Here is a 57,671-nt window from a genome sequence, read left to right as displayed (position 1 = left end):
CAGGTTACTCACCATGGCTGCTTTACGGGGCTCGTCAAAGCTTACTATATTATCATCGCTCAGTTGCTTCAGGGCATCTTCCACCATGCCCACGGCGCCCTCCACAATCTTTTTACGGGCCGCTACAATGGCCACTGCCTGCTGGCGTTTGAGCATGGAGCTGGCAATTTCCGGCGCATAAGCCAAATAGCCAATACGTGCCTCGGTTACTTCAATGCCGGCAATGGCCAGGCGTTCGGTTATCTCTGCTTCAAGGGCTTCGTTAACTTCATGCATGCCCGATCGCAAGGTTACCTCGGCCTGCTCGTCGTCAAAATTATCGTAAGGGTAGGAGCCGGCCAGCTTACGCACGGCAGCATCGGTCTGTACCCGCACAAACTCCTCGTAATGATCTACTTCAAATGCAGCCTTATAGGTGTCTTTAACTTTCCAAACCAAAATAACATTGATAAGTATCGGATTACCTATCTGATCGTTCACCTTCACCCTGTCGCTGTCGAAGTTGCGAGCTCGAAGAGATATGGCTTGTTTGCTAAGGAAGGGGTTGGCCCAGAAAAAGCCATTACCCTTCACTGTTCCCTTGTAAGCACCAAACAGAACCAGCACTTTGGAGGTATTGGGATTGACCACAAAAAATCCGGGCAGTAGCAGTAGAATAAAAGGTATGGCAATAAATAAAAGATAAAGCTCACGTAGAGCGATGGTAGTAATGGTAGCAGTCAAAAGCACGATAAATACCAGCAGCATCATGTAACCACTGAGTGGGCGGGTGGTTTGTTCTTTTTTCATTAATCCAGATTTTAGGGCGCCACAATGCTACACAATAAATCTCTTATAATCAAGAAAGAATTCAAGAAATTAAACCTCTCACAGTACTTTAATCTACATTACCTGAGAGCCTTAATGATTTTGAGAAGAACAAAGATGATGGTAAGTGTAAAAATTATGGTGGCACCCGATGGCAGATCCAGGTAGTAGGCGATAAATAAGCCGCTGACACTCCCTGTAATTCCGATAAGTGCGGCACCTACCATAACCTTATCAAGGCTTTTAGCAAACAGGTTGGCTGCCGCAGCCGGCAGGGTAAATAAGGATAACACCAGGATGATACCCATCACCTTTATGGAAAGGACGATGGCAATGGCCACAATAACGGCACTGATGTATTTGATGCTTTGCACGGGCAAGCCGGACACCTTGGCAAATTCACCATCAAAAGCAATGGACAGAATAACCGGATAAAAGAAGATAACCAGCAACAGGCAAAGAACGGCAATGGCCAGAAGAAACCACAAATCTGCATTTTGAACCGTTAGTATATCACCAAATAAGAAGCCCATGAGATTAGGTGTGTAACCGGGCGTGAGGAACACAAATAAGATACCGATGGCCATGCCCAAAGACCATAATATGGCAATGGAGCTGTCCTCGCGAATACCGCCCCTCTTGCTGCTCCACTCAATTCCCAGGGCAGCCAACACAGCGAAGATACCGGCTCCTAAAAAGGGTGATAACCCCAGGTAATAGGCAATGCCCATGCCCCCAAAGGAGGCGTGTGTTATTCCTCCACTGATAAACACATTGCGCCGTGCCACTATGTAGCTGCCAACAATACCAGCCACCAATGACGATAGCAGCGCAGCCCACAGGGCGTTGGTAAAAAAGCGGAAGGAGAGTAGTTCAATGAGTTCACTCATGATCGTGATGTTTTAAAACCCGGTGGGGCACTTGGCCGTGTGTCACCAGTTCAATGGGGCAGTTGTAGGATTGAAGTACTTCGTTGGTAATTTTATTAGAAGCATGGTAATGCAACCCACCATTAACGCAGGCAATGGTTTTGACTACCGACGAAATGGTGCCCACATCATGCGATACGAGTACGATGGCCATCTTATCGTTCAATTCTCCCAACAGATTATACAAGCTGGCTTCAAAGGTTTTATCCACATAGGTATTGGGCTCATCAAGAATAAGCAGATTTGGATCGCTTATTAATGCACGGCACAGGAAGACCCGTTGCATTTGTCCCCCCGATAATTCCCCAATGGGTGTGTTATGCTGCCCTTTAAGGCCTATAAATTCTAGGAGTTCATTGAGCTTGTTAATTTGTTGCCGACTGGTCTTATGCCACCACTTGCTTTGTGCATATCGCCCCGACAAAATCACATCCTTAATTGTGATAGGAAACTGCTTATCGATATTATTCACCTGCGGCAAGTAACCGATGCGCAGCTCCTTTGATCGTGTAACTGTTCCCGCTATAGGAGGCAACAGATCCAGCATAACTTTGAGAAGTGTGGTTTTTCCGCCCCCATTAGGTCCAATGATACCCACAAAGTCGCGCTCCGCTATGGAGAGGTTCACATCCTGCAACACTGGATGGCGATCGTAGCTAGCTTTGATATTACGGAGCTCAATAAGTGGTTTCATAGGGCTTCTATTGCTGTTCCAAGCGGCTGATAAAATGTTCCATTTCCTTTTTCCAGTTGGCAGACAAAGGATTTACCTGCACTACTTCAGCTCCTATCTCTTCTGCGATAACCTTGGCGTTGGCCTGGTCAAACTCCTGTTGTATGTAAATGGTTTTAATACTTTTTTTACGCGCGGCTGCAATGGTGTTTTTAAGACGTGCCGGACTCGGTGTTTTACCATCGTGCTCAATGGTCATCTGCTCGAACCCATAGGCGCGCGCAAGATAGGTGTAGGCAGGATGAAAGATCATAAAGGAGAGGTGTCCTTGCTCATCTGCTAGTTGACTCAAGCGTTCATCCAAAGCATCCAACTCGTTGTAAAAGGTTTCGTAATTGGTATTAATCAGTTCCCGGTGTTGCGGAAACAGTTCGGTGAGGTAGTTACGCAGATTTTTGATGATCTGTTTCACTTCACGGGGCGATGTCCAGGTATGCGGATCAATACCACCGGTACACACGTGGCCCTCATCGTGCCCATGATGATCATGTTCGCCCTGTATCATATCGATGCCTTCGGATAAGTCATACCAACGCATCTGCTCATTGGCACCACCCAGTTTTTTTGCCCAGGTAGCTTCAAATCCCAGATGCCCCATTTGTATGTAGGCCAGCGAACGGCTTAGCTTCTTTATCTGCGCTGCTGAGGGCGCATAACTAGCATGATCCGAACCTTGGGGAATCATCACATTAATGCTTAGCGAATCACCGATCAGACGTTGTATAAAATATTTCTGTGGAGCAATACTCACTGTGACAACAGGATTTTCTTCATCTCCCTTTTGGTGAGCACAGGCAGTCAGCATAAGGCCGCACAGTGCCACTATTATTAAGTATTTCATGTTTGTTCTAAGGCGCATGGCTATTAGTTTATATATTTTACGATGGCGCAAAATTACCTGAACCCAACTTAGCATACAATAGCGAGACGACAAAAAGGATAAATTAGTCTTAATTACTTTGACTGAATAGCTCAAAGATGGATTCAGTATAGGTTTTCGACACCGGTATTTTAACAAGCGGCTGGGTATTTAGTTTTATCTTAAGCCCTTCTTTGCTTCGCTCAATTAGTTTAACCTTTTGAAAGTTAACCATGTAAGAGCGATGGCAACGAATTACATCCATTGGTTTCAGCGCTGATTCCAGCTGCTTTAGCGTATTGCGCAACAGAAATTTTTCGTGGCTCTGATGATCCGAGTAATGGATGGTCACATAATTATCAGCGCCCTGTAGGTACAATAGATCTTCCAGTTTAATAGTAAGGCGCATAGTTCCTTTTTCATCCTTAAAAACAACCATGCCAGCCGGATCCTTCTTGTCACTCTTCCCTTCTTCCATGGCTTCAAGCTTCTCCTTATTATCGATCCATGCAAAGTAAAGCCAGGTTACCGTATAAGGTATTAATAGCACTAGGGCCGTGTTTTGTATCGATATTTTAAAAGCATCAGTAAAGGATCGGGGGTCATCCAGTATCAGTATCTCATAAAGGGTGTAAAAGAGCGACATACTGATGATCTCCACGCCAATCCATATCAGATAACGACCAAGGGATATGGTGTTGCCATGCTTGGCCATGTGATACATAATGACACGGCTGAGTACCACTACCAATACTCCTGTAAGTATTATCAGGCTTGAATAAAAGAAGAACTCTAACTCAGAAATATTATAGGAGGTAATCCACTTTCTAACATCGAAAGGTTCATACAGGTTAATAAACACCAAGGCAAAGGCCGCCGTAAACAATATGAGACGAATAATATTTTGCTTCTTCAGCAGATATGTCGGTAATGATTTACTAAAGTCCATGGTCGCATAAAGATGCGATAAAAAGTTTGGATTTCCTTTTCCTGTTTCGGCTTTTTCAGGTGCATGATGGCATTTTTTGACCTGATATTTCACCACTTATTAAAGAGATTCACCCCATCATAAGGATTTTAAGCCCTGTAAACCCGTGGAAATCACATAAAATTGCAGTCTTAAATTTTCTTGGCTTGGTTTGCATCAGTGTTAAGCTCAACAAAAGGATGCGGCCACGATATTTGGATAGTTATCCTACTTAATTAAAGCACAGCACGACAAAAACAATGTTACTGAAACTCCATGAATTATTTTTTTCTATATCAAACACTGAAGGCACACTTTTCATCGGAAGCACCCACACATGCTTCCGGTGAAAGTGCTTTTGGTTATTGTTCGCACGAGTTTCATTCGCAATATGCTATGCCGAACAGCCTGGCAGGTGCCTCGGCTTTTGATATTGAAGGGAGCAATGACGCTGCCAACAATCATTTTTCATATCCCATATTTCATCCCAACAAAGAAAAAACATCGGACGGGTGTATCATTTTGTTGCATGGCTTAAATGAACGCAGCTGGGACAAATACCTCCCCTGGGGCTATCAACTGGCCAACTATACCAACAAAACGGTTATTCTTTTCCCCATTGCACATCATATTAACCGATCGCCAAAGAATTGGGGCGACCCCCGTGAGATGGCCGATTATGTGCGGCTACGCAAAACACAAGCACCTGATGTTAAGCAGTTGAGCGTAGTCAACGTAGCATTGAGTGAGCGGCTTAGCGATCATCCCGAACGCTTCTTATTGTCGGGCTATCAGGCAGCCAACGATGTGTTAGATCTGGTGAAATATATACGACAGGGCAATCATCCTTTGATAAAAGGAGATGCAAAAGTTGACTTTTTTGCCTATTCCATTGGTTCTTTTCTGGCGCAGGTTATGTTTCTGGCGCATCATGATGATTTGCTGGCTCAGAGTAAGCTATTTATTTTTTGCGGCGGATGTGCCTTCGAGGACTGGCAGGGCACATCAAAGTACATTATGGATAGTAAAGCCTTTGAATGTTTACAGCGTTATTATAAGGAAGGAGCCGCATTCAGCAGCCAGATTTTACGACCCATATTTAACGAGACGGCTATGGGACAGTCTTTTGTGAACTTGCTGTCGGTTAAGAATTTGCGCAAACGTGGCCTTGGCTATTATTCCGGTTTGCGCGACAGAGTGAATGCTGTGGTACTAAAGCAGGATTCAGTTGCCCTTGCTGATAAAGTAAAAAATGCCTTGAAGGGAATGCAGGTGGATGAGTGGCATTTTAATTATGACTATAGCCACATAATGCCATTCCCGATTACTTCAAATAAATTGGTTAATCAGGTCAACGAAGCTTTCGATAGATTAATGCTTCGCGCTTCTCTGCTTTTTACAACTTAATGAGAATGAGGTTGACCTGAAAAAAAGGGTGATGGTTAAACGTAACCACCACCCTTTTTTATTTTTGCTTCAGGCTTTATTAGCCCAGTAATTCAGTTACTTGCTTGAATACATTTTCGCCTGTAAAACCAAATTTCTCATCCAGCACGGTATAAGGTGCTGAATAGCCAAAATGATCAAGGCCCCAAACGGTTCCTTTCTCCCCAACGAGACCTTCAAGCGTGACAGGCAATCCGGCAGTCAGGCCAAAACGTGGTGTTGAGTCTGGCAATATACTTGCTTGATATGCCTTATCCTGCTTACGGAACAGACCTTCAGAGATAACCGATACCACATTCACCTTCAAGCCTTTTTGTTCGCGTAAAAGCTTAGCACCATCCACCAAAGTAGAAACTTCAGAGCCGGAGGCGAGCAATACCACGTCGGGCGTGTCTGCATCTTTCTCAACAATATAGGCGCCTTTTTCGGCTTGCAACGCCATGTCGTACGAGCTATTCGGCAAGTTGGCAACATTCTGACGGGACAGGATTAAAGCCGTAGGTGTTTTGGTATTCTCCATCGCCATTTTCCAGGCCACAGTACCTTCGTTTACGTCAGCCGGACGCAATACCAACATACTATTATCACCCTTATGGTTCTTTAATTTTTCCAGTAAGCGAATTTGCGCTTCCTGCTCAACAGGCTGATGAGTAGGTCCATCTTCACCCACACGGAAAGCATCGTGTGTCCATACATATTTAACAGGAAGCTGCATCAGGGCAGCCATACGTGCTGCCGGTTTCATGTAATCAGAGAAAACAAAGAAAGTACCACAGGCAGCAATAACGCCACCGTGAAGGGCCATACCGTTGGCAATGGCACCCATGGTCAATTCTGCAACTCCTATCTGAAGGAAAGCGCCCGAGAAATCCCCTTTCTTAAAGACACTTGTCTTCTTAAGGAAACCATCTGTTTTATCGGAGTTGGCCAGGTCGGCCGACATTACAATCATATTCTCCACCTGCTCGGCCAACACGCCTAATACAGTAGCAGAAGCGGCACGTGTTGCACCTCCTGCTTTTTGCTCAATAGCAGCATAGTCGATGTTGGTTTCGCCGCTGATAAATTGAGTAAGCTTCGCTGCTAATTCGGGATTTGCCTGGGCCCACTCAGCTTCCTCAGCTTTTTTATCAGCTACATAAGCCGCCTTTTTCTTATTCGCTTCAGCATATAATTCGACTACTTCAGTAAATACCTGGAAAGGATTCTCTACGTCACCACCCAGGTTTTTCAGAGTATCGGCAAAAGAAGCACCGGCTGCACTCAGAGGTTGTCCGTGTGTTGATACTTTCTTTTCAAAGGATGCACCATTTTCAGCAACAGCTCCTTTGCCCATAATAGTTTTACCAATAATCAGGAAGGGCTTTTCTGTTTCAGCATTGGCGGTATCAAGTGCCTTACGAATCTGCTCGTGGTCGTTACCATCAATGGTCATGGTTGCCCATCCCCAGGCTTCGTATTTTTTAGCGGTATCTTCAATGGTAACGTCATCGGTTACCGTCGATAGCTGAATATCATTGGAATCATAGAACATTACTAGGTTGCTTAGACCCAGATGCCCCGCGATACGTCCTGCACCTTGTGATATCTCCTCCTGGATACCACCATCGGAAATGAAAGTGTAGGTCTTATGGCTCATCCACTCACCAAAGCGTGCCACCAGGAAGCGCTCGGCAATGGCAGCACCAACCGCCATCACATGGCCCTGGCCAAGCGGGCCTGAGGTATTCTCTACGCCCCGCTGAAAATCTACTTCAGGGTGACCCGGTGTCGGGCTGCCCCACTGACGGAAGTTTGCCAATTCATCCATGCTGTAAGTGCCTGTTAGGGCTAATCCGGCATATAACATGGGTGACATGTGACCCGGGTCAAGGAAAAAACGATCGCGGTTAAACCAGGTGCGGTCGCTTGGGTCGTAATTCAGGTACTCTGAAAACAATACGTGCATAAAATCTGCACCTCCCATGGCACCGCCGGGGTGACCTGATTTTGCTTTCTCAACCATTGCGGCTGATAAAATCCGAATGTTATCGGCTGCCAGCTTTGAAATGTTCTTGTCCATTATGTATTTTAATTTTTTTTTGACCATACAGTTTCTCTGCATGAAATATATTTGGTAGCCTGGTCAAACGGACTGCCAAACAGGATTTTGCCAATGTGTGATGATCTAGCACTTATACCATGGCAAAAGCTTTTTTTAAAACTTCGGCAAAAATACATTTTTTTCCACAGAGGTTAAATTTAATTGTGCATGACTTTTAATGTTTTTCTCTGATTTGCTATTTATTAAGGTCTATGTAATACATCGTCTTTATTACAGCGGCGTATAACAGAAACGAATGGAATTACTACTTTTGATACCTCACTATAAGCGTAAGCCGAGCCAATGAAGATTGTTGCCGATAATAAAATTCCGTTTTTAAAAGGGGTGCTGGAACCCTTGGCCGAGGTGGTTTATGCACCGGGGGGCGAAATAAGTAAGGCTCTGTTAAAAGATGCCGATGCACTGATCACACGCACGCGAACATTATGTAACAGGCACTTGCTGGAGGGTACCAAGGTACAGCTGATCGCATCGGCTACCATTGGTTACGATCATATTGATGCCGACTGGTGCGCACAGCACAATATAGCCTGGACCAATGCGCCCGGCTGTAATGCCGGATCGGTGAAGCAGTACATTGGGGCTGTGTTGGCTTTGTTGGTTAGCGAAAAATGCTGGCAGCTGCAGGGTAAAACCATGGTGGTGGTTGGAGTTGGCAATGTTGGACGTAAAGTCAGTGCTATGGCCAAAGCCATAGGCATGCAGGTTTATGAGGTGGACCCACCGCGCGCAAGGGCTGAGGGTAGCCGTCATTTTCATGCACTGGAAGCAGTGGTTAGTAAGGCTGATATTATAACCTTCCATACTCCGCTGATATCTGAGGGAAAAGATAAAACCTATCATCTGTGCGATAAGCACTTGCTTAGCAAAATGAAACAGAATGCCGTACTCATTAATTCCTCACGGGGTGAAGTGATTGATGGAACAGCGCTGAAGGCAGCGCTTCAAAAAAATGAGATTGGTGCTGCTGTGCTTGATGTGTGGGAGAATGAACCCAATATTGATCCTACTTTGCTAGAACTGGTGTGGGTTGCAACGCCCCATATCGCCGGTTACTCGCAGGATGGCAAAGCCCGTGGGACAGCACTCAGCGTGCAGGCGCTTAGTCGATTCTTTCATTTGGGCAGGGACAATTGGGAGCCCGGAAATTTACCTGCTCCCGAACAGGAAATAGTGCCGTTGCATGAAGGTGAGGAAAGGGAAGAAGAACAGATTGCCCGTGCTATTTTACACACTTATCCCTTAAGAAATGACGATGCAAATCTACGAAATCAACCGGAAGACTTTGAGAATCTACGCGGTAGCTATCCTGTACGGCGTGAGTTTCATGCCTACACCTTGCCTGCTGCCATACGCGATACAGCGCTTATAACGAAGCTGAAAGCACTGGGCTTTACCAATTATTAGGCTGCCATCAGTCTGATCCGGCACCTTAAAAGAAGCTGTTTATTGAGGTCAAACAGTTGTTTATCAAAAGAAAAGCTGAGGCGTGCATTAGATGCGTATATGATTTATCTTTGTTACAAACAACCGGGAAAATCAACATGAACAAGTTACTACTTCTCTTTTTTTGTAGTCTTAACTTGATGCTTACAGCACAGGAAACACCCCACTATGAGCTTAAGGATATATATGGGCGCGTAATCCGCACAATCGATCATCAGCTTATCAACTACCCGAAGGCTGGCAATTTAAGTGCTGCGAAAGCGCTGAAGAATACCAAGGAGGCTGCATTACCCCCCACGGTTAATGCCGAAGCACTATGGTCGTACCTGACTATGGGAACACACATCGGACAAAACTCAATGAACACGCTGGATATTGATGATGACGGGGTGCCCGAGATAATTTGTAGTGCTCAATATGATCATCAGGTCTATCGCTGGTATGTGCTAAAGTATAATAAGGCCACCAGCGACTATACCATGGTATGGAACAGTCCTGCTTATCATCAGCCCATTAGTACTATCACCTTAGCTGATTTAGATAATGATGCACGCGATGAAATACTGGTAATATCCGGCTCTCAACTGGAGGTTTACAAGAGCGCTGGTATGCAGTTAATCAACTCGTTGGAGCTGAATGCGGCGATCATCAGCTGTGGCGTGGGCGACGCCGATAACGATGGTCGAGATGAGGTGCTTGTACTGACAGGTGAAAATATATTACTGCTCCATCCCAACAGCCTGGAAACGATTTATATGATTGAAGATAAGGCAACTGCCATGGCTATTGGCAATGTGGATGAGGATGCTGCGCAGGAAATAGTGCTTAACTCAGGCCGTGTGCTGGAACTTCATAATGATATTCTTAAAGAGGAGTGGCGCTTCCATTCTCATGCTGTGGAAGGCCTGCTGGCGCTATCCGATATTGATGGCGATAAGATTGAGGAGGTAGTGTATGCCGAAGCGTGGTTTAAGATCAAGGTGTTGGATGTAGATACGAAATCGACCCAATACACCATCAGCACCAGGCAAGACATTCATGCCCTGCTATTGTTTGACACCAATGCAGATGGTATGGATGAGATTATTTACGGCGATGCCCAGTGGGGTTATTTAAACTGTATAGATGCGGTTACACAAAAAAAGCTATGGCGACTTCGTAATCCCGATCATGGAATTACAGCCATTAAGGCAGCCGATGTGAATGGTGATGGTAATAATGAGCTATTGTGGGGAAGCGGATGGACTTCCTCCGATGCCGATCATCTTTATATTGCCAACATAAAAACCCGGGTCATCGAGTGGAAGAGTAAACATCTCGACGGGCCTTTTTATGCTGTTGAGATAGGCGATGTGGATAATGATGGAGTAGATGAGATGGTGGCCATATCGCATAAGAGCAACAGCAGTTACGGTAGTGGCATCATCAGTGTGCTTAATGCCGATACTTACGCGATTGAATGGCAGAGTGATGCCACTTACCTCGATAACGTGTGGGAAGGGGTACATACCCTGCAACTAGAAGATGTGGATAAAGATGGGGTGCTTGAAATAATTGTGGCAGCCGATCAGTCTTATACGGGTCAAATATGGATTATTGACGGTAAAACCAAAGCCATTGAACAATCGAAAATATATACTGATGAGGGCATCGGTGCTTTCTCAGCACTCGCCATTGGTGATGTGGATGGCGATGGGCAGCCCGAGTTAATAACGGCGGGAGCACAGCAGGTGTGCATCATCAATGCCGTGGATCTGGAGGTACAATGGAAAAGTCCGCAAGTGGGACAGGCCACCTATGCCCGTAATATACTCCTTGCCGATGTGGATGCCGACGACGTAATGGAGATTATTACCTGCATGGGGCAGGTCATTGTGATTGATGGAAAAAGCAAAGACATCCAAACCTCAGATGATACCCATTATACTGATTTTGATCTGAGTGTGCCCGATGAAAATGGGCATACTGAGATTGTAGCAGTCAGCAACAAAGGCAATGTAGAGGTGCTCAACGTTAGGCTGGAAGCCAATCGTATCTTTAGCCTCTACGGACGTATTATCGATGCCATACATGCCACAGATTTGAATAGCGATGGAGTAGATGAATTCATACTATCCACCAACGGGCAGTTGGTATTTGCAACAGCCAAGGGTAAATATGAAGTAACCACACCATTGGCTGGTATTGTAGGTGAATACGACGGCTTAAAGCGATATGATTTCACGGGCGATGGCAAAGATGAGCTTATTGTTGGCACAAGCGATCAGTTGATGGTGCTGCCGGCCGATATATACAGGTGTACCTGGTTTACGTCAGATGTAATTAGTGACGGCCCTGATTGTGGAGCTCAGAATGGCTATATTGAGCTGCAGCCCGAGGGGGGCATGTCACCCTATGAGGTCATGATTAATGATAAAGCTGCGGATCTGATTCAAACGGGATTGAAGTATGGTGAATATCATCTTCGCCTGGAGGATGCACAGGGCTGCGTCTTCACCGCTGATGCAGAATTAGCAAGGCCCGCTCTGTCTTTTGAGGTAGTGACGCGCCCGGTGGCCTGTAACACTGTGCAAAGCGGCGAAGCATGGGTGCAGATACAAGAAGGCACTGCTCCTTATGAATACCGCTGGTCAACCGGCGATAATGGTGCCAGGCTGATCAACCAGAGCCATGGACACTACGAGGTGACCATAGTAGATGCGAAGCAATGTACCCAAAGTAAGACGCTTACAATCGAGAAGGAAGCCCTTGAGTTATCCGTTCAGGTTGATCACCTGACCTGTCATGGTGCACAAAGCGGTGCCATACATACATCGATAGATCGTGGAACAGCACCCTTGAGCTACCGATGGTCTAATGGTGCTAGCACATCGACGCTTCAGCATATAAGTGGCGGAAACTACACCCTTTTAGCTACTGATGCACACGGCTGTGTACATGAGCAATCTATTGATGTTATGGAGCCCGATGCCTTACAGATAGAATACATCACCAGCCCCGATGACCCATCAACAGCCTTTGGCGAAGGAACGGCCGAGGTAGTTGCCATCCAAGGGGGTGTAGCTCCTTATCATATCCGCTGGAATGACCCTCTTCAACAGAAAGGAGCCGATGCTACCCACCTTCTGGAAGGTGCTTACAAAGTTTTTATCGAAGACAGCGTTCATTGCGTGCACGAAGAGATAATCACCATTGTTGTCAATTCGGGTATTAAAAAGCTGTTTGCCAATGGACTGGAAATTTACCCCAACCCGGCAAGGGATCAGGTTCGTATTGAAAACCCAGTAGAGCAATCGGTTCAATATAAGGTATATGGATTAAATGGTAGCCTGTATAAGTCCGGTACTTTACTGCCCAATGGATTGTCTCACACACTCCTCGACATCAGCAGCTTTACTCCAGGTAGCTATATCATACAGATACTGACTGATGAGGGGGTATTTTCCCGCCGCCTGGTTATCGGCCCTTAATTTAACCCTAGAGGAACGTGAAAACCAACGCCACGAGGGCGCCGGTATCTTTGATTTTATAAGGTTGCCATCTTTAGTTTGTGGCTGTTGATAAACTCTTTAATGCTATCGTCCAGTGTGGGCTGTCCAATCTCCTGCAAATCATAGTAAACCCGTGTGTTAGGATGATTGATTTTAACGATGCGATTCAGATCAATAGGCGTGCCAATGACTACGCTGTCGCAGGGTACCTGATCAATGGTGGCCTGCAAGTCATGGATCTGCTCATCACCGTATCCCATGGCCGGTAGCAAGGTACCAATATTGGGATAGATGCGATAGGTCTCTGCCAGCTTGCCAACAGCATAGTCTCGCGGATCAACAATTTCGGCGGCCCCAAATTTAAGGGCAGCTACGGTGCCTGCACCCAGCTTCATCTCGCCGTGTGTTAAGGTGGGGCCATCTTCAATAACCAGCACCCGCTTGTCTTTTATCACCCTGGGATCATCCACATGTATGGGCGAGGCACCATCAATAACGGTGGCCGTAGGGTTAACCTGCGCTATGTTGGCCCGCAGCTTATCGATGTCTTCCGGTGCCGCACTGTCCATTTTATTAATCACCACAATATCGGCCATGCGCAGATTCACCTCACCAGGATAATACGATAATTCATGATTAACGCGGTGAGGATCGACCACGGTGATGAGTAAATCGGGGCGATAAAAAGAAAAATCATTGTTACCGCCATCCCATAATATCACATCGCAGCCATCCGGATCATTTTCAGCAGCTTCTATGATGGCCTGATAGTCAACACCGGCATAGATAACGTTGCCCCGCACCACGTGGGGCTCATATTCCTCCATCTCCTCAATGGTGCACTGATGATAGGCTAGATCCTCAACCGTGGCATAGCGCTGTACTTTTTGCTTCACCAGATCGCCGTAAGGCATTGGATGACGAATGGCCACTACCTTTAAACCACGTGCCATCAGTAGTTCAATTACTCGGCGAGAGGTCTGGCTCTTACCACAACCGGTACGCGTGGCACACACGGCAATAAGGGGTTTATTACTTTTTATCTGCGTGTCGTTGGGTCCAAGCAACATAAACGATGCACCGGCAGCATTAACCCGTGCCGATACATTCATAACTCGCTGATAAGGGATGTCGCTGTATGAAAAGACACAAACATCGGCTTCCTTCTCAAGGATTAACTTTTCCAGGTCATCTTCGGCAAAAATTGGAATGCCGTTCGGATAGAATTTGCCAGCCAGTTCGGGCGGGTACTTGCGTCCATCGATGTCGGGTATCTGAGCCGCCGTGAAGGCCACCACCTGATAATCGGTATTGTCTCTGAAGAAAGTATTGAAGTTGTGAAAATCTCTACCGGCCGCACCGATAATAATAACTTTTTGCATAGTATTGATGATTGGTTTAGTAATAATTAACTGATTAAGCGGCCGTTATACGGCCATACTATAAATGTACCGCAACGATAATTAAAAGACCAGTCTCCTAAACATGTTAAGAAACAGGGTGTTGTACTTGAAGAGCTCCAATTATTAATGTATTTTTATAAGTTTGTCCCATGAATTTTCTGGCACATTTATACCTGTCGGGCGATAATCCCCACATTCAGGTTGGCAATTTTATTGGCGATCATGTAAAAGGCCGCGATTACAATAAATATGCACCTGATATCCGTAAGGGGATTTTGTTGCATCGTAAAATTGATCATTATACCGATACGCATCCGGTGGTGAAGCAGAGTATAAAACGTCTAAATGCAGGTTATGGGCGCTATGCCGGCATTGTTACCGACGTGTTCTACGATCATTTTCTGGGTGTTAACTGGTCGGCATATAGTGCGGTACCCCTTAATGAATATGTTAGTGATGTGCATAAAGTGCTGATGCGCAACTATTTTAAATTGCCGCATAATGTGAAACGGTTTTTACCCTTTATAGTGAAGAGTCGTCGCCTGGAAAGCTATGCCACACGTGCCGGTATCGAGCGTAGCCTCAACATTATGGCGCGCCATTCGTCACTGCCTGATAAGGGTTGGTGGGCGATGGAGCAGATGGATCTTCATTACCATGTGTTCAACGCGGAGTTTATTGAGTTTTTTGATGCACTTAGGCAGATGGTCAATCAGCTTATGGATGAGGATCTATGACAGGCCTTACGCGTTGCCATTGATGGCTCTCATCATTCGATCCTTGCCATTAATATCTTTTCGGCATACAATATTTTTATATCCCAGACCGTGCAGCATGGTTTGCATCTCGGCAGCCAAAAATTCATTGATTTCAAAGTATAAGCTCCCCCCGGGCGATAGCATCTTGAGGGCATGTTGCGCTATGCATCGGTAAAAAATTAGGGGATCGTCGTCTGACACAAAAAGAGCACTGTGTGGCTCGTGATCCAGTACATTGGATGCCATCATCTTTTTTTCCAGATCACGTACATAAGGAGGATTACTTACGATACAGTCAAAAAGGCGATCATCAGGGTGATGCGCTAGTATGTCTACCTGCTCAAAATTAAGCGCTGCCTTGTTCATACGGGCATTATCGGCAGCCGTTGCCAGGGCATCGGGTGATATGTCCCAGGCTGTGAGTGCACAGTCCGGCTTATATACTTTCAATGATATAGCGATGCATCCGCTGCCGGTGCCAATATCCAAAATGCTTTTCGCTTCCGATTCATCGGCCAGTATCCAGGCTACCAGCTCCTCCGTTTCCGGGCGCGGTATTAAGACGGCGGGGTTTACAGTAAAGGGTAAGCCATAAAATTCACAGGTGCCCAGCAGATACTGTATGGGTACCTGTTTCTTTAAGGCGCTGGTGAAGGACTCCAGCTCATCAAGGATGCTCTGCGGTAGGGGCTCACGGTTCAACAACAAGAGTTGTGTATTATCTACTTTTAAAATATGCTGCAGCAGTAAGCTGGCAAACTGTCTTATCTCCTCTTCTGCGTATAGGCCCTTAAGCTCCTCGGCCAGTAGTGCCTTGAATTGATGAATCGTAATGCCGTCCATTTTTTGTATCTTGATCGGCAAAATTACGAAACCCAAATGAATCATCGAGCTGAAGCGGAAAAATATATGCAGCGCTGCCTGCAATTGGCACAAATGGCCGAAGGGAATACCTATCCTAACCCCATGGTGGGTAGCGTCATCGTTCACAACGGTGCAATTATAGGTGAGGGTTATCACCAAAAGGCCGGGGAGCCCCATGCCGAGGTGAATGCCGTTCGTTCGGTAAAGGACAAGTCTTTACTGAAGGAAGCTACTTTGTATGTTAATCTGGAGCCTTGCGCCCATTACGGCAAAACGCCGCCTTGCTCTAAAATGATTATTGAGCATGAAATCCCCCGTGTTGTGGTAGGCTGTATCGACTCCTACTCGGAGGTAGCCGGTAAAGGTGTGACCATGATGCAAAAGGCAGGAGTGGAGGTGGTGACGGGTGTGATGGAGCAGGAATGCCTGGCGCTCAACCGTCGCTTTTTTACCTTTCACAATAAAAAACGGCCTTACATCATTTTAAAATGGGCCGAAACCCAGGATGGTTTTATTGATATTGATCGTAAGGAAGCCAATTATGGTCAGCCCACCTGGATTACCAACGCCTGGGCACGCCGTGCTGTGCATCAGCAGCGTGCAACCGAGCAGGCCATACTGGTGGGAACACAAACGGCTCTGAAGGACAATCCCTCGTTGACGGTGCGCGACTGGGTCGGCCATCAGCCCTTGCGTTGTGTTATAGATCGCAAGGGTATTCTTAGGAGTGATACCCATTTACTGAATAGACAACACAAAACCGTTATTTATAATTCCCTTAAGACGTTGGCCGATGGCATGAATGAATATGTGAAGCTGGATGAGAGCGGAGATTGGTTTAGCCTGATATTGAATGACCTGTGGCAACGGGGTGTTCAGTCTCTTATTGTGGAAGGCGGGCGATCTACCTTGCAGCAGTGCATAGATCAAAATCTTTGGGATGAAGCCTTTCGCTATGTGGGAGATGTTGTGTTTCAGCAAGGTGTTGAGGCACCTCAATTCCGGGGTGTGCTTAAGCAACAGCTAAATTTTGGAAGTAGTCAGTTAAGGGTGTATCATAATATTTAGTACTTTCCCAATGTAGAATATCTGATCGCAGCTTATGGATTTTATCGACAGCATACCGCCGCTGGTTATCAATATAGTAAAAGTAGCCTATGTGTTTGCCATGTTGGCTATTGTGTTTGTTGTGATGCTCGAAAATCGCAGCCCATTAAAAGCGATTCCGTGGATGCTTGTTTTGCTTTTTGTACCCGTTTTAGGAGTGGTTTTCTTTGTTTTCTTTGGTCAGAACCTGCGTAAAGAAAAGATAATACGACGCAAAGGGCTTAAAAATCATGACTTAATAAGCGATATAGCCCATGCACAAAGCCATAAAATAGCAGAGGGAAGTCTGGAGGGCATGGAAGGGATGGACAATAATAAGAAGCTGATACAGCTATTTTTAAAAAATTCGTCTTCGATACTTACCATTGGCAATGGCGTGGAGGTGCTCAATAACGGCAACGAGACTTTCCCTGCCATCATAAAAGCCCTTAAGGCAGCCCGCCATAGTATTCATTTGCAGTATTACATCTTCGATCAGGATAAGATTGGAACTGAGATAATCAATATCTTAAAGAGCAAGGCCAGCGAAGGGGTTGAGGTGCGCCTTATTGTTGATGATGTGGGCAGCTGGGAGCTCAAGCGACCCTTTTTCAAGATGCTTAAATCACATGGGATAGAGGCCTACAGCTTCCTCACGGTGCGTTTCCCTTCACTTACCTCAAAGGTTAATTACCGCAATCATCGTAAAATAGTGGTGGTGGATGGTGAAGTGGGCTTTGTAGGAGGCCTAAACGTGGCTGATAGATATATTAGTGGTAACCCTTCCTATGGCATATGGCGCGATATGCATTTACGAATCACCGGAGATGCCGTGAATGCATTGCAGTCGGTATTTTTTGTGGATTGGTATTTTGTGAGCCAGGAAGAGATTGCCGGTCCACAATATTTCCCCCATAAGAAACCCATTGGCAACAGCCCGGTGCAGATTGTTACGAGTGGTCCCGATTCTGACTGGCCAGGCATTATGATGGGTTACCATCAGGCCATTGCCGGTGCTAAAAAGTATGTATATATCGAAACACCCTATTTTATGCCCGGCGAAAGTATTTTAACCGCCCTGAAGGCCTCGGCCATGGGCGGTGTTGATGTACGCATTATAATACCAGAGAAGAGCGATGCTTACTTTACGGCCTTATGTTCCAAATCTTACATCAAGGAAATGATGAGCTCCGGTGTTAAGTTTTACTTTTATCAGCCCGGTTTTCTGCACAGCAAGATGATGGTGGTGGATGATGAGGTATGTACCATAGGAACAACTAACATGGATTTCAGAAGCTTTGAGCAGAATTACGAGGTGAATGCATTTATTTATGATGAGCAAAAAGCCAAAGAGGTAAAGACTTATTTTATGGACGACCTAAGTCAATCTGTCATTGTTGACCCTGATGAATGGCATAATAGAGCGCGTTGGCAAAAGGCTAAGGAGTCCTTTGCACGCCTGTTTAGCCCCCTGCTCTAAAGAACCCTCTTACCCTTATTTCTCTTATTAATTTAATTACATAAATGGATATCCCACACTAATATAAGCACGGGGCTTCCAATCATCGGTATTAGTTCCCATAATCAATGAGATGGGACCAATAAAACTGTTGATGGAAATCCCGCCACCAAAGCCCAGCACACGCTCGTTGGCACCCAGAAAAAAAGGTTGCCCGTCAAAGCGTGTGTTGCCATAGTTGGGTGCATAAATACCGTTAGCTACGGCGTGCCCATAAATCGTTTTGGTGATATTAAAGTTAAATTTAACACTGGCCAAACCATAGTTTTCAGCTATTTTTTCGCGGTAACGAAGGCCTACAAAAGCAGCATCTCCCGTACTAATATTATAGGCCGTTCCGCCAATGTAGTGCATATCAAAAAAGGGGGCATCGTCGGAAAAGGCAGCCAATGAGAGGCATGTTTCAAAATAGGAGGTTTCAGATACGCTAAACATCTTGTTGTAACGCACCGATCCGGCAAAATAATGTTTTGAAGGTACTAATATGAATGGGTCAATGGCTGCTTGTCCTTCAGGGCTTCCCCGATATAGCTCATAGGCATCAAGGTTGAACTTAGCGGCGATGTGCAGGTGGTGTCCTTTGGTGGCAAAAAAGCGTTTGTTTAAAGTATTGCGGTCAATACTAAATGAACCGTACAGAAAACCATTACCAAAGCGATTGGCTCCGTCAGCAAACAAGTCGGACAGACCCGAATCCTGACTTGTCCTTATTTCTTCCCAGTCAACTTTAGCCGTGATAATGGTCCTTGTTTTGTACGAAAGAAACAGGCCGGCGCCGGCTTGTGTCTTATAATAGTTGAGTGTTCCTGCGGTCTTTGAGCTATTTTGATAGATGGGCAATGGGGTACGTTCGAAATATCCATTGCCGATAAACCCCGTGGCCTGCTGCTCACCCAGATAGGCAATCATCTCACCATATATTCGGGGTTTCTCCGAAATGTCAGCCGTAAGCGACAGGCGGCTGTTTTTCAGTAGTATATTTCGCAGGGTAATGTTTGAGATAATACCGGCTTTCAACTCATTATCGTAATGAATAGAGAATTTGGCGCGAGCCAGACCGGTCTCCTCAGTATTGAAAATAAGCACATACTTGCTATCGATATATTCCAGGTCGTAGGTGATGTGCTTGTAGAAGCGGGTTCCAATTAATCGCCTGATACCTATATTGATATCATCAACGCTTACTGTATCGCCTATGTGAATACCTAATTTGGTATAAAAGTAATTGAGTGATACATTCTTTCGATTATTAATTTTAATATCGGAAACGATAACCTCCTTGGGCGTGCAACAATTATTTGCCTTACTGTTTTCCTTTCTTCCCATGGAGTTGATAGAATCGGCCAACTGCTTTAACTTCTCCAGCTGCTTTTGCGCTGCCTGTTCACCCCTTTCAATAATTGCAGGGCCGTCAAAAAAACTGGCCGTTGTGTAGGGTTTAAGTTCTGGGGTAATCAGGTAGTCCGTTTCTTCAATGGAGCGCTTAAGTGTTGTAGTGCTGCCAATCATGGCTGAGGTCATCAGTATCTCAGTAATACTCTTCAAATCTTCTATGTCGGTATCATCACTACTGCCTACATTGACGCCAATGATGATGTCAGCGCCCATCTGGCGGCACAGCACCGTGGGAAAATTGTCCATCACACCACCATCTACCAGATACATTCCGTCAAATTCCACGGGTGTAAACACTGAAGGGATGGCCATGCTGGCCCGCATTGCCCGTGCCAGGTCTCCATCCTTAAACACATAGGGTTTACCATTTACCAGATCAACGGCCACACAGCGAAACGGGATGGGAAGCTCATCGAAGCTCTTACAACCCGCCACATGCCAGGTAAGGCTCGACAGTAATTCGGAAATACGTTGTCCATGAACCATTCCGGGAGGAAGCTGCAGTCCCTCACGGCTTACGTCAAACTCCAGTTGAAAACGGTTATAATCAGTCTTTTCTTCGGGCACAACATCTTTTAGAGGTATCTCATCACCCAGCACAACCGCCCAGTCAATATTATTCACGATAGAATCCATTTCATCGGCCGTGTAGCCCGAGGCATAAAGCCCTCCAATAATACTGCCCATACTTGTGCCTGTGATGTAATCGGGTTGAATACCCACTTCTTCCATAACTTTAATGACACCAATATGCGCCAGCCCCTTGGCGCCGCCACCACTTAATACCAGCCCAATTTTCGGGCGGGTAAGCTGCTCCTGCGCCGTCATTGGCGCAATACATGTTATGAGTGTATAAAATAAAGTTATGCTTAGAAGTTGCTTCATAGGCTTTTACAGGTTGTTTTTGATTAAAATAACTGAGCCATACATGTCGGGTAACTCCACAAACTCCTCTGGTATGGTGGGGCTGAATTCGTCAACTGCTTTTCGTACGCCATCCCAATTATGATTATAATCGTGTATGATGAGGCTACCTCCCGGACTTAGGCGCGGATAAAAATAGCCGAGTGCATCGAGGGTTGATTGGTACAGGTCGGCATCGATATGAACCAGGGCATATACCTCCTCCTTAAGTCCCTTGGTTGTGTCGGGGAAAATGCCTTCACGGATGTGTAGCTTCCGTTTATCACCATCGATATAACCAAGTACTTCTTCGGGCGTTGTATTATCAAAGTTCACAGTTTGAGGACGTACATTACCATCGCAATCTTCCTTAATCACCTGCTTGGGTAGCCCACTAAAACTGTCGAAAAGATAAAAATCTCTATCGGGCAGCATCTGATGAATTAACTTGGCTGTTTCTCCTTTGTAAACACCCAGCTCAGCCACTGCGCCTTTTATCTTGCGTGAGTTAATTCGTTTTAGCTGCAGCCACAGTGCATAGAAACGTATTTTATCCTTCTGCTTTCTTTCCAACTTAATGGTGGCCTTGTCCACCCCTTTCTTGTTCTGGGCATCGAGCCAGGCATAAGGTTTAAATAGTTTATGAGTGTAAAAACTCCAGAAGTAACTGAGGGCCGTTAGCACCAACAGGTTGAGCAGGACTAAATTAAGAAATTGTAATAATGTCATTCGATAGCTTACTTTTAACAAATATAGCTCAAATTTTAGGGAATTGAGTGCTTTTTAGGTCAATTGGAAAAATTGGCGCATGAGTTAAAATATCGGCTTATTGAAATATGCGTTTGCATGAATTTTTTTAATTCAATGGCTGATCCATTGATAAAAATAAAAGGTCTGACAGCAGCTCGCACATTACTAAGATGGAGTTAAGATTAGGTACGAAGACAGAGCCTTTTTACAATTTAATGTAACGACAAGGAGTTGCAGATAGGGGATAAGTGGCGGGGTAGATAATGCGCCAGGAGAACTGTGTTAGGCAGCTCAAAACCGGAGTAAAAGAGGTGTTTATATTAAAAAAATTGATTAGACAATTCAACTGCTCTATAAACTATCTAATCAACATTGTCTTTAAGTCATCATCCATCCCCGGAGTTAGGGCACTTTTTTTGACTGGCAGGGTAAATTTTAATACTGATGACTGGCAATGGCATCGCTCAACACTTCCAGAAACTTTTTAATGGGTTTGCTGGCCATCATTTTAATCATTGGGTTCATATCTGCCTTAATGGTGAGCTTTACACGCGTATCGTCTTCGGCCATCTCTTTCAGCTGAATCCATAAAAAGAAGTTGAAAGGAGTTTTTCCTTCTGCCGTGAACTTAATTACTTTCGGTGCTTCTTTATCAACTATGCGCAGGCCCACTTCACCCACCGGGTCAATGGAAAATCGACAGCTGTCGCCAAACGACTGCCAGTTATTGATCTTATCTTTGGGTATTACTTCACCAAAATGATCGAAGTCTGACAAGAAATCAAACATTTTTTCGGCAGGGTGTGTAGCTTTCTTAATAGCACTTTCGAAGGTGGTCATAATAATAGATTGTTAGACTAATAGACTGTTAGACAATTAGATTTGAGAGGCAGGGTGACTTACAAGCAACAGATAAAAGGATCGCATCTTTACAGCCTGTTAATTAAGATGCGATCCTTATTCATATTTTCAACTGGCAGCCAAAAGCTATCAGCTTGATTACTTCCTCCAGTTAGCCGGATCTTTTCGCCACTCTTGCAAGGTAGCCACATCATCATCCGAAACGTAACCTGATGCACTGGCAAAAGGAATCATCTGCTGGTACGAACTTAAAGTAGTAAGCTCCACACCCGCTTTCTCAAAAGCCTCAGTTGCAACAGGAAAACCGTATGTAAAAATGGCCATCATACCCAACACTTCGGCACCCGCCTCACGGATGGCTTCTACAGCCTTAAGACTGCTTCCTCCTGTTGAAATTAAATCCTCAATCACCACTACTTTTTGTCCCGGCTTAAGGTCGCCCTCAATCAAATTGGTTAAACCATGTCCCTTGGCAGCTGATCGCACATAAATAAAAGGCTTATTAATGGCATCAGACACCAAAGCACCCTGTGCAATAGCACCGGTGGCTACACCGGCAATCACGTCTGCTTCGGGGTATTTTTCCAATACCAAGCGTGCAAACTCTAACTTAATAAAGTCGCGTACTTCGGGGTAAGACAGCGTTTTACGATTATCACAATAGATGGGTGAATTCCATCCTGATGCCCATGTAAACGGGTTTGCAGGTTGCAATTTAATTGCCTTTATTTGCAACAGCTGTTTGGCTACAATTTCCGCTAATTTTTCCATACCGCAAATGTATAAAGTTTTTTTCAAGGATAGAACTCTTTTTTTGACCGATGCACTGGAGCAGGATTTAACACAAAACTTTGACGCACTGCACAAATACACCTCGCACCATGAGCTACAGCAATTTATTGAAACCTTTGAACAGAATGAACATTTAATGGTTGGTTATGTCTATGGACGTAATAAAGATTTTTTGCTGGAAGCCCTGAAGAAATGCTATCATTTTATTACCGCGGCGGGAGGCCTGGTTATCAATCCCAACAATGAGTACCTCATCATTCACCGCCTAGGCGTTTATGACCTACCCAAAGGTAAGACTGAGGCCGGCGAGACCTTCAGAAAAACGGCGCTACGTGAAGTTGAAGAGGAATGTGGCTTAAGCGATCTGGCTATTCGTCATCCTCTGCTCTCTACTTTTCATACCTACCGTCAAAACGGTGTTTTTTACCTGAAAGAAACCGCCTGGTTTTTTATGGATTATTTTGGTTTTGAAGTACCTACCCCACAAAGCGAGGAAAACATTACCAAGGCAGAATGGATGAAAAAAGAGGAACTTACGAAGGTATACAAAAGCACTTACCCATCTATTTTAGAAGTCTTCAACAAAGCCGGATTGAGCCTATAAATTACCCTAATTGAATTTTAATATTGGTGTAAGCCGGCTATAGCGAATCAATTTACCCACTCCGATTGTTTACTTCAGCAGTTCTCCTTTTTAACAGTTTTACAAATAAGCTGTTAATATCTTGTTAGTTATTAGCAGGTACAAAGGTTTACAGGATCGTTACAAACTGTTAAATTCGTAACAACAATAAACACCCTGTGATGCCCGTAGCCGATGATCATTTCCCTGAGCACAAGTTGAAGCTGCGTCTCGACGCCGTTAATGCGGAGCTGATACGCCTGCGAGAGAGCCACAAGAAACAGACGATCAAGATTGGTAGCCTGCGCCTTTGGCTGGCTTTCACCCTTGTATTTTCGTTCACCCTATTCCTGTTTTTACTCCTTCAGGGCTTTATACGAATACCCACTACAAACAATACTTCAGAGCTTATCATCCAAACCGATACCGTGTATATCGAAAAGCCTATTAACCCCGACTCCCTGCAGAAAATTACCTATAACACGCATCCTTCAGCTTTGCGAAAGGAAGGATACGATGGCGTACTATTTGCCATTCAGATTGGTGCCTATAAAGACCTTGACCTAAGTGAATACAAAGATAATATGCTAGGCCTAAAACAAGATGACTACGAGAACATACATCAGTTTACACTGGGAGAGTTTGTTGACTACGACGAGGCTGTTAAATTTCTCTCCATTGTGCAACAGATGGGTTTTAAACAGGCACACATTATGGCTTTTAAAAACGGCTACCGTATCCGCCTTGAAAATGCACTGGAACTACGCCGTAAAAACATGACACAAGCATCCGAAACGGGACAGATAACTACTACACAATATTAACAAGAACATAACAGCCCGGAGGAAAGCATCGTACCGGACCGTTGCGTATTGGTTTTAAGCCCACTATGATTCCGACTTTTCTGCTTTCCCACCTTCTTTCTCAGCTTGTTCCGCTGCCTTTTCGGCGGCGGCTTTAGCGGCCTTAACATGCAACTCTTCACGTATGTAAGTAATAATCTTCCAACGTTCCTCAGGCAATATCTGTGCTCCATGGGCACCCATTACGCCATAACCAACAGTAATCACCTGAAATATCTCACCATCCGGGTTGTTGCGTATCTTTTCCGAATTAAGATCAGCAGGCAGGAACAGATATTTCTGCGAGGTATATAAGTGCCCTTTACCATCTCCCAGGCCGCCATGGCAATGCAGGCAGTAGATATCGTAAAGGCGTTTCCCTTCCGCCAACACATTAGCATCATGAGCATAAGGATTGACCAACTCCTGACCGGCCCAAATGCGGTTGACTTCAGTCTTCTCAAAATCATAGGGCACCATTTCACGTGGAACGGTTCCTTCCACCGGCAACTGATTGGTGCGTCCGTTGGCCCAATTGGGGTTGGATGTATAAGTTTCATAGGCCTGCGACTGCTCCATGTCAGGGAAATAGCTGTAACCCGGCTTATTCCGATCCTTATCACAAGCGGTCAGCAGCAACAAAGCGAGGACGGTAACACCCATTGTTTTTAATGCAGATAAATACTTCATCTCTCTAGCGAATATTGTCATAATCAAAGCTTTCTTTTAAAAACGGATGATTTTCAGGAACGACGGGTGCCTTTGCAAAAGCCGCAAAGAATACCAGCAGAAAAATACCGGCTGTCATAACCGTCATACCAATCTCCAAAATACCAAATTCAGCATGCCCCACAGCGCCAGGCATTATGCCCAGGTACATATCTATCCAATGCCCCACAAAAGCAATGATAGCGGCCAACAACAACCAGTTAAGCTTACGTTTGGTACCCCGTGCCATTAATATTAGGAAGGGCGCCAGGAAATTAACGATAACATTGGCATAAAACCACCCTTCAAAGTCCTGTATGCGCTTCACATAGTAAATGGTTTCTTCCGGTATATTACTGTACCATATCAACAGATATTGCGACACCCACAGGTAAGCCCAGAAAATACTAAAGCCAAACAGATACTTACCCAAATCGTGCAAATGCTCCTCGTTAATATGCTCCATGTAACCCATACGACGGAGTACAATAAGCAATATGATAATGACGGCAATGGCTGTTACAAAGGTGCTGATAAACATATACCAGCCAAACAGCGTACTAAACCAATGAGCATCAATGGACATAATCCAATCCCAGGCCGAGGTAGAACTGGTAACTGCAAAAATAACAATGAATATTCCGGCAATGGTGCGTTGCTTATGAAAAAGCCGGGTATCAGCATCTTCATCCGTTTTCAGCGAAACCCTCCTGAACCACAAAACCAACAGACTCCAAATAAGGATGTAAGCCACCGTGCGAAGACTGAAAAACAATGGATTCAAATAGGCTGCCTTGCCCTGCAACACCTCATCAAGCTGCTCAGTATGACTCCAATGGTATATATCGTGCATGCCTACCAATACCAGCAGCATAAAAACTCCTCCCACGGGTACATACATCGACATGGCCTCAGGAATGCGCTGTACCGCCGTTTGCCATCCCGATTCGCCCAAAACATGCACAATCACAAAGAAAGCGGCACAGATGGCAATGCCAAGAAAGAAAAAGCCATTGAGCAGCACATTGGCCCATATACGGTGAGTGTGGTCCAGATTCATCGCCATGCCTGCCATTGCCAACACGGCCCCAACAAGAACAACCGCGATTACAGTGGATCTTATCTTTTTCGAAAATTCAAATGACTTATACATAGTTTATAATTGTCGAATTGATTATTTGTTTCAAGTCCGAAGTCCTCTATTCACAGCACCAAGCCCGAAACTTTCCATTTTCAATTAATAATAGATGATAAGCAAATTGAGCTTTGTTCAACTCATTTCAGACAATGCCATTCGTCTCATTACTCACATCTCATTACCCATATATTTTTATATATCATGCCGCTTAACACCCTCAGCACCTGCCTGACTCAATGCCGCTTGCAATACATCACTGTTACCTTCATTCACTTCCAGCACAATCTGAAAACGATCGTTGGTCACTTCCTCATCAAATATTATGGTATCGGCACCCGGTCCCAACTTGCTACTGATTAAAAAACCAAATACCAGGGCAAAAGCGGCCATCAAAACAGTCAGCTCAAAAGTTACCGGTATAAAAGATGGAACTGATAAGAAGGGCTTACCCCCAAAATTCAGTGGCCACGCTTCGGTAAATACCCAAGCCTGAAAACCAAAGCCAATAGCAGCTCCCATCACACCGGCCACAAATCCTGCTCGGGGCAAACGCGAACGACGCATCTTTAATACCTTATCCAATCCATGAACGGGGAAGGGGGTGCGCACATCTGCAATATCAATGTTATTGTTCTGTAAGGTGCGAATGCCCTCTATAAGATCCTTATCATCCCAATAATAGCCTGTTACATAAGATTTTTGTGCCATAATTACTTTCCTTTCTTAATAAACTTTTCGCTTGAGGTTTTTAAAACACTTTTCACCTCGGCAATAGCGATTACCGGGAAGAAACGGATAAATAAAAAGAAGAGCGTGAAGAAGAGCCCGAAGGTACCCAGGTAGATACCTACCTCTACCCATGTTGGAGAATACATACTCCAGCTCGACGGCAGGAAATCGCGGTGCAGCGAGGTAACGATAATTACAAAGCGCTCGAACCACATACCGATATTCACAAAGATGGAAATGATGAAAGTAGCCACAAAGCTGCGACGTATCTTCTTGATCCAGAAAAGCTGTGGCGTAATTACATTACAGGTCATCATTATCCAATAAGCCCACCAATAAGGGCCGAAAGCCCGGTTGATAAAAGCATATTGCTCATACACCACCCCCGAGTACCAGGCAATGAACAGCTCTGTGATATAGGCAATGCCCACAATGGAACCCGTGGCGATGATAATCTTGTTCATGCTCTCCAGATGGGCACGGGTAATATAGGCTTCCAGATTAATAGCTTTTCGCGTTATAATCATAAGGGTAAGCACCATGGCAAAACCTGAAAATACAGCCCCCGACACAAAGTAAGGAGGGAAGATGGTGGTGTGCCAACCGGGTATCACCGAGGTGGCAAAATCGAAGCTTACAATGGTGTGTACCGACAATACCAGTGGTGCTGCTAATCCGGCCAATATCAAACTCATGGATTCGTGACGTGCCCAGTGACGCGCTGATCCTGTCCAGCCAAAACTCAGGAATCCATATATTTTCTTTTTAATTCCTTCCTTCAGACGATCGCGTATGGTGCCAATATCGGGGATAAGTCCCATGTACCAGAACAATAGCGACACCGTTAGGTAAGTGGAAATGGCAAAAACGTCCCACAATAACGGGGAGTTAAAATTCACCCACACATCACGCGTATTAGGATAGGGAAAGATAAAGAAACCCAAAGGCAAGCGTCCCATGTGGAGAAGGGGAAACAAGCCGGCACACATTACAGCAAAGATGGTCATAGCCTCTGCACTGCGGTTGATGGAAGTACGCCATTTCTGACGGAACAACAACAAAATGGCGGATATAAAGGTACCGGCATGGCCAATACCAACCCACCACACAAAGTTAGTGATGCCCCAGCCCCAGCCAATGGTTCGGTCAACACCCCAGGTGCCAATACCCTGCCACACAGTAATAAAGATGGAAAAAAGGCCAAAACCCAGGGCAATTAAGGCTAATGAAAGGCCGCCAAACCAAAATTTCCCGGCCTTACCGGTCATCGGGGCATAGATATCCTCGGTAACTTTAGTATAGCTTTTTTCACCACTAATCAGTGGCTCTCTAAGAGGTGATACATGCATTAGCTTAGGGTTTTATTTTTGTCTTTATTTCTTACTTTCGTTAGGTACACTACAGATGGTAGGGTGTGTAACTCTTCGAGCAAGCCATATTGGCGGGCATCTTTTATTAATTGAGATACTTTACTATTGGGATCGTTCATATCGCCAAAAGTGATAGCATCGGCAGGGCAAGTTTGCTGACAAGCGGTTTTAATTTCTCCATCGGCCAATTGTCTCCCTGCTTTCTTGGCGATTAGCTTCTTATCCTGAATGCGTTGAATACACATGGAGCATTTTTCAATGACCCCTTTGGCACGTACCGTCACATCCGGATTGAGCACCATGCGTTTCAGGTCAAGCGTCATGCCCGCCACGTCCACACGGTTATTGGGTATGGCATCGGCACCGGTATAATCGAACCAGTTGAAACGACGCACTTTATACGGACAGTTATTATTGCAGTATCGGGTACCAATGCAACGGTTGTAAGCCATCTGGTTAATTCCTTCCGAACTATGGTTGGTTGCAGCCACCGGACATACATTTTCACAGGGTGCATTATCGCAGTGCTGGCACATTACCGGTTGCCGCACAACCTCAGGGTTGTGGCTATCTCCTGCATAGTAACGATCCAGGCGAAGCCAGTGCATCTCATGCGAGCGACGTACTTCGTTACGCCCCACCACGGGCACATTATTTTCGGCCGAACAGGCGACCACACAGGCGTTACAACCAATGCACGAATTCAGGTCGATGACCATACCCCAATGATGACCTTTGTATTCATGCTTTTTATACAGCGAGGTATGCAGTTTCTCTATTTTCGCATGCATCTCATTGCCCGATGCCGGATTATTCAGATACTCCGAAATGGTTGTTTCTCGCACTAAGGCACGTCCTTCCATGGAGTGGTGCGATTGGGTGGCCGCTAATTCATAAGTTGCTCCGGTGGCGGCAGCTTCCACTTTGTGCACTACATAGGAGCGATGCCCCTTATTTAATGTCACTAACGGATATACATTCTTGCCCAAATCAGTGGCCACACGCCCCGCATTGGAGCGACCATAACCCACTGCAACAGCTAATGTGTTGCGCGCCTGACCGGGTTGTACCAACACAGGCAACTCAACACCATTCACATCCAATACATCACCTTGTGACCAGCCCCTCAAGGCAGCAAATGCAGGTGAAACAGATACATAGTTGTCCCAGCAAACACGCGACACAGGCTCGGGTAACTCTTGCAACCAGGGGTTGTTGGCCAGTGTACCATCACCCAATGGCACATTCTGATATAAAACCAATTCCAGATCGTTTGAAGAAGCCCTTGAACCAAAGTTTCCCCTTGCATTTGATGTATTATCCTCCCTGAATGCTAAGCTCGTCCCCTGCCGATTAGTATCTTCTACAATACCATCGCGCAGGCTTGTCTTCCAAAATGTTTCGAACTGCTTGCCTTGAGCTAAGGATGGTGTATAAATATTTTCTTTCCAATATAGTTTGATATAATCGTAGTAAGAACCTTCAATACCAGCCCAGGCCATCAAGTTTTCTTGCGCTATACGCGTTTTAAAAAGCGGACGAATGGCAGGCTGGGTGAGGGTGTAAACACCCTTAATCAATTCCGTATCGTCCCAACGCTCCAAAAAGTGAGGAGCAGGTAATTCATAGTTACAAAGCAAAGATGTTTCGGTTTGCTGCGATTGAACAGCCATCCGAAGCGGTACTCTTTTAATGGCCTCTTCAGTGCGGCCGTTAAGCGGTGCATGATAAACAGGATTAGTTTCCCAAAAAAGAACGCCCCCTACTTTATTGGCCTCCATGCGACTTAGCAAAGCATCATAGTTAAGATCACTCCCTTGGTACAAATTAATCGGCTGATCAGTCAGGATGGTCTTGCCATAGTTATTCAACAAGTGATTAATCTTTACTACTAAACTTTGAATAGCCACATCATTACTGCCGGAAACCACCAGAGACTGAGCTCTGTGTTTCACCAACTCATCGGCTACCTTATCAATTTCATCGGGGCCTTTTACCATTGCCACCACTAATCCCGATCGATGAGCAACCGCCAAATACAAGCTATTCAGGTAATATCCTTCATCCATTGCCGACATGGGTACCCGCTCATCGGCATTGGAGCCTGTTAAGCTCATAATGGGCTCAAACTGAATATGACGCATCATTTCACGCTGCCCCCCTGTGAGTTTTCTTGCCGAAGAATACTGCCTGCCAAAGGCAGTTGGTTGCAACCAGGTTCCCAGAAAATCGGCGTTGAAACCCACTACCAGCTTTGCCTTATCGAAGCGGAAAGATGGAATAATGGCCTCGCCAAAACTTTGTTGATAAGCCTTACGCAAAGCCGAATAGGAGAAGGCATCAAAGGTTTCGTGAACCACAAAGGGGTACCGTGCCATAAAATCTGCTATCAGCTTTTGGGTAGAAGGACTGATTATACTAGGTGTAACAAGGACAAATTCTTGGGAGACATCCCAGCTTGTTAAAATCTCTGACATTTTTGCATCCACATCGTCCCACCGAACAGGGTTGCCGTCAATGGTTGGCTGAGCCGGACGCGACTCGTCATATAAATTCAATAAAGAAGCCTGCACACGTGCCGAAGCAGATCCACCCGTCATCTGGCAAAGATCATTACCCTCAATTTTGATAGGACGGCCATCGCGCACCTTCACCAGGATGGGCACCATCTCGGCACCATCATAAAAGGTAGATGCATAATAGTTAGCTGTTCCGGGCTTAACTTCCTCGGGCTGTATTAAATAGGGGATAGCTTTCTTAACGGGCCGCTCGCATCCGGCTAAAACTGCGGCCGAAGCAATACTAAAGCCGAAGTACTTCAGAAAGTCACGACGGGTATTTTTAGACGAATCCGCATCAGAAAATACAACAGAAGATTTCTTCTCTTGCGGAACTTCTTCAGCAGGTAATAAATCTTCAAGGCTTCTCCAGTATTCTTTCATCGCTTTAAATTTATTTTTCAATGGCCAGATGGAACTCCCAAATAAATTTGATCATCCGCCTGTGTCTTGATTTGGACAATCAAATTTGCATGGCCGTTTCATATTTTCTTTATTTAGCATCAAAACACAAGTGTAGAGATGCTTCTTATCTTGTATCTTAAATATCATTCACAATTAATGATGACATTTCATACAATCGTTAGCGCCAATATCAACTGCCTGAATAGAGTCTCGAACACCTTCTGCTAAATCTTTGTGTAAAGCTTCAAAGGTTTTGTAATAATCGTTACCCATAAAGTTCACCTTTGTCTCCTTATGACAATCGAGGCACCACTTCATCGACAAATCATGTTCCTGCTTAAGAATATGCATTTCTTCCACCACACCATGGCATTCCTGACAGTCGCGCTCTCCCACATTAACATGCTGAGCATGACTGAAGAAAACGTGATCGGGTAAGTTATGTATGCGCACCCATTCTATGTCTTTGTTATTTTCGTAGGCATCCACCACCTTGGCTATTTCAAACTGCCCTGAGTTAGTGCCGTTGCGCACCACTTGGTGACAGTTCATACACATTCCGGCACTGGGAATACCGGCCGACTTACCTTCGTCGGCGTTAGAATGACAATACAAACAATCAATTTTATTGTCTCCGGCATGTATCTTGTGCGAGAATTTAATAGGCTGATCCGGCATGTAGTCCTCGCTTCTTCCCAGATCAATGGCTTCGTGTGCCACCAGCTTCAACTGATAGCTGACTCCAAACACAATGATTAACACATGAATGGCCTTGTAAGGCAACTTCTTAGTATAGAACAAATCCACCAGGGCAACGGTCATCACCAGGCCCAATAAAAGAAAAAGCAGAAGTTTATTCATTGACAATGGCGGGTCATCAAGCCCTGTATCGACAAGCTGCTTCAAATAGCCTTGCAAGTGAAAAAGCTGCTCATCGCTTAACTGATAGCGAACGTGAACTTTCTCGCGCAGGGCCCCCGAGGGTGTGAGCAAGTGCTCTTTAAAAGTAGCCAAATCCATGTCGGCAGCTACCTTGGCCATTTCCAAAGCCGAAGGGTTCCAGTTAATGGTATCCGCTGAGTGCGTGGTGTGACAGGACACACAGGATTGGGCTCCTAAACCAGCGGGTATCAAACCATAAAAAAGTCGCTCACCAACTTTTAAATCAGGCGCCGGCTCGCTTTTTTGCGCGTAAACCTGAATCGTTAATAACGAGACAGCATACAAGGTAAGAAAGGCACCGAAAAACTTTAGTATGAATTTACTTTGGAAAGGGGACCTGAATAAAGTCTTTACCATAATACATTTCAATTAGTTTCTGAAGAGTGTCACTGATTCTGAAAGCTAGTTGAACACCACTCAGGTTCTTTTATATTTTGTTGTTATTTTTTAACAGTTACCAGTTTCAATGATTGATAACGAACCAAGGCATAAATTGTTTATGCCCGTGTAAGATATTCTAAAACTGCTATTCTTTAATTTTTTCGGTAAGCTTTTGCACTAGCTTATAGTTGTTAAAAAACTCTTTAGCTACTACTCGAATAATGGTATAAACCGGAATGGCCAGAAACATACCAATAATGCCCGACATGTATCCGGCAGCCAGAATAAGTATAAATATCTCCAGGGGATGAGCACGCACGCTGGCCGAGAAGATAAAAGGCTGAAACACTAAATTATCGAGCAATTGCACAATTAAAAAAACAATGAATACCCCAAACATATAATGCATAAAATCGGGTGGCACCAGCATTTGAACATACACAACGATGGCAACCAAAAAACCAAAGAAAGCACCAATAAGCGGACCCATATAGGGTATTACATTAATAAAGCCGGAGAATAACCCAATAATAACGGCATGCTGCAAGGCCAGTCCTACCAAAGATAGCCCCAGGGTAACAAAGGCACTAATGAGAATAACCTGTAGAATGATACCAATAAAATAACGCCGCAATAAGGTTTTTATAGAACCCAGCATATGGCGCAAACCTCCTTCGTAATGATTGGGAACAAACAATAGCAGTCCTTCAATGAGCAACCACTCCTCTTTAATGAAAAAGAAAGTGATGAACGAAACACTGAAGGCGAAAATAAATACCCCGCCCAAAAAAGCAACCAGGCTGGAGAAGATATCCCGCAAACGTGAAAAATCGAAAAAAGTAAGTGCTGTTTCCTTCAGCTGCTCCTCCACAACCTCCAACCCAGCCCGGCCAAACTCTGAATCTCTCAAAAAACCAAGGGTAGTTCCGAATAAGCGCTCTGACTTATCAAAAACGGCATTTAAGTCCACACTTGACAAAAAATGAATCTCCTTTACCACAAAGGGCACACTCGCCCGAAAAAACAAAAGTACAAAAACCCAAAGGGTGACCACCGTAAGTAAGGCCCCCAGCGTATTAGAAGGTTGCCACCTTTTTATCTTCAGTCGTTTAATTACATCAAATATCGGGCGGGCCACTAACGACAAAACAGCCGAGACGATCAGAAATGAAACCACCGCTCTGAAGTACCAAAGGAGAAAGATGGAGACACAGGCAATAATGAATCCAAGAAAATATTTAAGACGCTCACCCATGTTGATATCAATTTGAAAACTAAAATATAAGCACGACAAAATATCCTGTAAAATCAAGTTAACGAAGCGAAATTGAAACATCATTCGTCAAAAACTTCCTTATGTTAGTCGCTGAAAAAGAAGTATTAACCACAAGGGCACAGCCGCATAGAAAATCTCACGAGGGGAAACACTATTTTTGCTGTACCAAACCTAAATGTGAAACCATGAGAGGAGCAATTGTAGGAGATATCATTGGGTCGGCATTTATCCATTCGCCGCACACAAATATTGATTTCCAACTTCTGAAACCCATTTCTTCCTATACGGATGACACCATACTAACCATTGCCACGGCCGATGCCATCCTAAACGGGATTGCCTACGACACCGCCTTAAAGCAATGGACACGAAAATTCCCCAGGGCAGGTTATCAGCCCGAATTTCTGGAATGGGCACTCAGCGATAAGCCCACAGAGATATACAAGAGCAGGGGCGACGGAGCTGCCCGGCGCATTAGTCCCATTGGCTTTGCAGCTCCCTCACTTGAGGCAGCCATGGCGGAGGCCGAAAAAGCAACGATCATCACCCACGTCGACCCTGCAAAGATTAAAGCCTCAAAAGCATTCTGTGGTGCCATTTATTTAGCACGTGAAACTCGCAATAAAGAACAGGTGAAGGCATTTATGGAAGAGGAAATAGGTTATGTCCTGCCTCAGGAATGGAATATAGACTGCGCGACTGCACTACAGCGAAAATATCAATCACCAGTACCCTGCGCCATCATGGCTTTTTTACATGCTTCCAGCTTTGAAGATGCCATACGCAAGGCCGTGCTAATGGGCGGTCCCAGCAACACCATCGCAAGCATTACCGGAGCCCTGGCGCAAGCCTATTACCAGCACATACCCAAGGCTATTATGCGCAAATCGTTAGTTCGCCTCTCCGGCGCATTGGAAGAGGTGATGATAGCCTTTGAGGAAACTTATTGTCGGGAAATGAGTATTGATAAGCAATTGCAGCCTAATTTTCAGAATCAATAAACTAAACAGCGGCTAAACATTATGCTTAGCCGCTGATCTTAATATTATTTGAACCATGCCCGCTTATATGCTCAAGGCATTTTTTACCTTTTCATCAAGCAAGGCCAGCTTCAATACCTCCGACACTTCTTTTACAAAATGGAAGTTAAGACCTTCCAGATAAATATCGTTGATCTCCTCGATATCCTTTTCATTTTCTTGCGAAAGAATAACATCGGTGATGCCGGCCCGTTTGGCCGCCAATATCTTTTCTTTAATACCTCCTACGGGCAGTACTTTACCCCGCAAGGTAATCTCACCCGTCATTGCCAGGCGTGCCCTTACCTTACGCTGCGTAAAGGCTGAGGCCAGCGATGTAACCATGGTAACGCCGGCTGAAGGACCATCTTTCGGTATAGCACCTTCGGGCACGTGCACATGCACATTCCACTCATCAAAAGCTTCATTCTTAATACCTAGCTTTTCAGCGTTGGCCTTCAGGTATTCAAGAGCCAGCAGGGCCGACTCTTTCATCACATCACCCAGATTACCCGTCAGGGTAAGCTTCCCTTTTCCTTTACTCAGGCTTGTTTCAACAAATAAAATCTCACCGCCTACAGCTGTCCATGCCAAGCCTGTAACGACACCGGCCGTTTCATTGTCCTGCCATTTATCCTTTGAGAAACGAGGCACACCCAGGTAAGTGGTTACATCCTTAACAGAGATGGTCTTCTTCAGATCTTCCTCCTTGGCAATCTTAAGCGCTACCTTACGGCACAATTTCGCCAACACCTTATCCAGTTCCCGCACGCCCGATTCGCGGGTATAGGACTCCACAATGTACGACAGTACTTTTTTACTTACCGAGATGGTTCCCTTGGCAATACCATGGTTTTCCATCTGCTTAGGTAGCAGGTGACGCCGGGCAATCTCCGTCTTTTCCTCCAGAATGTAGCCACTCACATCAATCAGCTCCATACGGTCAAGTAAAGGTTGTGAGATGCCACCCAGGGTATTGGCGGTAGCCACAAACATAGTTTTTGACAAGTCGAAATCCACCTCCAGGAAGTTGTCATGAAAATGCTCGTTCTGCTCAGGATCTAATACTTCAAGCAAAGCAGCCGAAGGATCACCGTGTGCACTGGCATTTACTTTGTCAATCTCATCGAGTATGAAAACCGGGTTAGCGGCGCCGGCCTTCTTTATGCTCTGAATGATACGGCCCGGCATTGCACCAATATAGGTTTTACGATGACCACGTATCTCGGCCTCATCATGCACACCACCCAGTGACATACGCACGTATTTGCGCCCCAGGGATTCGGCAATGGATTTACCAAGCGATGTTTTACCCACCCCAGGAGGGCCGTATAAACAGATGATGGGCGACTTTAACTCACCCTTTAACTTGAGCACTGCCAGGTGTTCAAGAATGCGCTCCTTTACCTTATCAAGCCCATAATGATCACGATCTAATATACGCTCGGCACGATTTAAATCGTAGTTATCCTTCGTAAACTCATTCCACGGCAGGTCAATGAGGGTCTGCAAATAGTTATGCTGTACAGAATACTCGCCGGCTGCCGGATTCAGGCGCTGCAACTTATCGAGCTCCTTCTTAAAAAGATCCTTAACTTCTTTGCTCCATTTTTTCTTCTTGGCCTTCTCCTTCAGGTCTTTGATCTCCTGCTCAATAGGACTTGAGCCCAGCTCATCCTGAATGGTCTTGATCTGCTGCTGCAACATATATTCACGCTGCTGCTGATCAATATCCTGTTTCACCCGGCTCTGTATATCGCTCTTCAGCTCCTGCATCTGCACCTCACGTGCTAAATGCTCGAGCAACAACATCCCCCTTTCAAACAAGCTGTTCTTATCCAGTAATTCCTGTTTCTGCTCAACACTGATATCGGAATTAGAGCACACAAAATTGATAAGAAAGGCATCGTTTTCAATATTTTTAACGGCGAAAGAAGCCTCAGGTGGCACATTGGATGATGCTTTTATCACGCGCAACGATAAATCCTTAATTGAGCTAACTACCGCCTCAAACTCACCTTTCTGCGCCTCATCAATGTCATCATCCAGCCCCTTCACTTTGGCCTTATGGTAAGGCTCATCGGTCACCATCTCCTCTAACTGAAAACGCTTTTTACCCTGTATAATCACCGAAGTGGAATTATCAGGCATTTCCAGCACCTTGATGACTTTCGCCACGGTACCAATCTCGAAAAGATCGTCCTTTTGTGGATTATCGTCCTTGATATTTTTTTGTGCTACTGCACCAAAAACACCTTTTGACTTTTGTATATCGCGAATTAACTTCAGTGATTTATCCCTTCCAATAGAAATGGGAATGATTACCCCCGGAAATAGAACCGTGTTACGCAGGGGTAATATTGGCAGTATGTCAGGCACTTCAAAAGCCCTGACATTTTGTTCATCTTCATCCGTTACTATTGGAATAAACTCAGCATCAGACTCAAAAACATCAGACACAAGCATCGTTTCAAGACCAAATTTATTATTATCCATATATATCATCTCTTATTGGAAGTCATTTATGACAATTTGTCGGCTTGACACCCACAAACTATACGCCTCTGCTATTGTCAATTGGTGTGCCAAAATTATTTTAGGGAGGCTCGGTATACCTGAGTTTCATCAAACACATTTTGCAATACCGCAACATCGGCCTCGCTCAGTGCACTTCCCCTTCGCTCCATGGCAATGTTGGCAGTTTTCAACATCGTCTTCAAGCCATTTACCTTATAGCCTTGTGCGCCACCAATCACAAAAGAAGGTACGAAATTTCGGGGAAAACCACTACCGAATATATTACTGCCAACGCCGACTACAGTGCCTGAGTTAAAAGTTGTACTGATGGCACAACGCGAGTAATCGCCCATTACAAGGCCACACATTTGCAAATTAGTTCGTGCAAAGCGACCTGTACTATAATCCCATAGCTTCACTAGGGCAAAATCATTTTTCAGGTTGGAGGTATTGGTGGCAGCTCCCAGATTACACCACTCTCCCAAAACAGAATCGCCCAGATATCCATCATGTACTTTATTGGAGTATCCACTGATAACGGCATTGCTCACTTCACCTCCCACTTTGGACCAGGGACCCACGGTAGTACCCGGCAGCAGTTTAGCGCCAAGGCTTATCTGCGCCGCTTCACCAATGGCCAGCGGACCGCGCAGCATAGCACCCTCGGCTATTATCGCATCCTTTCCTATATAAATAGGACCTTCTGTTGGATTTAAATAGCAATATCCCACCTGAGCACCCTCTTCAATAAAGATCTGTTGAGCCAACTCAGGCTGCTGCTTCACACCCACAAGCGTTACGCTTTCGTCGATAGCCTGTGAACGGCGTCCCTTTGTCAGTAAGGCGAAATCACGCACGATCTCGTCTCTATTATTGCTGATAATACAATGCACTTTATCCAGATATCTGAGCTCCGCCGTGTACTCGACGCACTCAAAGAGTGCCAGCTGCTCATCACGAACTGCCTCCAAATCGCGCTTGCCACAGCGCACGGCCAGCAGCATACCGTCCTTCACGAGTGCCTGCTGCTTATTCAAACTCACAATGGCATTCACCAGCGCAGTGTCAGGCAATAAAGAAGCCGATATGCACAAATTATCATCAGCTTGCTTCATAGGAAATTTTGGCGTCAAAACGGGACTTGTCAGATAACTGCCTTCAGCAGCGAGGTGAAGCTCCCATTTCTCTTTCACTGTTAGAATGCCAATGCGTAAAGCAGCCTGTGGGCGCGTAAAGGTCAGTGGCAACATACCACTGCGAAATGCATTATCAAACAATATGAGGTTCATAACCTGCTATTTTCTATCAACAAAAAAATAAGCCACAATTTACAATAATTGTAAAAAAAAAGCTTCGGAAAATCCGAAGCTTAATATCTTATCACACAAAACGTAATTATTTACGCTTGTCGAAGTGCTTTTGGTATCTGCTCATGAACTTATCTACACGTCCTGCAGTATCAACAAGTTTCATCTTACCAGTATAAAATGGGTGAGACGTACTTGAAATTTCTAACTTAACCTGAGGATATTCAACGCCGTCGATTTCAACAGTATCTTTAGTGTTAACAGTAGAACGAGTTATGAACGTATCCCCATTAGACATGTCGGTAAATGCTACCAACCTGTAATTGTCTGGATGAATTCCCTGTTTCATTGTTATATAATTTATTTCTTTAGTATTCTTGTTCCTATCGGGCTGCAAAGGTAAATTATAAATTTTAACCTACAAAGCTTTTAATGCATTTAATCTCTGAAATTTATAATTCTTTTTCTGCAGCCGCATTATACTTGGTGTCAACGGGTATGGATGATGCCCTTACTTCTTCATTGGTTTTATTATTAAACAAATACCTGTAGGTGATGTGTTTTTTACCAAAGGCAGCCCCCATGGATTCTTGCAATGCGCGCATCTTCGGGTTAAAATCGCCCACCCAGGAGATTTCCAACTCTTTGAGCTGCGGATTCTTATCAATCGCACCCTTGAGGTGCCAGAAAAGCCCCGACTCAATGCCCGATCGCTGAAACTTAGGTACCACACCCAAGATAACAACCCTTGCCCTCGTCATATAGTTATTCCGCTTCATCCACCAGAAACGGAGTTTATTCAAAAATGTAAGGCGGCCGTTAAAATGTTTAAGAATTTGATTCACGTCTGGGAAAAGCACCAAAAAGCCAATGGGCTTATTTTCATGATAGGCATACCAGATCAAGTCTTCCATCATAAATGACTTGGCTTTATCCATAGTAGCCTTCAGCATTTTTTTATCAATGGGCGTAAAGTTTTCATGAAAACGCCAGGCATCATTATATACTTTTTCAAAGTCATCGATAAAACTATCGGCCTCACTTATCTTAAAGTGTTTAAATGAAAAACCTTCTTTCCTGACTACCCATCCGGCAATCTTCCAGAAACGCTCCGGAAAGGGCACCGTCAAGTCGAGATGACTGGTTATTTGCTCGTAGTAGGTAGTGAATCCATAATCCTCAAAAAACTGTCGGTAATAGGGAGGATTATACTGCATACCAAAACCGGGCTGGGTAAAACCATCGACCAAACACCCCCAAAAGGTATCGTTCTCCCCAAAGTTTATTGGGCCGTCCATGGCTTCCATATCATTGCTTTTCAGCCAGTTTTCAGCAGCTTTTAGGAGGGTAAAAGCTACCTCTCTATCGTTGATACTTTCGAAAAAGCCCATTCCGCCGGTAGGCTGTTCATAACCATTCGCTTTGTTGTAATTGATAAATGCAGCTACACGACCAATCACTTCACCCTTTCTTATCAGGATAAAACGAGTAGCCTTACCATGGGTAAAAAAAGAATTCTGTGCAGGGTCGAACACCTCTTCAATCATCCCATCCAAGGGACGCACATAAGCTTCATCATCTTTATAGATGAGATCGACAACATCTAAAAACTGCTTTTGCGACTGCTTATCTAAAACCTCGACTACTTTCATTAACACTCTTTTTTATAGAAATTTTGGTAAACCGAAGGGTTAAGTACAAAAATAGCCGAATAATTTAATTATACCAGTAAACAAGCACTATTTTACCCACGCTTTCCCTTATGCAGTGCGTCCTGTAGCTAAGATGAATGGATATAAGCACACAGAAAGAATAACTAAATAAATTATAGACTGATGGGCCTTGTACCACCAGAATACAAAATTTGTTTAGAAAGAAAACCAGGAATCATAATCGTGCGGTAGGAGAGGAGTGACAGTATCCTTGTGATAATAAGCATTGTGACTGGCCAAATAATTATAATCGCGGCTCATTGCCATCCAGTTCTCTGCCACATAGCCTACGGCTTTAATCAAATAGTCCACCTCATTATCGCTCATGGTTGGATGGACCGAAAGACGCACCCAGCCGGGCTTATCAGAAAGGTCGCCTTTGTTAATCTTACTGGTAATTTTATTGGAGGTGTAATAATCAACATGCAGCAGGTAATGACCGTAGGTGCCTGCACAGGAGCAACCACCCCGCACCTGAATGCCATAATGATCATTTAACAGTCGCACAGCCAAGTTAAAGTGTAGTTTATCGATATAAAAGGAGATAGCGCCCAGGCGCTGATCCACATTATCAGCCAGGATATTCATACCCGGCATGCGACGAAAAGCAGCCAGAATACGGGCTATAATCTGCTCTTCTCTCGCATGTATTTTATCCACACCCATCTGCTCTTTCAGCCGAAGTACAAGGGCCGCCTTTATGGATTGCAGAAAACCGGGTGTGCCGCCATCTTCGCGTGCCTCAATATCATCCACATAACGATACTTTCCCCAGCGATTGGTCCAATCAACAGTACCTCCGCCCGAGTTATCGGGTGCCGAATTATGATACAAGGCACGGTTAAACACCATTACGCCAGAGCTGCCGGGACCACCCAGAAATTTATGAGGAGAAAAAAAGATGGCATCCAGACTTTCCAGCGGATCGCCCGGGTGCATATTAATATCATCGTAGGGTGCCGAGGCGGCGAAATCGACAAAACAGAAGCCTCCATGCTGATGCATGATGCGGGCCAACTCATGGTATGGCACTCTTACGCCGGTAACATTGGAGCAAGCTGTGAAAGAACCAATCTTAAGTGTTCGTCCCTTGTATTTGTCCAGCTCACGCTTTAAAGCATCAGGCCTAACGAGGAGATGCTCGTCGGGCTCCAGCACCACCACATCAGCATTGGTCTCCAACCATGAGGTATGATTGGAATGATGCTCCATATGAGTGATGAAAACCACAGGACGCTGATCGGCCGGCAGATGACAAAAGCCGTGTGCCTGCTCAGGCACCCGCATACCCAATATGCGCTGTAGCTTGTTTATCACATTAGTCATACCAAAGCCAGCGGTAATAATTAAATCATCAAGCCCTGCATTAACGTATCGTTTAATAATCTGGTGCGAGTGCTTGTAAATATTGGTCATGATCATACCCGTATCGCTCGACTCGGAATGAGTATTGGCCACCATGGGACCCATCTTCTCAAGCAATACCTTTTCGATGGGGCCATACAGCCGGCCACTGGCAATCCAATCAGCATACACCAGGGGCTTTATTCCATAAGGAGTTTTTATTTGTGCATCCCATCCTATGGTGTTCTTTCTAAACGCTTCAAAGTGTTGCTCCAAAGTAGTCATATTACAAGCAGGTTTACTAGTTACCCTTCATCATCATAAAACCCCTCCATACCGTCAGATGCTCAAATATAGATATTTACATGCAGTAAGAAGCGTCATTAACTCAAAAACTTATTGACGTCGAGGCATCCTGCCTACAAATCATCCAACATGGCCAACTCACTGATTAGCTCCTGCGCTATCAGCTGCTTATGATGATCATTATCCTTTCGCAACTCTTCTGCAAAATTCTTAATAACAGCTACATCTCCTTTTTGCTGACGCATATTCATTCGCAAGGCAAAAGACAAACCCTTATAAACTACAAGTGCATTTTCCTTATCCAGACTCGCAATTAACTCAGCACTGTTATAATGCGTGCTGCTGCCACGCTGCATTAAACGGCCGATGGTATAATAGGCCGTTGCCTTAAGATAATGGTTATTGCCCTTTAACCATTCCGGCAATAGCTTATCAACAATAGGCAGTCGCGCCCAAAGAAACAGGGCCGTACGCTCTATTAAATCCGTATTAACAATCTTAACTGCCCACTCTTTACAGCGCGCGGCTGTCATATCTTCGGCGGGCACCCTCAGAGCGGCCAGCAGCATAGTTTCACGTATCTCAAGAAACCAGAGTCGCTCAGCCAACTCATAACTCACCGGTAATTGCCCGGCCAACTCTTTTAAATGCGGAATTCCTACCCCATAATTAATGCGGTAATGAACACCACCCTGCTCCATTTGACCGGTAGTTGCCCCATTCATGTGCAATCGCACTTTTTTCATTACCCACTCCAATTCCTTTTCTACTTTCTGATTCTCAGCGAAAAACTTCATATCTACCCTATCTAGTACAATGCAAAGGAAAAATTTTTTTTGATTTTTTCCTGTTCTTATTGCAAATATTAAATCACAAATACTATCTTTGCAATCGCAAAACAAAATGGTGGTTGTAGCTCAGCTGGTTAGAGCGCTGGATTGTGGTTCCAGAGGTCGCCGGTTCGAAACCGGTCTTCCACCCCAAAAGCCTCAGTTAGAAATAGCTGAGGCTTTTTCTATTTTAGTAGTTTATCTTAAGCTGCGATCCTTATCGCTAATATTTCTCCTTTAACAACAAAGTACCCCAAAAGGGATTAAATAGAACTAGCCCTACGCTTGGCGGAGGGCTAGTTATCTATTATATCTTGCATTTTTCTAAGCTACCAATAGCTTCATAAGACGATATTTATGGTCTGATCTTCTGAAGTCGCCTGTTCAAACGGCGCAACTTAAAGGTTTCGAAGTAGGCGATTACCTTACGCAGGATATCAAAATACAGCGTGACATAAAAGAAGGCGACACCCAGCCATACCACAATCATATTAAAAAGCGGTGTTGAAATACGCAGATCCATCACATGCTTATATGCTGCGTAAAAATGCGAACGCCCAATATTGGAAACTGGCTTTTGAAAAACAGGATGCTTCTTTTGGATAATCCCCTGACTTGTCACCACCATCTGCTGTAACTCATGCTTATTGAGTAATACCTCTTCCAAAGCTTCGTTCTGATAAGTATCCTTGAATTTCAGAAAAGCCTCTTTGGAGCCATATTTATCTATCAACCTTTTAAACAACTCATCCTTGCGCTGCTTGCCATCGGCATAGAGCTTGCTATTACTTTTCTTTTGATCTGACAAATAAGCCTTAACTCGCTCATAAACTCGCAGATTAAAAACAGATCTGCCTTCTGCAAAATTAGCAATTACTGAGTCAACAGCCATCCCGGAACCTGCTAACTTAGTTAGCTCTGCCGCCAACAAGCGAGCGGCATTTGAAAGCTGGGTCTGCTCATTATGCTTATGATGATACAGGCAAGTCTCATTAAAATCTTCCAGCTTGGGAATTAATAGGCTACGATTGAATGAAGCAATGCTTATCTGCTCATCTACATCAAAGAATTGCTTTTGATAGGCATTGTTTTTAAACTGATTAACAGCCAAAGCCTCATAAGACCAACGCGAAGTCATCAGATCACCAATGCGCGGCACATACTGTTCTGACGATATATTCTTATGCAACTTATCAAAATTGACAATTACTCCGCTAAATAAGAGTTGCGGCACCAATATTAACGGAATAAGTACATAGATGGCCACCACAGAATTGAGGCCACTACTGATATTAAGACCTACCATATTGGCATAACAGGCCGTACTGAACAGAATGAGCCAATAGCTCAGTGTAAGACCCTTAATCTCGAGTATGGAGTTGCCAATTAGTACGAAGCTCAATGTCTGAACCGCCGAGATGGCAAACAGCACTACTATCTTACTGTTGAGATAACTAAAGCGACTGAGGTTCAGGAACGATTCCCGCTGTAGGAGGCGGCGATCCTTAAATATCTCCTCAGCACTAACAATCAAACCCAGAAAAAGTGCCACCACTACACACATAAACAAATAGGCCGGTATATTCACATTTTTAGCAAATACATACGCTGAATCGTCAACACCATCACCACTGATAAACTTGGTAAAATACCCGAGTATGAGCGCCAGTACAGGTGCCTGCATCATATTAATCATCAGGTATTGCTTGTCTTTTATCTTCGACAGCGTATCGCGCAAAAAGTGGATAATAAACTGCTGAACGCGCCCCGGAATATTATACAGGTTAGTGGGCAGCTTTTCGCGCTTGGCATTATGCTGCGGCGCCTTCCACTCAAATTTATCTTCAAACTCCTCCACATAATGGTCGTACCAATCCTCGGGCGACACCTTACGACGACGAATAAACTTGCCATAGGGATTTACCATACGTGCCTCTATAATACGCAGTGGCTGCTCTGTCTGCACATTACCACAGGCATAGCACTCTTTTTCTTCAGGATTAACGTACGATGCTTTTTTCTTAAAATAGGTAATGGCATCCATTGGGTTACCGTTATAGATAATACGGCCACCCTTATCAATGATCATCAGCTTATCAATAAGCTTGTATAAATCGCTGCTGGGCTGATGAATAATAATAAATACCAGCTTCCCTTTCAGGGTTTGTCGCTTCAGCAACATCATTACCTTTTCTGAGTCCATGGACGACAGGCCTGAAGTAGGCTCATCAACAAAAAGCACCGAAGGCTCACGAATCAGCTCCAGTGCAATATTGAGGCGCTTACGCTGTCCCCCGCTCAATATTTTATTCAGGGGCGACCCCACCACAAGATCACGGGCTTCCACCAGGTCAAAATCGCGCAAAGCCTTCTCCACCAGCTGTTCAAGCTCTTCTTTACTAAAGTGACTAAAGCATAGACGGGCATTAAAATACAGGTTTTCAAACACTGTGAGCTCTTCCTTCAGAAGGTCATCCTGCGGCACATAACCAATAACACCAGCAAGCGCCTCGGCATCTTTATGTAAATCGTAGCCATTGATATGAATCCGACCACTGTTGTATTTCAGGTTGCCATTAAGCACATTCAGCAAGGTTGACTTACCCGTTCCACTGCCTCCCATAACCGCCACCATCTGCCCTGAGCGACCCGAGAAGCTAAAAGGATGGATACCCACCTGATTATTACTGAATTTATACGACACATCAAGGGCACGGTACAGGATGCGGGCACGTCCCGGACGAGCAATAAAATTCTCAGCTACCCGACCATAGTACACAGGAGCCATACGCGAGGTTTTGATAACGGCACCCGGACCAAAAGCCACCGCCTTATTTTGCTCAATAAGGTGACCATTCAGATAGAGGTTACGACTACCCGAATAGCGGAAAAACAAGAGGTTACATTCCTGCACATGCAATACCCACACAAATACCTGCTGTTTGGGATTATAAATGTATTTAATCCTTTTATCGGGCTTTTCCTTTTGTCCACTGATGAGCAGCAAGCGCTCTTTATCTTCCACTTCAAGCGGATAATCGAGCACAAACGTTTTTAAGTTGCGGTAATCACGTTCATTAAGTTTCAGGTTAGTGGCCAGCACATCGGTAAAAGCCCCTTCATCGCCAGACACATGACCATCGCGCATAATAAAATTAAGCATGTTGGTGATCAACATGTATTTTTCCGATTGCTCAAGCTCTTGGTTAAGTTCATCGCAAATTTTGACCAGACGATCCATGTTGGATGAGGCTTGCTTATCACGCACCTCCCGGTCATGACTATAGGAATCTTTATGGTATTCGGTAATGTAATATTCGTAGCGTTCCAATGCCTTATCGGCAAACTCTTTATTAAGGTTACGCAACAAGAAATTTCTGACTTCCACCATGCCGTCACCCGTCTTTTGCTCCTCACGCCGGTCGGTCAAAAGGGCAAAGATTTGCATCAGGGCATCCAGAAATAATTCACTCATCTTAAAATATTATGGATTGGATTGAAAGATAGTAATTTTTATTACTCCGTAACAAAAAAAGGGAAACCGATATTGGCCTCCCTCTCGTTACATTTTTAATACTATAAGTTTACGAAACAAACTTCTCGCGCAATACGGCCACATTCTTCTCTATGGCATCCAACTGCTCCATGGTAATACTACCAACATCCACGCTATTGTATATTTCGTGTAAGATTTTCAAGTCGTTAATCATCTGCTCAATATCCTTATTATCCTTATGCACCTCAAGCATCGACATCAGCTTATTAAGCGGCTCTTTCTGATCCATGATAATAGCCACCATCTCCTTATTACTAAATGTTTCTTCTGAGATATGACAGGCAATGTACAGCGCCTCTACCCAGCTACCTGAAATAACCAATAACGAAATGGGTGCACGTTCGCTCTTATTCAGGTACTCATAAGTATTATAGAAGGAATTGGTAATCACCTTCACCAGTTCATCTTTATTGTCCAGGTTCTCCTCAATGGCCTCAAGCAGTGACTTATCGATGGCCGGTGAAATATCCAGTTTATCAACTAATGTTTTCGAAGCATTCATAAAATCAAGCGTCTCCTGTTGCTGACGATAGGTACTGGCATAACTGAGATCGGCTCCGTAAATACCCAGGTTAATGGCCTGCGCCCGTTCAGTAAGATACTTATCAACATTACTCACAGGGTTTGATAGTGATAAGATATAAGCCGCCTCAATGCGATTTAACATTTCGGTTACTTCATAGGTAGTAGGCAAAGGATACACAAATTCACGCACCTCTTGCTCAACCTTTGCTTTTTTAATTTCCGGCGCCTTGTCTTGCTTTGCCTTCTTGGTGTTACAGGCCGTTAACATTAGCGTGGCCGCCACTATCAACGATGTTATTCGAATCGTGCTTTTCATCTTTTTAAAAGTATTTTAATGTCAATATTTAATTATGTACTGAATTGCTCGGGTTTAAATGATCAAATATGCATAAAAGATCCATGCATCGGCTATTTTTAAACGGCATAAAACCATAGCACTTGCCTAAAACCTATTCAGACATTTTAATTAAACAAATATAATTGATTTTAAAAAATATCAGCCCGGCAGCACCCATAATTTAACGCTAAATTAATTTTATCAGCACCATCCATGAGTAACAACACACATAAGGCTGCCACTAAGGCCCACGACGATTAATGAGGACAATATTATATTCCTGCTCGATAAATTGAAAATACTGATACAAGCGAAAATTAAAATCGAGCCCATAATCAACCGTTAAATCATAGGGGATGGCCGTTTCATAAAAATCGCCATATCGCAGAGGATTAGCATGACGGCTGTTCCACTCAACACAATAGCGATAATTCCAGTTTTGATAATACTCATTGGAGTAAAAATTTTTGGAATAGGGCTGTGTGGCCAGGAAGGTTTCATAGCGCGGATCAAAAACGATGAGTTCATAAGTACTCGTATCAGGGTTTTCAACACTCAGCCTCTGATTTGAAACAGCCTCCTGCGGAAGTGTCTTATTAGTTTGGCAGGCAAATAAAACCGGCAACAACAAACTGAGTAACATTAACGCTTTCATGGCAAGGAATTTTGGTTCGTAACCCTCACAAGTTAAGCATTTTTTACATCCTTGTACAGCGCCATTTTTAGGCACCCCAAACCCAAGAGCGGCCATTTTCAACACTCTATTTATCAATAAGACAGCAGGATTGCAGTAATCGTTAAAAAGTGTATTATTTCAGATTAGTTTTAAATATGGTCCCGCTCTTTAATTATTATTAATAAAAGCTTGGATACGCTCTTATTTTCCTAAATTTGCATGTTTAATAAAGAAAAATATCCATAAATAATAAAGTCATGAGTTATAAAGCGATATCGGCTGAAGAAGCAGTGAAAGTGATCAAGACGGGCGACCGTGTGCACTTTAGCAGTGTGGCAGTAACGCCACATAAATTAATCAAAGCAATGGTTGAACGTGGTCGCAACAAGGAGTTCTACGACGTAAAGCTGCAACACATCCACATTGAGAACAAAGTTGATTTTGCCGATCCTGAATTCGAAGGCATTTTTGTTTCCGAGCAATTCTTCGTTGGTGGCAACCTGCGCAAGCAAACACAAGCCGGATACGCTGATTACATTCCTGTATTTTTGAGCGAGACTCAAAAGCTGATGCGCGAAGGCGTATTGAAGGTGAATGTGGCCATGATTATGTGTTCTACACCTGATAAGCACGGTTATGTGTCGTTAGGTACTTCGGTTGATGCCACACTGGCTGCCATTGAGTGCGCTGATGTAGTAATTGCTGCTGTAAACCCTAACGTACCACGCGCCTGGGGAGACGCTATCTTCCACATGAGCGAAATCGACTACTTTGTAGAGGATGACAGCCCGCTTTACACACACGATATGGGTACCTTAACCGATATGGACATAGCCATTGGTAAAAATGTGGCTGAGCTAATCGAAGATGGTGCTTGTCTTCAAATGGGTATTGGTGGTATTCCTAATGCTGTATTGGCTCAACTGGGCAACCACAAAGACCTGGGTGTACACACCGAGATGTTTGCCGACGGTATTCTTCCACTGGTTGAAAAGGGCGTGGTGAACGGTAAACGCAAGCAGATTGACAAGGGTAAGATGGTGGCTTCATTCCTGATGGGATCGCAGAAACTATACGATTTTATTGATGACAACCCGATGGTAGCCATGATGGATGTGCGTCACACGAACAGCGTGAATGTAATTCGTCAGAACGATAAGGTAACTGCCATTAACTCGGCACTGGCCATTGATATTACCGGTCAGGTGTGTGCCGATTCAATTGGTACAACCCACTACTCGGGCGTAGGTGGCCAGATCGACTTTATCCGTGGTGCCGGCTATTCAAAAGGTGGATTACCCATTATCGCCATGCCATCGGTAACTGCCAAAGGTATTTCAAAAATTGCTCCTACCTTGCTGGAAGGATCGGGCGTAGTGACAACACGTGCCAACATGCACTGGTTTGTAACTGAATACGGAGCAGTTAACCTGTACGGAAAAACTATGCAGGAGCGTGCTAAACTGATTATCTCAGTAGCACACCCCGACCACCAGGAGATGCTTGACAAAGCAGCCTTTAATCGTTTTGGCTCGCATTACCACTATGTGAACCCAAACATTTAATCGAATAAATTTTTTTTATTCCATACTTCAAAGCGGTCGTCTGAATGACGACCGCTTTTGTATTATTCCCCAATTAATTTGTTTCTTTATCGCATTAACAACCTAAAGCCATCAGGCTGGCTTTTAAAAGTGATTAACGATGAATCAGATAACAATTAAAAAATGTGAACAGACGAAAAACGGCACCGTGTGTTTTCCCGAGGCTATCCATGCCATAGATAACGATAACTGGAACTATCCGGCCGATGTGAAGGCTCGCTTTGGCATCACCTACGATGAGGCTCACTTTTACCTGCGCTACGAAGTGGACGAACTACATCCCAAAGCAGTTTCTACAAATACCAATGGTCCGGTTTGGGAAGACAGCTGTGTGGAATTTTTCATTGCTTTTAACGATGGTAATTATTACAATCTGGAGTTTAACTGCATTGGCACACGATTGGCAGGTGCTGGTGCATGTAAGGCTGATCGTCGCCGACTCAGCCCTGAGGTAGTGGAAAGCATCGTAACTCATCCATCTTTGGGTTCACAAGTGATTGATAAGGAAGACACCCCTACTTCCTGGTCCATGGACATCATCATTCCCATTTCAATATTTGGGGATTCAGTTGAGCAACTAGCGGCCGGCCAATCCTATAGGGCTAACTTCTACAAATGTGGCGACAAGCAAAAGGAGATGCACTTCCTCTCGTGGAACCCCATTGCCAATGAAACGCCTAACTTTCATTTACCCGAACACTTTGGGCTTATCAAACTGACTTAATTAACATCTGGGAAGGTCAAAACTCCTGACAAGACCGGCCTGTCGTGAATGTTTAGCCAACATGCTCAGGCAATTTAACTGAACTACTTTGGCCTGCCTTCTTGACCTTATGCTGCACATTAAATACCTTGCAGCATTTAGGTCATGTTTGCACTAAAACCCTATATAGCATCTTTCAGCGGCATACTGAGCAGTCTGTTCTTTCCCAAGGTATGCGTCAACTGCGGTGGGCATTTATTTGATCATGAAGAAGAGATATGTGGCATCTGTATCCGTCAACTGCCCCGTACACACTTCGAGAAAAGCCCGCATGATAATGCCATGACTATATTGATGTGGGGACGCAGCCGCATTGAAAGAGCCTATTCCCTATTTTACTATCGCAAAGGAGAACGCGTACAACAGCTGCTGCACGAAATAAAATACCGTGGTAATCAGCGTTTGGGATTAGCCTTGGGCCATCAGCTGGGCAAGGCCATTCGCCGCTCCAAACAAGTGGATTACGATTATATAATTCCCATTCCGCTGCATCCTGATAAGCAACGCAAAAGAGGTTTTAACCAGGCCGAAGTAATTGCAGAAGGCATGGCTGAAGTGTTGGCGGTTGAAACCAGCACCCAACATGTTTTTCGAAAAAAATATACATCCACCCAAACGCGCAAAGGGCGTTTTGAACGCTGGGTTAACGTGGCAGATATCTTCACCGTTGAAAATGAGCAAGACCTCCTGGGAAAACATCTCTTACTAATTGATGATGTAATTACCACGGGAGCCACCATGGAAGCCTGCATCAATACCTTAAAAAGAACAGAAGGGGTAAAAATTAGTATTGCCACCCTGGCTACCGCTGTTCTATAACAAGCGATTAATAGAATAATAGGCGCTCACAACCAGGTTATTACTATACTGTCCGGGCTTGCGACTCAACCAATGATTCTTGGGATCGTAAGCCGGAATATCGCCATCGTAAGGTATGCGAATACGATTGATAGAATAAAGCCATCTCAAATTAATACGTAGGCGCTCGTTGATATGATAATTTAATCCCAGCACGGTGGCCCATTCCACATCCTTAAAGGGTACGGGTGTGGCGTTGGGGTTGTCACTGATGGGGCTCCCGTCCTGCTCTTCCTCACTGCTTAACAGGGCTGCCACTGACACGCCGGCTTCGCCCGAAAACTGCTTATAACGATAGCGGGCAACCAATGGGAACTGGATATAGTTCAGTGACATTTTGTAGTCATCATACTTGCCCTTATCTGGATTAGGTGCCTCACGGCTACCCTTTTGCACATAGGCAATGTCGAGCTGCAGCTCCCAACGATCAGCAATGGGGCGGCTAACAAAACCACCCACAGTAAGCCCCACCTTGTTATAGCCGCTGTAAAAATCACCGTCAACCTGCGAAAAGTGAGCGCCCAATAAAGGACCGGCTCTAAATTCCTGCGCCCCGCTAAGGGCAGCCCAAAGCACGAAAAAAGACGATAGTAAGATTCTATGCATGACTTTGCGTTGTTAGTTGTGTTATAAGCTTTGGAACACCCACCGAAGCCTTCTCTTGTATAAAGTGGATATGAGGCGCCGGTGTATAGTAGGGCTTCGCGGGATCGATAATATAAATGGGCACGTTGCGCCCCACATAATTGAGGAGTCCTGCGGCAGGATAAACATTCAGTGAAGTACCCACAACCAACAGTATATCGGCCTGCGATACATAATCGGCAGCAGGCTCAATGGCCGGCACCGCTTCGCCAAACCAAACGATATGAGGCCTTAATTGCGATCCTTTCTCGCAGGTATCCCCCCATTTCAGCTCCCATCCATCCAACTCATACACCAGGCTTTCATCCTTGGTACTGCGCACCATTTTTAACTCACCGTGCAGGTGAAGGACTTTAGAACTGCCGGCCCGCTCATGCAAATCATCCACATTTTGCGTTATGATCTGCACATCAAATGCTTCCTCCAAAACGGCCAGTGCACAATGCCCTTCATTAGGATTGCAGGTAAGCAACTGCTTGCGGCGTTGATTATAAAAGTCGAGTACAAGCCGCGGGTTACGAGCCCATCCTTCGGGACTTGCCACTTCCATCACATCATGGTTCTCCCATAGGCCATTGCTATCGCGAAAAGTACGTATACCACTCTCAGCACTAATACCGGCACCAGTCAGCACCACTATTTTCTTCTTCATCTACTTACTCATTTATTAATAATTACCACTATTCCCTTATCAACCTTGCACCACCTATTCCCTTAATTAATTCGCATGTTATAACTTATTTGTGCATAAGTTAAATGAAATTGATCAAGCAACGGGCCTGCAAAACCTAAAAATAAGTGAAATCCTTGAGTATTCAAACCTTGTAACAGCTGCTTCGTGTAGTCGATGGCATCAAATGATGTGTTATTTTTTTATCTTTGTCTTCCGCTGAATTTTTAATATTAATTCCTATAAATGATTGATCAGGTTACCGTTGATAAAGTGCTGGAAACGGCCAATAGCCAAATTGTGGAGGTGGTATCGGATTATGTAACCTTACGTCGTCGTGGTATTAATTACCTGGGCAACTGTCCCTTTCACAACGAAAAAACGCCCTCCTTCACAGTGTCGCCCCATAAAGGTATTTTCAAATGCTTTGGCTGTGGGGAAGGAGGCAATGCACTCAACTTTGTGATGAAGCACGATCAGCTTTCCTTTGTGGATGCTATTAAGCAGCTGGGCAAAAAGTTTAACATCCATATTGAGGAGGAAGAGTACTCGCCCGAGCAGCTCAAACAAAAAAATGAGCGGGAAAGTATGCTGGTGCTCAGCGGCTATGCCGGACAATATTTTAACCAATGTCTGACCGACTCCGATGAGGGTAAATCTGTTGGACTCAGCTATTTTCACAGCCGTGGATTTCGCGATGATATCATTAAAAAATTCCAGCTGGGCTACTCGCCCGAACAGCGCGATGCCTTTACTACAGAGGCTTTAAAGCAAGGCTATAAAATAGAGTACCTGGAGAAGACAGGCCTTACCATTGTGCGCGACAATTATCAGGCCGATCGTTTTCGGGGACGCGTGATGTTTCCCATCCACAGCCTTGCAGGTAAAGTAATTGCCTTTGGCGGACGCATCCTTAAAAATGATAAGAAAACCGCCAAATACCTGAACTCTCCTGAGTCGGATATTTATCACAAAGGACGCGTGCTGTATGGCATCTACCATGCTAAGCAGGAGATTACCCGTCAGGATCGTTGCTATTTGGTAGAGGGCTACACCGATGTACTGTCATTTCACCAATCGGGCATCAGCAACGTGGTGGCTTCATCGGGTACAGCACTTACCTCGGATCAGATTCGGTTAATCGCCCGGTTTACCAAAAACATAACCATCATCTACGATGGTGACCCCGCAGGTCTTAAAGCCTCGTTGCGGGGTATTGACCTTGTGCTGGCCGAAGGAATGAATGTTAAAATTCTGTTGCTTCCGGATGGCGAAGACCCCGATAGCTTTGCCAAAGAACGCAATGAGGAGCAGCTTACACAGTACATTGAAGAACATCAACAGGACTTTATTAAGTTTAAGACCTCTTTGCTGCTGGAGGATGCACAAAACGACCCCATCAAAAAGGCGCAGCTGATACAGGACATCGTGCGTAGCATTGCCATTATACCTGATAGTATCACCCGATCGGTTTATGTGAAGGAGTGTAGTAACCTCCTGAAGGTAGATGAACACGTGCTGATGCAGGAAACCGGTAAAATACAACGCAAGCGCCATGATGAGGAGTACCGCCGCAGTGCCGGGCGTCCAGCATCAACACCAACAGCGAGTAATCCCTCGGGACAAGCTGCTGCCGGTCAACAATCAAGCCGACCACCTGAAAACCCCCTGGAGCTGGAAGAACGCGAAATACTTCGCTTTTTGGTGAAATTTGGAGAGCGCCCCATGGATCCCAACGAAGATGAGAGTCTTACGGTGGGGCAATACATATTGCACGAGCTAAAACAGGATAACCTATTAAGCATCAATCCTGTCTACAATAAAATGATGGAAGCCTACGATGCGGTGAGCGGTAACACACAGATGCCGGCGCTGAAATTCTTTGTGAATAATGCCGATCCGCAACTGAGCCGACTGGCCTCCGATCTGATCGGCAAGGAACATGACCTGAGCAAGATTCATCAAAAATTTGGTGTGGTGACCAATGCCGAAGAACTGCTGTCGAAGCTGGTGCCTAAAATCGTGCTCGAATTAAAATGGAAGAAAGTGAAGATCTTCATAAAAGAGATGCAACTTAAAATTCAACGCCTCGAAAACGCCGGCGAGACAGAAGCCATGATGGCGGAGATGCAGGAATTAATCACCTGGCAGCAGGTATTAGCCCACATCTCACGGGAGCTGGATGGACGTACGATCGTATAACTATTAATAAAGCTATTATGCAAACACTTAATCACACCGATAAAGAAGTAATTGAAGCCATAATATTAAAAGCCAATATATGCTTTGTTGGCGTGGTCGATCCGGATCATAAACCGTATGTTCTGCCCATGAATTACGGCTACCGCGATAATGTGATCTACCTGCACTCGGCACCCGAAGGGCGCCTGATTGACATTGTGAACAACAACCCAAACATATGCATTACCTTTTCCATTGATAACGAGCTGGTGTTTCAGCACCCCGAAGTGGCATGCAGCTACCGCATGACTTCAAAAAGTGTGGTGGCAATGGGCAAAGTACAGTGGATTGAGGAGATGGCCGAAAAGCGCGAGGCTTTAGATATTCTAATGAAAACCTACAGCGAGAAGAAATTTGAGTACAGCGATCCGGCGGTACGCAACGTAAAAATATGGAAAGTACCCATTGACACAGTGAGCTGTAAGGAGTTTGGTGCACCCCACGATGAATATCGCCTGAAACGTAATCTGGAAGAATTAAAGAAACATCCCGCCAAGTAATATTGTTAAACAATCAAACGGCTGTAAGCAGCCCAAAAAGCATGTTACAATGAAGATATTAAACCTCACACTCCTATTCATCTTCACCTCGTTATGCCTGACAAAAGCGCAGGATAAGGCAGAAAAAGACTATAAAGTAGTGTATTCACAAAGCTTTAGCAAAAGTAAGTCGTGCGATGATTTTCATTTCTCCGATACGCCCAAATGGCTGATCAGTAAAAATGGCAAATCAGGTAAATCGCTTAAGTGCCTGGGTTCCGGTGATTACAAAGCGCCCCACGAAGGTCCTTCGGTGATGGCCATTCTGAAAAACATTAAACTTGAGGACTTTATTGTGGAGATGGATGTGGTGCAGAACGGAAAGGACTTCAACCTGCTGGATTTCTGCATCTTCTTTGGCATGCAGGACACAGCTCACTATGCCTTTGCGCAAATTGCCGGCCATGCCGATAAGGATACGCACAATGTGTTTGTGATGGATGGTGACAAACGCCGTCGCATTGGTGAGGTGAATGATAAAGGTGTGATATGGCGCCTTAACGAGTGGCAAAATATACGCATGGAATGTATGGCGAGTGAAAACAGCGTAAAGGTGTACTTCGACGATGAACTGGTAATGGAGAGTAGGGGTGAAGCCTTCAGAAGTGGCTTTATCGGGTTTGGATCGACCAGCAGCGCCCTAAAAGTTGATAATTTTAAGGTGAGTGCACCTGCCTTTGAAACAGAGGAGGCCTCTATTTTTCAATAAAAAGCTAACTTCAGGCCGATGAATAATCCTTAAAAACAAACAATATGGCCCTTAACTACCTGTGGATTGCCTTCTTCATAATTGCCTTTATAGTAGGCTTAGTTCGTCTGATCTTCCTGGGCGATATGGAGGTATTTCCGGCCATGATGAATGCCACCTTTGACAGCGCTAAAACCGGATTTAACATCTCGCTGGGGCTCACCGGTGCCCTAACCCTATGGATGGGACTCATGCGCATTGGCGAGAAAGGAGGCATGATTACGGTTATGTCGCGCCTGGTAGGTCCCTTTTTTAGTCGATTATTTCCCGAGCTACCCAAAAATCATCCGGCCTACGGCAGTATGATGATGAATATTGCCGCCAATATGCTAGGCTTGGACAATGCAGCCACGCCGGTGGGGCTGAAAGCCATGCAGGAGCTGCAAAAGAGTAATAAAAGTAAGCATACGGCCTCCAATGCACAAATCATGTTTCTGGTACTTAACACCAGTGGTCTTACGATTATTCCCATCAGCGTAATGGCCATAAGAGCCACTGAGCTGGCTGCCAATCCCTCCGATATTTTTCTACCCATCTTACTGGCCACCTTTTTTAGTACCATTGTGGGTATTATTGCTGTATCCATCGTACAAGGTATCAACCTTTTCGATAAGGTAATTATGGCTTATCTGGGAAGCTTCACAGCACTGATTGGCACTTTTATCTATTACCTGAGTACCCTTTCGAAGGAAGCGGTGAACAGTGTATCCTTACTGGGTGCAAACCTGTTGCTATTTACCATTATCATCACCTTTATTTTAATGGCAATGCGCAAGAAGGTGAATGTCTATGATGCTTTTATCGATGGCGCGAAGGAAGGCTTTAACATTGCCATTAAAATCATACCCTTTCTGGTGGCCATATTGGTAGCAGTCGCGGTTTTTCGTACCTCGGGCACCCTCGATTTTATCCTTGAAGGATTCAGGGCCATGGCCGCCTTTGCAGGGATGGATACCCGCTTCGTGGATGCTCTGCCCACCGCCTTTATGAAACCCCTAAGTGGCGGCGCTGCCCGCGGCATGATGGTGGAAGCCATCCATACCCACGGGGTAGATTCTTTTGCCGGGCGCATGGCAAGTACCATACAGGGCTCAACGGATACTACCTTTTATGTGCTGGCAGTTTATTTTGGATCGGTAGGCATCAAAAAGACACGACACGCCCTATCCTGCGGATTAATTGCCGATTTTGCAGGTATCATAGCCTCCATTTTACTGGCCTACCTGTTTTTTGGATAAGCAAATTGAGGTATGGTTAAAGAATTAATGATTAAACCCGAAAGGTGTTCCTGATCCTCCCTCATCCCTTTGCCGTAGGGATATTCATAAGTTGACTTATATCTTTGATATCTAGATAATTATTACTATCTTAAAAGTATAACAAAACCCCG

Annotated in this window: 46 protein-coding genes and 1 tRNA gene (1 of these 47 running past the window's edge); 17 read left to right on the top strand and 30 right to left on the bottom strand. The window is 44.8% G+C overall.

The genetic code is table 11. The features are described from left to right. The 5 genes from ACRD7A_RS12925 to ACRD7A_RS12905 form a co-directional block, all read right to left on the bottom strand. Positions 1-789: the 5' portion of an SPFH domain-containing protein gene (locus ACRD7A_RS12925; protein WP_430811501.1), read on the bottom strand. The gene continues 57 nt to the left of window position 1, outside the view; the window shows 789 of its 846 coding nt (coding positions 1-789); the start codon lies at positions 787-789; the stop codon falls past the left edge of the window. A 98-nt stretch (positions 790-887) separates the two neighbouring features. After that, positions 888-1,697 (bottom strand): metal ABC transporter permease, encoded by an 810-nt coding sequence (locus tag ACRD7A_RS12920; RefSeq protein WP_430811500.1) that lies wholly within the window; start codon positions 1,695-1,697, stop codon positions 888-890. After that, positions 1,690-2,430, bottom strand: a complete 741-nt coding sequence (locus ACRD7A_RS12915; RefSeq protein WP_430811499.1) for a metal ABC transporter ATP-binding protein — start codon at positions 2,428-2,430, stop codon at positions 1,690-1,692. Before ACRD7A_RS12915 ends, ACRD7A_RS12920 begins: the two co-directional genes overlap by 8 nt. Before the next feature lie 7 nt (positions 2,431-2,437). After that, on the bottom strand, positions 2,438-3,310 hold the full coding sequence (locus ACRD7A_RS12910) for a metal ABC transporter solute-binding protein, Zn/Mn family (RefSeq protein ID WP_430811498.1): 873 nt from the start codon (positions 3,308-3,310) through the stop codon (positions 2,438-2,440). Positions 3,311-3,419: 109 nt separating this feature from the next. Continuing rightward, entirely contained in the window at positions 3,420-4,370 is a 951-nt protein-coding gene (locus ACRD7A_RS12905) for a LytR/AlgR family response regulator transcription factor (RefSeq protein WP_430811497.1), read from the bottom strand. A 201-nt stretch (positions 4,371-4,571) separates the two neighbouring features. Between ACRD7A_RS12905 and ACRD7A_RS12900 the strand changes: the two genes are divergently transcribed. Further along, entirely contained in the window at positions 4,572-5,702 is a 1,131-nt protein-coding gene (locus tag ACRD7A_RS12900; protein WP_430811496.1) for a DUF6051 family protein, read from the top strand. A 79-nt stretch (positions 5,703-5,781) separates the two neighbouring features. Here the strand turns inward: ACRD7A_RS12900 and ACRD7A_RS12895 are convergent, their stop codons facing one another. After that, a complete protein-coding gene (locus ACRD7A_RS12895) occupies positions 5,782-7,803 on the bottom strand; it encodes a transketolase family protein (RefSeq protein WP_430811495.1) in 2,022 nt (673 codons plus the stop codon). Positions 7,804-8,127: 324 nt separating this feature from the next. On the opposite strand from ACRD7A_RS12895, the gene ACRD7A_RS12890 reads away from it, so the two are divergent. Beyond that, the gene (locus ACRD7A_RS12890; protein WP_430811494.1) at positions 8,128-9,252 is read left to right on the top strand and encodes a 4-phosphoerythronate dehydrogenase; all 1,125 of its coding nucleotides are present in this window, start codon (positions 8,128-8,130) and stop codon (positions 9,250-9,252) included. 137 nt (positions 9,253-9,389) lie between these two features. Then, entirely contained in the window at positions 9,390-12,761 is a 3,372-nt protein-coding gene (locus ACRD7A_RS12885; protein ID WP_430811493.1) for an FG-GAP-like repeat-containing protein, read from the top strand. A 56-nt stretch (positions 12,762-12,817) separates the two neighbouring features. Here the strand turns inward: ACRD7A_RS12885 and ACRD7A_RS12880 are convergent, their stop codons facing one another. Then, positions 12,818-14,164: a cyclic 2,3-diphosphoglycerate synthase gene (locus tag ACRD7A_RS12880; protein WP_430811492.1), complete on the bottom strand. Its 1,347-nt coding sequence runs from the start codon at positions 14,162-14,164 to the stop codon at positions 12,818-12,820. Between the two features lie 170 nt (positions 14,165-14,334). On the opposite strand from ACRD7A_RS12880, the gene ACRD7A_RS12875 reads away from it, so the two are divergent. After that, positions 14,335-14,922 carry an acyl carrier protein phosphodiesterase gene (locus ACRD7A_RS12875; RefSeq protein ID WP_430811491.1) on the top strand — a complete coding sequence of 196 codons (588 nt, stop codon included), beginning with the start codon at positions 14,335-14,337 and terminating at the stop codon, positions 14,920-14,922. A 6-nt stretch (positions 14,923-14,928) separates the two neighbouring features. Here ACRD7A_RS12875 and prmC read toward each other — a convergent pair whose 3' ends face one another. Then, positions 14,929-15,786, bottom strand: coding sequence for a peptide chain release factor N(5)-glutamine methyltransferase (gene prmC, locus ACRD7A_RS12870; RefSeq protein ID WP_430811490.1), 858 nt, complete (start codon positions 15,784-15,786; stop codon positions 14,929-14,931). A gap of 36 nt (positions 15,787-15,822) precedes the next feature. On the opposite strand from prmC, the gene ribD reads away from it, so the two are divergent. Both ribD and cls read left to right on the top strand, forming a co-directional pair. Beyond that, positions 15,823-16,875 carry a bifunctional diaminohydroxyphosphoribosylaminopyrimidine deaminase/5-amino-6-(5-phosphoribosylamino)uracil reductase RibD gene (gene ribD / locus ACRD7A_RS12865; protein WP_430811489.1) on the top strand — a complete coding sequence of 351 codons (1,053 nt, stop codon included), beginning with the start codon at positions 15,823-15,825 and terminating at the stop codon, positions 16,873-16,875. A 34-nt stretch (positions 16,876-16,909) separates the two neighbouring features. Then, positions 16,910-18,373, top strand: coding sequence for a cardiolipin synthase (gene cls, locus ACRD7A_RS12860; protein WP_430811488.1), 1,464 nt, complete (start codon positions 16,910-16,912; stop codon positions 18,371-18,373). A gap of 36 nt (positions 18,374-18,409) precedes the next feature. Here cls and ACRD7A_RS12855 read toward each other — a convergent pair whose 3' ends face one another. The 4 genes from ACRD7A_RS12855 to pyrE form a co-directional block, all read right to left on the bottom strand. Beyond that, complete coding sequence (locus ACRD7A_RS12855) at positions 18,410-20,692, bottom strand: patatin-like phospholipase family protein (RefSeq protein ID WP_430811487.1); 2,283 nt, start codon at positions 20,690-20,692, stop codon at positions 18,410-18,412. Positions 20,693-20,698: 6 nt separating this feature from the next. Continuing rightward, a complete protein-coding gene (locus tag ACRD7A_RS12850; RefSeq protein ID WP_430811486.1) occupies positions 20,699-21,439 on the bottom strand; it encodes a TylF/MycF/NovP-related O-methyltransferase in 741 nt (246 codons plus the stop codon). Between the two features lie 456 nt (positions 21,440-21,895). Further along, positions 21,896-22,300 carry an SRPBCC family protein gene (locus tag ACRD7A_RS12845; RefSeq protein WP_430811485.1) on the bottom strand — a complete coding sequence of 135 codons (405 nt, stop codon included), beginning with the start codon at positions 22,298-22,300 and terminating at the stop codon, positions 21,896-21,898. A gap of 159 nt (positions 22,301-22,459) precedes the next feature. Continuing rightward, entirely contained in the window at positions 22,460-23,092 is a 633-nt protein-coding gene (gene pyrE / locus ACRD7A_RS12840) for an orotate phosphoribosyltransferase (protein WP_430811484.1), read from the bottom strand. A gap of 7 nt (positions 23,093-23,099) precedes the next feature. On the opposite strand from pyrE, the gene ACRD7A_RS12835 reads away from it, so the two are divergent. Both ACRD7A_RS12835 and ACRD7A_RS12830 read left to right on the top strand, forming a co-directional pair. Next, positions 23,100-23,717 carry an NUDIX hydrolase gene (locus ACRD7A_RS12835; protein WP_430811483.1) on the top strand — a complete coding sequence of 206 codons (618 nt, stop codon included), beginning with the start codon at positions 23,100-23,102 and terminating at the stop codon, positions 23,715-23,717. A gap of 200 nt (positions 23,718-23,917) precedes the next feature. Further along, positions 23,918-24,559 (top strand): hypothetical protein, encoded by a 642-nt coding sequence (locus tag ACRD7A_RS12830; protein WP_430811482.1) that lies wholly within the window; start codon positions 23,918-23,920, stop codon positions 24,557-24,559. A gap of 63 nt (positions 24,560-24,622) precedes the next feature. On the opposite strand, the gene ACRD7A_RS12825 is transcribed toward ACRD7A_RS12830, so the two are convergent. The 7 genes from ACRD7A_RS12825 to ACRD7A_RS12795 all read right to left on the bottom strand — a co-directional run bounded on the left by ACRD7A_RS12825 (position 24,623) and on the right by ACRD7A_RS12795 (position 34,063). Next, a complete protein-coding gene (locus tag ACRD7A_RS12825; protein ID WP_430811481.1) occupies positions 24,623-25,267 on the bottom strand; it encodes a c-type cytochrome in 645 nt (214 codons plus the stop codon). Positions 25,268-25,271: 4 nt separating this feature from the next. Then, positions 25,272-26,438 carry a hypothetical protein gene (locus ACRD7A_RS12820; RefSeq protein ID WP_430811480.1) on the bottom strand — a complete coding sequence of 389 codons (1,167 nt, stop codon included), beginning with the start codon at positions 26,436-26,438 and terminating at the stop codon, positions 25,272-25,274. A 177-nt stretch (positions 26,439-26,615) separates the two neighbouring features. Further along, positions 26,616-27,131: a DUF3341 domain-containing protein gene (locus ACRD7A_RS12815; RefSeq protein WP_430811479.1), complete on the bottom strand. Its 516-nt coding sequence runs from the start codon at positions 27,129-27,131 to the stop codon at positions 26,616-26,618. A 2-nt stretch (positions 27,132-27,133) separates the two neighbouring features. Beyond that, complete coding sequence (gene nrfD / locus ACRD7A_RS12810) at positions 27,134-28,501, bottom strand: NrfD/PsrC family molybdoenzyme membrane anchor subunit (protein ID WP_430811478.1); 1,368 nt, start codon at positions 28,499-28,501, stop codon at positions 27,134-27,136. Continuing rightward, positions 28,501-31,464, bottom strand: a complete 2,964-nt coding sequence (locus ACRD7A_RS12805) for a Fe-S-cluster-containing hydrogenase (RefSeq protein ID WP_430811477.1) — start codon at positions 31,462-31,464, stop codon at positions 28,501-28,503. The genes nrfD and ACRD7A_RS12805 overlap by 1 nt, the downstream gene beginning before the upstream one ends. 174 nt (positions 31,465-31,638) lie before the next feature. Then, on the bottom strand, positions 31,639-32,784 hold the full coding sequence (locus tag ACRD7A_RS12800; RefSeq protein ID WP_430811476.1) for a cytochrome c3 family protein: 1,146 nt from the start codon (positions 32,782-32,784) through the stop codon (positions 31,639-31,641). A gap of 169 nt (positions 32,785-32,953) precedes the next feature. Then, on the bottom strand, positions 32,954-34,063 hold the full coding sequence (locus ACRD7A_RS12795) for an AI-2E family transporter (protein ID WP_430811475.1): 1,110 nt from the start codon (positions 34,061-34,063) through the stop codon (positions 32,954-32,956). Positions 34,064-34,269: 206 nt separating this feature from the next. On the opposite strand from ACRD7A_RS12795, the gene ACRD7A_RS12790 reads away from it, so the two are divergent. Then, positions 34,270-35,085: an ADP-ribosylglycohydrolase family protein gene (locus ACRD7A_RS12790; protein WP_430811474.1), complete on the top strand. Its 816-nt coding sequence runs from the start codon at positions 34,270-34,272 to the stop codon at positions 35,083-35,085. A 63-nt stretch (positions 35,086-35,148) separates the two neighbouring features. On the opposite strand, the gene lon is transcribed toward ACRD7A_RS12790, so the two are convergent. The 6 genes from lon to ACRD7A_RS12760 form a co-directional block, all read right to left on the bottom strand. Beyond that, on the bottom strand, positions 35,149-37,599 hold the full coding sequence (gene lon / locus ACRD7A_RS12785; protein WP_430811473.1) for an endopeptidase La: 2,451 nt from the start codon (positions 37,597-37,599) through the stop codon (positions 35,149-35,151). Positions 37,600-37,694: 95 nt separating this feature from the next. Further along, a complete protein-coding gene (locus ACRD7A_RS12780; protein ID WP_430811472.1) occupies positions 37,695-38,909 on the bottom strand; it encodes a putative sugar nucleotidyl transferase in 1,215 nt (404 codons plus the stop codon). 106 nt (positions 38,910-39,015) lie between these two features. Further along, positions 39,016-39,276, bottom strand: coding sequence for a type B 50S ribosomal protein L31 (locus ACRD7A_RS12775; protein WP_200464468.1), 261 nt, complete (start codon positions 39,274-39,276; stop codon positions 39,016-39,018). A 103-nt stretch (positions 39,277-39,379) separates the two neighbouring features. Further along, a complete protein-coding gene (locus ACRD7A_RS12770) occupies positions 39,380-40,579 on the bottom strand; it encodes a GNAT family N-acetyltransferase (protein WP_430811471.1) in 1,200 nt (399 codons plus the stop codon). Positions 40,580-40,795: 216 nt separating this feature from the next. Continuing rightward, on the bottom strand, positions 40,796-42,268 hold the full coding sequence (locus ACRD7A_RS12765) for an aminotransferase class V-fold PLP-dependent enzyme (protein WP_430811470.1): 1,473 nt from the start codon (positions 42,266-42,268) through the stop codon (positions 40,796-40,798). A 134-nt stretch (positions 42,269-42,402) separates the two neighbouring features. Continuing rightward, positions 42,403-43,086 (bottom strand): DNA alkylation repair protein, encoded by a 684-nt coding sequence (locus ACRD7A_RS12760; protein ID WP_430811469.1) that lies wholly within the window; start codon positions 43,084-43,086, stop codon positions 42,403-42,405. Positions 43,087-43,195: 109 nt separating this feature from the next. On the opposite strand from ACRD7A_RS12760, the gene ACRD7A_RS12755 reads away from it, so the two are divergent. Beyond that, a tRNA-His gene (locus ACRD7A_RS12755) sits at positions 43,196-43,272 on the top strand. Positions 43,273-43,474: 202 nt separating this feature from the next. On the opposite strand, the gene ACRD7A_RS12750 is transcribed toward ACRD7A_RS12755, so the two are convergent. The 3 genes from ACRD7A_RS12750 to ACRD7A_RS12740 all read right to left on the bottom strand — a co-directional run bounded on the left by ACRD7A_RS12750 (position 43,475) and on the right by ACRD7A_RS12740 (position 48,192). Further along, positions 43,475-46,594, bottom strand: a complete 3,120-nt coding sequence (locus ACRD7A_RS12750; RefSeq protein ID WP_430811468.1) for an ATP-binding cassette domain-containing protein — start codon at positions 46,592-46,594, stop codon at positions 43,475-43,477. Positions 46,595-46,703: 109 nt separating this feature from the next. Further along, positions 46,704-47,516, bottom strand: a complete 813-nt coding sequence (locus ACRD7A_RS12745; RefSeq protein ID WP_430811467.1) for a hypothetical protein — start codon at positions 47,514-47,516, stop codon at positions 46,704-46,706. Between the two features lie 262 nt (positions 47,517-47,778). After that, entirely contained in the window at positions 47,779-48,192 is a 414-nt protein-coding gene (locus tag ACRD7A_RS12740) for a DUF6146 family protein (RefSeq protein ID WP_430811466.1), read from the bottom strand. Between the two features lie 278 nt (positions 48,193-48,470). Here ACRD7A_RS12740 and ACRD7A_RS12735 point away from each other — a divergent pair, with 278 nt between their 5' ends. The 3 genes from ACRD7A_RS12735 to ACRD7A_RS12725 all read left to right on the top strand — a co-directional run bounded on the left by ACRD7A_RS12735 (position 48,471) and on the right by ACRD7A_RS12725 (position 51,399). Further along, complete coding sequence (locus ACRD7A_RS12735) at positions 48,471-49,778, top strand: acetyl-CoA hydrolase/transferase family protein (protein WP_430811465.1); 1,308 nt, start codon at positions 48,471-48,473, stop codon at positions 49,776-49,778. A gap of 139 nt (positions 49,779-49,917) precedes the next feature. Next, complete coding sequence (locus tag ACRD7A_RS12730) at positions 49,918-50,541, top strand: carbohydrate-binding family 9-like protein (protein WP_430811464.1); 624 nt, start codon at positions 49,918-49,920, stop codon at positions 50,539-50,541. Between the two features lie 144 nt (positions 50,542-50,685). Further along, positions 50,686-51,399 (top strand): ComF family protein, encoded by a 714-nt coding sequence (locus ACRD7A_RS12725; protein ID WP_430811463.1) that lies wholly within the window; start codon positions 50,686-50,688, stop codon positions 51,397-51,399. On the opposite strand, the gene ACRD7A_RS12720 is transcribed toward ACRD7A_RS12725, so the two are convergent. Both ACRD7A_RS12720 and ACRD7A_RS12715 read right to left on the bottom strand, forming a co-directional pair. After that, positions 51,394-52,044, bottom strand: coding sequence for a porin family protein (locus tag ACRD7A_RS12720; protein WP_430811462.1), 651 nt, complete (start codon positions 52,042-52,044; stop codon positions 51,394-51,396). The two genes, ACRD7A_RS12725 and ACRD7A_RS12720, sit on opposite strands and share 6 nt — an antisense overlap. Continuing rightward, the gene (locus ACRD7A_RS12715) at positions 52,037-52,735 is read right to left on the bottom strand and encodes an SIR2 family NAD-dependent protein deacylase (protein ID WP_430811461.1); all 699 of its coding nucleotides are present in this window, start codon (positions 52,733-52,735) and stop codon (positions 52,037-52,039) included. Before ACRD7A_RS12715 ends, ACRD7A_RS12720 begins: the two co-directional genes overlap by 8 nt. 264 nt (positions 52,736-52,999) lie before the next feature. Between ACRD7A_RS12715 and dnaG the strand changes: the two genes are divergently transcribed. From dnaG to ACRD7A_RS12695, 4 genes are read left to right on the top strand one after another with little or no spacing between them, the layout of a single operon-like run. Further along, the gene (dnaG, locus tag ACRD7A_RS12710) at positions 53,000-54,955 is read left to right on the top strand and encodes a DNA primase (protein ID WP_430811460.1); all 1,956 of its coding nucleotides are present in this window, start codon (positions 53,000-53,002) and stop codon (positions 54,953-54,955) included. 17 nt (positions 54,956-54,972) lie between these two features. Further along, entirely contained in the window at positions 54,973-55,494 is a 522-nt protein-coding gene (locus ACRD7A_RS12705; protein WP_430811459.1) for a pyridoxamine 5'-phosphate oxidase family protein, read from the top strand. A 49-nt stretch (positions 55,495-55,543) separates the two neighbouring features. Then, positions 55,544-56,242: a hypothetical protein gene (locus ACRD7A_RS12700; RefSeq protein WP_430811458.1), complete on the top strand. Its 699-nt coding sequence runs from the start codon at positions 55,544-55,546 to the stop codon at positions 56,240-56,242. Between the two features lie 44 nt (positions 56,243-56,286). Then, complete coding sequence (locus ACRD7A_RS12695; protein ID WP_430811457.1) at positions 56,287-57,519, top strand: nucleoside recognition domain-containing protein; 1,233 nt, start codon at positions 56,287-56,289, stop codon at positions 57,517-57,519. Positions 57,520-57,671 lie beyond the last annotated feature (152 nt).

Source organism: Carboxylicivirga longa (assembly GCF_050589825.1).
Classification (GTDB): Bacteria; Bacteroidota; Bacteroidia; order Bacteroidales; family Marinilabiliaceae; genus Carboxylicivirga; species Carboxylicivirga longa.
Note: the sequence above shows the minus strand (reverse complement) of the source record. Positions and strands in the feature narration are given on the sequence as shown.

What these genes read in the sequence shown, in the direction of transcription:
- ACRD7A_RS12920 (WP_430811500.1), bottom strand. Translation starts at nt 1,697, where the DNA reads ATGAGTGAACTCATTGAACTACTCTCCTTCCGCTTTTTTACCAACGCC.
- ACRD7A_RS12915 (WP_430811499.1), bottom strand. Translation starts at nt 2,430, where the DNA reads ATGAAACCACTTATTGAGCTCCGTAATATCAAAGCTAGCTACGATCGC.
- ACRD7A_RS12910 (WP_430811498.1), bottom strand. Translation starts at nt 3,310, where the DNA reads ATGAAATACTTAATAATAGTGGCACTGTGCGGCCTTATGCTGACTGCC.
- ACRD7A_RS12900 (WP_430811496.1), top strand. Translation starts at nt 4,572, where the DNA reads ATGAATTATTTTTTTCTATATCAAACACTGAAGGCACACTTTTCATCG.
- ACRD7A_RS12895 (WP_430811495.1), bottom strand. Translation starts at nt 7,803, where the DNA reads ATGGACAAGAACATTTCAAAGCTGGCAGCCGATAACATTCGGATTTTA.
- ACRD7A_RS12890 (WP_430811494.1), top strand. Translation starts at nt 8,128, where the DNA reads ATGAAGATTGTTGCCGATAATAAAATTCCGTTTTTAAAAGGGGTGCTG.
- ACRD7A_RS12885 (WP_430811493.1), top strand. Translation starts at nt 9,390, where the DNA reads ATGAACAAGTTACTACTTCTCTTTTTTTGTAGTCTTAACTTGATGCTT.
- ACRD7A_RS12880 (WP_430811492.1), bottom strand. Translation starts at nt 14,164, where the DNA reads ATGCAAAAAGTTATTATTATCGGTGCGGCCGGTAGAGATTTTCACAAC.
- ACRD7A_RS12875 (WP_430811491.1), top strand. Translation starts at nt 14,335, where the DNA reads ATGAATTTTCTGGCACATTTATACCTGTCGGGCGATAATCCCCACATT.
- prmC (WP_430811490.1), bottom strand. Translation starts at nt 15,786, where the DNA reads ATGGACGGCATTACGATTCATCAATTCAAGGCACTACTGGCCGAGGAG.
- ribD (WP_430811489.1), top strand. Translation starts at nt 15,823, where the DNA reads ATGAATCATCGAGCTGAAGCGGAAAAATATATGCAGCGCTGCCTGCAA.
- cls (WP_430811488.1), top strand. Translation starts at nt 16,910, where the DNA reads ATGGATTTTATCGACAGCATACCGCCGCTGGTTATCAATATAGTAAAA.
- ACRD7A_RS12855 (WP_430811487.1), bottom strand. Translation starts at nt 20,692, where the DNA reads ATGAAGCAACTTCTAAGCATAACTTTATTTTATACACTCATAACATGT.
- ACRD7A_RS12850 (WP_430811486.1), bottom strand. Translation starts at nt 21,439, where the DNA reads ATGACATTATTACAATTTCTTAATTTAGTCCTGCTCAACCTGTTGGTG.
- ACRD7A_RS12845 (WP_430811485.1), bottom strand. Translation starts at nt 22,300, where the DNA reads ATGACCACCTTCGAAAGTGCTATTAAGAAAGCTACACACCCTGCCGAA.
- pyrE (WP_430811484.1), bottom strand. Translation starts at nt 23,092, where the DNA reads ATGGAAAAATTAGCGGAAATTGTAGCCAAACAGCTGTTGCAAATAAAG.
- ACRD7A_RS12835 (WP_430811483.1), top strand. Translation starts at nt 23,100, where the DNA reads ATGTATAAAGTTTTTTTCAAGGATAGAACTCTTTTTTTGACCGATGCA.
- ACRD7A_RS12830 (WP_430811482.1), top strand. Translation starts at nt 23,918, where the DNA reads ATGCCCGTAGCCGATGATCATTTCCCTGAGCACAAGTTGAAGCTGCGT.
- ACRD7A_RS12825 (WP_430811481.1), bottom strand. Translation starts at nt 25,267, where the DNA reads ATGAAGTATTTATCTGCATTAAAAACAATGGGTGTTACCGTCCTCGCT.
- ACRD7A_RS12820 (WP_430811480.1), bottom strand. Translation starts at nt 26,438, where the DNA reads ATGTATAAGTCATTTGAATTTTCGAAAAAGATAAGATCCACTGTAATC.
- ACRD7A_RS12815 (WP_430811479.1), bottom strand. Translation starts at nt 27,131, where the DNA reads ATGGCACAAAAATCTTATGTAACAGGCTATTATTGGGATGATAAGGAT.
- nrfD (WP_430811478.1), bottom strand. Translation starts at nt 28,501, where the DNA reads ATGCATGTATCACCTCTTAGAGAGCCACTGATTAGTGGTGAAAAAAGC.
- ACRD7A_RS12805 (WP_430811477.1), bottom strand. Translation starts at nt 31,464, where the DNA reads ATGAAAGAATACTGGAGAAGCCTTGAAGATTTATTACCTGCTGAAGAA.
- ACRD7A_RS12800 (WP_430811476.1), bottom strand. Translation starts at nt 32,784, where the DNA reads ATGGTAAAGACTTTATTCAGGTCCCCTTTCCAAAGTAAATTCATACTA.
- ACRD7A_RS12795 (WP_430811475.1), bottom strand. Translation starts at nt 34,063, where the DNA reads ATGGGTGAGCGTCTTAAATATTTTCTTGGATTCATTATTGCCTGTGTC.
- ACRD7A_RS12790 (WP_430811474.1), top strand. Translation starts at nt 34,270, where the DNA reads ATGAGAGGAGCAATTGTAGGAGATATCATTGGGTCGGCATTTATCCAT.
- lon (WP_430811473.1), bottom strand. Translation starts at nt 37,599, where the DNA reads ATGGATAATAATAAATTTGGTCTTGAAACGATGCTTGTGTCTGATGTT.
- ACRD7A_RS12780 (WP_430811472.1), bottom strand. Translation starts at nt 38,909, where the DNA reads ATGAACCTCATATTGTTTGATAATGCATTTCGCAGTGGTATGTTGCCA.
- ACRD7A_RS12775 (WP_200464468.1), bottom strand. Translation starts at nt 39,276, where the DNA reads ATGAAACAGGGAATTCATCCAGACAATTACAGGTTGGTAGCATTTACC.
- ACRD7A_RS12770 (WP_430811471.1), bottom strand. Translation starts at nt 40,579, where the DNA reads ATGAAAGTAGTCGAGGTTTTAGATAAGCAGTCGCAAAAGCAGTTTTTA.
- ACRD7A_RS12765 (WP_430811470.1), bottom strand. Translation starts at nt 42,268, where the DNA reads ATGACTACTTTGGAGCAACACTTTGAAGCGTTTAGAAAGAACACCATA.
- ACRD7A_RS12760 (WP_430811469.1), bottom strand. Translation starts at nt 43,086, where the DNA reads ATGAAGTTTTTCGCTGAGAATCAGAAAGTAGAAAAGGAATTGGAGTGG.
- ACRD7A_RS12750 (WP_430811468.1), bottom strand. Translation starts at nt 46,594, where the DNA reads ATGAGTGAATTATTTCTGGATGCCCTGATGCAAATCTTTGCCCTTTTG.
- ACRD7A_RS12745 (WP_430811467.1), bottom strand. Translation starts at nt 47,516, where the DNA reads ATGAAAAGCACGATTCGAATAACATCGTTGATAGTGGCGGCCACGCTA.
- ACRD7A_RS12740 (WP_430811466.1), bottom strand. Translation starts at nt 48,192, where the DNA reads ATGAAAGCGTTAATGTTACTCAGTTTGTTGTTGCCGGTTTTATTTGCC.
- ACRD7A_RS12735 (WP_430811465.1), top strand. Translation starts at nt 48,471, where the DNA reads ATGAGTTATAAAGCGATATCGGCTGAAGAAGCAGTGAAAGTGATCAAG.
- ACRD7A_RS12730 (WP_430811464.1), top strand. Translation starts at nt 49,918, where the DNA reads ATGAATCAGATAACAATTAAAAAATGTGAACAGACGAAAAACGGCACC.
- ACRD7A_RS12725 (WP_430811463.1), top strand. Translation starts at nt 50,686, where the DNA reads ATGTTTGCACTAAAACCCTATATAGCATCTTTCAGCGGCATACTGAGC.
- ACRD7A_RS12720 (WP_430811462.1), bottom strand. Translation starts at nt 52,044, where the DNA reads ATGCATAGAATCTTACTATCGTCTTTTTTCGTGCTTTGGGCTGCCCTT.
- ACRD7A_RS12715 (WP_430811461.1), bottom strand. Translation starts at nt 52,735, where the DNA reads ATGAAGAAGAAAATAGTGGTGCTGACTGGTGCCGGTATTAGTGCTGAG.
- dnaG (WP_430811460.1), top strand. Translation starts at nt 53,000, where the DNA reads ATGATTGATCAGGTTACCGTTGATAAAGTGCTGGAAACGGCCAATAGC.
- ACRD7A_RS12705 (WP_430811459.1), top strand. Translation starts at nt 54,973, where the DNA reads ATGCAAACACTTAATCACACCGATAAAGAAGTAATTGAAGCCATAATA.
- ACRD7A_RS12700 (WP_430811458.1), top strand. Translation starts at nt 55,544, where the DNA reads ATGAAGATATTAAACCTCACACTCCTATTCATCTTCACCTCGTTATGC.
- ACRD7A_RS12695 (WP_430811457.1), top strand. Translation starts at nt 56,287, where the DNA reads ATGGCCCTTAACTACCTGTGGATTGCCTTCTTCATAATTGCCTTTATA.